This is a genomic window from Methylacidimicrobium sp. B4 (assembly GCF_017310545.1).
Classification (GTDB): Bacteria; Verrucomicrobiota; Verrucomicrobiia; order Methylacidiphilales; family Methylacidiphilaceae; genus Methylacidimicrobium.
Window position 1 is genome coordinate 1,858,022 of the sequence record NZ_CP066203.1, and the last position, 55,419, is coordinate 1,913,440.

Annotated in this window: 52 protein-coding genes and 1 tRNA gene (2 of these 53 only partly in view); 22 read left to right on the plus strand and 31 right to left on the minus strand. The window is 65.1% G+C overall.

Annotated features, from left to right (window positions below):
- Together infB and nusA are read right to left on the minus strand one after the other, a co-directional pair.
- A protein-coding gene (gene infB, locus MacB4_RS08790; RefSeq protein ID WP_206863478.1) for a translation initiation factor IF-2 crosses the window boundary here: on the minus strand, positions 1–862 show its beginning. It extends 1,058 nt beyond the left edge of the window; only the first 862 of its 1,920 coding nucleotides appear in the window; its start codon is at positions 860–862; its stop codon lies beyond the left edge, outside the window.
- 21 nt (positions 863–883) lie between these two features.
- The gene (nusA, locus tag MacB4_RS08795) at positions 884–2,137 is read right to left on the minus strand and encodes a transcription termination factor NusA (RefSeq protein WP_206863479.1); all 1,254 of its coding nucleotides are present in this window, start codon (positions 2,135–2,137) and stop codon (positions 884–886) included.
- 180 nt (positions 2,138–2,317) lie between these two features.
- On the opposite strand from nusA, the gene MacB4_RS08800 reads away from it, so the two are divergent.
- Genes MacB4_RS08800 through lpxB form a run of 3 tightly spaced genes read left to right on the plus strand, consistent with a single transcriptional unit; the run spans position 2,318 to position 5,357 of the window.
- Complete coding sequence (locus MacB4_RS08800) at positions 2,318–3,163, plus strand: LpxI family protein (protein WP_206863480.1); 846 nt, start codon at positions 2,318–2,320, stop codon at positions 3,161–3,163.
- On the plus strand, positions 3,160–4,092 hold the full coding sequence (locus MacB4_RS08805; RefSeq protein WP_370569352.1) for a Gfo/Idh/MocA family oxidoreductase: 933 nt from the start codon (positions 3,160–3,162) through the stop codon (positions 4,090–4,092). Before MacB4_RS08800 ends, MacB4_RS08805 begins: the two co-directional genes overlap by 4 nt.
- On the plus strand, positions 4,089–5,357 hold the full coding sequence (gene lpxB / locus MacB4_RS08810) for a lipid-A-disaccharide synthase (protein ID WP_206863481.1): 1,269 nt from the start codon (positions 4,089–4,091) through the stop codon (positions 5,355–5,357). The genes MacB4_RS08805 and lpxB overlap by 4 nt, the downstream gene beginning before the upstream one ends.
- Before the next feature lie 57 nt (positions 5,358–5,414).
- On the opposite strand, the gene MacB4_RS08815 is transcribed toward lpxB, so the two are convergent.
- Positions 5,415–6,410 carry a hypothetical protein gene (locus tag MacB4_RS08815; protein WP_206863482.1) on the minus strand — a complete coding sequence of 332 codons (996 nt, stop codon included), beginning with the start codon at positions 6,408–6,410 and terminating at the stop codon, positions 5,415–5,417.
- A 406-nt stretch (positions 6,411–6,816) separates the two neighbouring features.
- On the opposite strand from MacB4_RS08815, the gene MacB4_RS08820 reads away from it, so the two are divergent.
- Genes MacB4_RS08820 through MacB4_RS08835 form a run of 4 tightly spaced genes read left to right on the plus strand, consistent with a single transcriptional unit; the run spans position 6,817 to position 10,032 of the window.
- Positions 6,817–7,422 (plus strand): RNA polymerase sigma factor, encoded by a 606-nt coding sequence (locus MacB4_RS08820; RefSeq protein WP_206863483.1) that lies wholly within the window; start codon positions 6,817–6,819, stop codon positions 7,420–7,422.
- 38 nt (positions 7,423–7,460) lie between these two features.
- Entirely contained in the window at positions 7,461–7,982 is a 522-nt protein-coding gene (locus tag MacB4_RS08825) for a hypothetical protein (RefSeq protein WP_206863484.1), read from the plus strand.
- Positions 7,960–9,033 carry a S1C family serine protease gene (locus MacB4_RS08830; RefSeq protein WP_206863485.1) on the plus strand — a complete coding sequence of 358 codons (1,074 nt, stop codon included), beginning with the start codon at positions 7,960–7,962 and terminating at the stop codon, positions 9,031–9,033. Before MacB4_RS08825 ends, MacB4_RS08830 begins: the two co-directional genes overlap by 23 nt.
- Positions 9,034–9,090: 57 nt before the next feature.
- Positions 9,091–10,032, plus strand: a complete 942-nt coding sequence (locus MacB4_RS08835; RefSeq protein ID WP_206863486.1) for a hypothetical protein — start codon at positions 9,091–9,093, stop codon at positions 10,030–10,032.
- On the opposite strand, the gene rpsU is transcribed toward MacB4_RS08835, so the two are convergent.
- The 3 genes from rpsU to MacB4_RS08850 form a co-directional block, all read right to left on the minus strand.
- The gene (rpsU, locus tag MacB4_RS08840) at positions 10,007–10,201 is read right to left on the minus strand and encodes a 30S ribosomal protein S21 (RefSeq protein ID WP_026195642.1); all 195 of its coding nucleotides are present in this window, start codon (positions 10,199–10,201) and stop codon (positions 10,007–10,009) included. The two genes, MacB4_RS08835 and rpsU, sit on opposite strands and share 26 nt — an antisense overlap.
- Before the next feature lie 70 nt (positions 10,202–10,271).
- The gene (locus MacB4_RS08845) at positions 10,272–11,261 is read right to left on the minus strand and encodes a zinc-dependent alcohol dehydrogenase family protein (protein WP_206863487.1); all 990 of its coding nucleotides are present in this window, start codon (positions 11,259–11,261) and stop codon (positions 10,272–10,274) included.
- Positions 11,258–11,476 carry a hypothetical protein gene (locus tag MacB4_RS08850; protein WP_206863488.1) on the minus strand — a complete coding sequence of 73 codons (219 nt, stop codon included), beginning with the start codon at positions 11,474–11,476 and terminating at the stop codon, positions 11,258–11,260. Before MacB4_RS08850 ends, MacB4_RS08845 begins: the two co-directional genes overlap by 4 nt.
- Between MacB4_RS08850 and MacB4_RS08855 the strand changes: the two genes are divergently transcribed.
- Positions 11,475–11,930 (plus strand): host attachment protein, encoded by a 456-nt coding sequence (locus MacB4_RS08855; protein ID WP_206863489.1) that lies wholly within the window; start codon positions 11,475–11,477, stop codon positions 11,928–11,930. The two genes, MacB4_RS08850 and MacB4_RS08855, sit on opposite strands and share 2 nt — an antisense overlap.
- On the opposite strand, the gene MacB4_RS08860 is transcribed toward MacB4_RS08855, so the two are convergent.
- The 4 genes from MacB4_RS08860 to MacB4_RS08875 all read right to left on the minus strand — a co-directional run bounded on the left by MacB4_RS08860 (position 11,863) and on the right by MacB4_RS08875 (position 16,636).
- Positions 11,863–13,818: a pyruvate kinase gene (locus tag MacB4_RS08860; RefSeq protein WP_206863490.1), complete on the minus strand. Its 1,956-nt coding sequence runs from the start codon at positions 13,816–13,818 to the stop codon at positions 11,863–11,865. The two genes, MacB4_RS08855 and MacB4_RS08860, sit on opposite strands and share 68 nt — an antisense overlap.
- Positions 13,815–14,501 (minus strand): deoxyribose-phosphate aldolase, encoded by a 687-nt coding sequence (gene deoC / locus MacB4_RS08865; RefSeq protein ID WP_206863491.1) that lies wholly within the window; start codon positions 14,499–14,501, stop codon positions 13,815–13,817. Before deoC ends, MacB4_RS08860 begins: the two co-directional genes overlap by 4 nt.
- 73 nt (positions 14,502–14,574) lie before the next feature.
- Positions 14,575–15,657: a hypothetical protein gene (locus MacB4_RS08870; RefSeq protein WP_206863492.1), complete on the minus strand. Its 1,083-nt coding sequence runs from the start codon at positions 15,655–15,657 to the stop codon at positions 14,575–14,577.
- Positions 15,658–15,679: 22 nt separating this feature from the next.
- On the minus strand, positions 15,680–16,636 hold the full coding sequence (locus MacB4_RS08875; protein WP_206863493.1) for a YpsA SLOG family protein: 957 nt from the start codon (positions 16,634–16,636) through the stop codon (positions 15,680–15,682).
- Here MacB4_RS08875 and MacB4_RS08880 point away from each other — a divergent pair.
- The gene (locus MacB4_RS08880; protein WP_242529209.1) at positions 16,635–17,207 is read left to right on the plus strand and encodes a thioesterase family protein; all 573 of its coding nucleotides are present in this window, start codon (positions 16,635–16,637) and stop codon (positions 17,205–17,207) included. The genes MacB4_RS08875 and MacB4_RS08880 overlap by 2 nt on opposite strands.
- A 125-nt stretch (positions 17,208–17,332) precedes the next feature.
- On the opposite strand, the gene MacB4_RS08885 is transcribed toward MacB4_RS08880, so the two are convergent.
- Positions 17,333–17,404: transfer RNA gene (locus tag MacB4_RS08885), tRNA-His, on the minus strand.
- Between the two features lie 129 nt (positions 17,405–17,533).
- Here MacB4_RS08885 and MacB4_RS08890 point away from each other — a divergent pair.
- Entirely contained in the window at positions 17,534–19,072 is a 1,539-nt protein-coding gene (locus MacB4_RS08890; protein ID WP_206863494.1) for an NAD(P)H-hydrate dehydratase, read from the plus strand.
- A 21-nt stretch (positions 19,073–19,093) separates the two neighbouring features.
- On the opposite strand, the gene MacB4_RS08895 is transcribed toward MacB4_RS08890, so the two are convergent.
- Positions 19,094–19,681: a Slp family lipoprotein gene (locus MacB4_RS08895; RefSeq protein ID WP_255551656.1), complete on the minus strand. Its 588-nt coding sequence runs from the start codon at positions 19,679–19,681 to the stop codon at positions 19,094–19,096.
- A gap of 161 nt (positions 19,682–19,842) precedes the next feature.
- On the opposite strand from MacB4_RS08895, the gene MacB4_RS08900 reads away from it, so the two are divergent.
- The 7 genes from MacB4_RS08900 (at position 19,843) to MacB4_RS08930 (ending at position 26,274) form a co-directional block, all read left to right on the plus strand.
- Positions 19,843–20,742, plus strand: coding sequence for a carbon-nitrogen hydrolase (locus MacB4_RS08900; protein WP_370569353.1), 900 nt, complete (start codon positions 19,843–19,845; stop codon positions 20,740–20,742).
- Positions 20,739–21,830, plus strand: coding sequence for an agmatine/peptidylarginine deiminase (locus MacB4_RS08905; RefSeq protein ID WP_242529210.1), 1,092 nt, complete (start codon positions 20,739–20,741; stop codon positions 21,828–21,830). Before MacB4_RS08900 ends, MacB4_RS08905 begins: the two co-directional genes overlap by 4 nt.
- A 7-nt stretch (positions 21,831–21,837) precedes the next feature.
- Positions 21,838–22,389 carry a hypothetical protein gene (locus MacB4_RS08910; RefSeq protein WP_206863496.1) on the plus strand — a complete coding sequence of 184 codons (552 nt, stop codon included), beginning with the start codon at positions 21,838–21,840 and terminating at the stop codon, positions 22,387–22,389.
- Positions 22,390–22,525: 136 nt separating this feature from the next.
- Complete coding sequence (locus tag MacB4_RS08915; RefSeq protein WP_206863497.1) at positions 22,526–23,692, plus strand: cysteine desulfurase family protein; 1,167 nt, start codon at positions 22,526–22,528, stop codon at positions 23,690–23,692.
- A complete protein-coding gene (locus tag MacB4_RS08920; RefSeq protein WP_206863498.1) occupies positions 23,689–24,870 on the plus strand; it encodes an aminotransferase class V-fold PLP-dependent enzyme in 1,182 nt (393 codons plus the stop codon). Before MacB4_RS08915 ends, MacB4_RS08920 begins: the two co-directional genes overlap by 4 nt.
- A gap of 5 nt (positions 24,871–24,875) precedes the next feature.
- Positions 24,876–25,670 (plus strand): histidinol-phosphatase HisJ family protein, encoded by a 795-nt coding sequence (locus MacB4_RS08925; RefSeq protein ID WP_206863499.1) that lies wholly within the window; start codon positions 24,876–24,878, stop codon positions 25,668–25,670.
- Positions 25,671–25,683: 13 nt separating this feature from the next.
- The gene (locus MacB4_RS08930) at positions 25,684–26,274 is read left to right on the plus strand and encodes a DNA-3-methyladenine glycosylase (RefSeq protein ID WP_206863500.1); all 591 of its coding nucleotides are present in this window, start codon (positions 25,684–25,686) and stop codon (positions 26,272–26,274) included.
- Positions 26,275–26,294: 20 nt separating this feature from the next.
- Here the strand turns inward: MacB4_RS08930 and MacB4_RS08935 are convergent, their stop codons facing one another.
- A complete protein-coding gene (locus MacB4_RS08935) occupies positions 26,295–29,168 on the minus strand; it encodes an MMPL family transporter (RefSeq protein WP_206863501.1) in 2,874 nt (957 codons plus the stop codon).
- 424 nt (positions 29,169–29,592) lie between these two features.
- On the opposite strand from MacB4_RS08935, the gene MacB4_RS08940 reads away from it, so the two are divergent.
- A complete protein-coding gene (locus MacB4_RS08940; RefSeq protein ID WP_206863502.1) occupies positions 29,593–30,192 on the plus strand; it encodes an HNH endonuclease in 600 nt (199 codons plus the stop codon).
- A 24-nt stretch (positions 30,193–30,216) separates the two neighbouring features.
- Here the strand turns inward: MacB4_RS08940 and purH are convergent, their stop codons facing one another.
- A complete protein-coding gene (gene purH / locus MacB4_RS08945) occupies positions 30,217–31,749 on the minus strand; it encodes a bifunctional phosphoribosylaminoimidazolecarboxamide formyltransferase/IMP cyclohydrolase (RefSeq protein ID WP_206863503.1) in 1,533 nt (510 codons plus the stop codon).
- A complete protein-coding gene (locus MacB4_RS08950; RefSeq protein WP_206863504.1) occupies positions 31,746–32,459 on the minus strand; it encodes a PHP domain-containing protein in 714 nt (237 codons plus the stop codon). Before MacB4_RS08950 ends, purH begins: the two co-directional genes overlap by 4 nt.
- Before the next feature lie 136 nt (positions 32,460–32,595).
- On the opposite strand from MacB4_RS08950, the gene MacB4_RS08955 reads away from it, so the two are divergent.
- Complete coding sequence (locus MacB4_RS08955; protein ID WP_370569354.1) at positions 32,596–33,333, plus strand: class I SAM-dependent methyltransferase; 738 nt, start codon at positions 32,596–32,598, stop codon at positions 33,331–33,333.
- Positions 33,334–33,348: 15 nt separating this feature from the next.
- Here the strand turns inward: MacB4_RS08955 and MacB4_RS08960 are convergent, their stop codons facing one another.
- The 12 genes from MacB4_RS08960 to MacB4_RS09015 form a co-directional block, all read right to left on the minus strand.
- Entirely contained in the window at positions 33,349–34,755 is a 1,407-nt protein-coding gene (locus MacB4_RS08960; protein ID WP_206863505.1) for an MFS transporter, read from the minus strand.
- A gap of 19 nt (positions 34,756–34,774) precedes the next feature.
- A complete protein-coding gene (locus MacB4_RS08965) occupies positions 34,775–35,068 on the minus strand; it encodes a hypothetical protein (protein ID WP_206863506.1) in 294 nt (97 codons plus the stop codon).
- 30 nt (positions 35,069–35,098) lie between these two features.
- Positions 35,099–35,773 carry a MotA/TolQ/ExbB proton channel family protein gene (locus MacB4_RS08970; protein ID WP_242529211.1) on the minus strand — a complete coding sequence of 225 codons (675 nt, stop codon included), beginning with the start codon at positions 35,771–35,773 and terminating at the stop codon, positions 35,099–35,101.
- A 46-nt stretch (positions 35,774–35,819) separates the two neighbouring features.
- Positions 35,820–36,545: an energy transducer TonB gene (locus MacB4_RS08975; protein ID WP_206863507.1), complete on the minus strand. Its 726-nt coding sequence runs from the start codon at positions 36,543–36,545 to the stop codon at positions 35,820–35,822.
- A gap of 42 nt (positions 36,546–36,587) precedes the next feature.
- Positions 36,588–37,058 (minus strand): biopolymer transporter ExbD, encoded by a 471-nt coding sequence (locus MacB4_RS08980; protein WP_206863508.1) that lies wholly within the window; start codon positions 37,056–37,058, stop codon positions 36,588–36,590.
- Between the two features lie 93 nt (positions 37,059–37,151).
- On the minus strand, positions 37,152–38,522 hold the full coding sequence (allB, locus tag MacB4_RS08985; RefSeq protein WP_206863509.1) for an allantoinase AllB: 1,371 nt from the start codon (positions 38,520–38,522) through the stop codon (positions 37,152–37,154).
- Positions 38,523–38,540: 18 nt separating this feature from the next.
- Positions 38,541–39,779 (minus strand): M20 family metallo-hydrolase, encoded by a 1,239-nt coding sequence (locus tag MacB4_RS08990; protein WP_206863510.1) that lies wholly within the window; start codon positions 39,777–39,779, stop codon positions 38,541–38,543.
- Positions 39,776–41,116 (minus strand): urate hydroxylase PuuD, encoded by a 1,341-nt coding sequence (locus tag MacB4_RS08995; RefSeq protein WP_206863511.1) that lies wholly within the window; start codon positions 41,114–41,116, stop codon positions 39,776–39,778. Before MacB4_RS08995 ends, MacB4_RS08990 begins: the two co-directional genes overlap by 4 nt.
- A gap of 9 nt (positions 41,117–41,125) precedes the next feature.
- Positions 41,126–41,647, minus strand: coding sequence for a nucleoside deaminase (locus MacB4_RS09000; protein ID WP_206863512.1), 522 nt, complete (start codon positions 41,645–41,647; stop codon positions 41,126–41,128).
- Entirely contained in the window at positions 41,644–42,483 is an 840-nt protein-coding gene (gene xdhC, locus MacB4_RS09005) for a xanthine dehydrogenase accessory protein XdhC (RefSeq protein WP_206863513.1), read from the minus strand. The genes MacB4_RS09000 and xdhC overlap by 4 nt, the downstream gene beginning before the upstream one ends.
- Positions 42,480–44,843 (minus strand): xanthine dehydrogenase molybdopterin binding subunit, encoded by a 2,364-nt coding sequence (locus MacB4_RS09010; RefSeq protein WP_206863514.1) that lies wholly within the window; start codon positions 44,841–44,843, stop codon positions 42,480–42,482. The genes xdhC and MacB4_RS09010 overlap by 4 nt, the downstream gene beginning before the upstream one ends.
- Complete coding sequence (locus MacB4_RS09015) at positions 44,840–46,240, minus strand: xanthine dehydrogenase small subunit (protein WP_206863515.1); 1,401 nt, start codon at positions 46,238–46,240, stop codon at positions 44,840–44,842. Before MacB4_RS09015 ends, MacB4_RS09010 begins: the two co-directional genes overlap by 4 nt.
- Before the next feature lie 171 nt (positions 46,241–46,411).
- Here MacB4_RS09015 and allE point away from each other — a divergent pair, with 171 nt between their 5' ends.
- Entirely contained in the window at positions 46,412–47,206 is a 795-nt protein-coding gene (gene allE / locus MacB4_RS09020; RefSeq protein WP_206863516.1) for a (S)-ureidoglycine aminohydrolase, read from the plus strand.
- A 12-nt stretch (positions 47,207–47,218) separates the two neighbouring features.
- Positions 47,219–48,475, plus strand: a complete 1,257-nt coding sequence (locus MacB4_RS09025; RefSeq protein ID WP_206863517.1) for a M20 family metallo-hydrolase — start codon at positions 47,219–47,221, stop codon at positions 48,473–48,475.
- Between the two features lie 53 nt (positions 48,476–48,528).
- Here the strand turns inward: MacB4_RS09025 and MacB4_RS09030 are convergent, their stop codons facing one another.
- From MacB4_RS09030 to MacB4_RS09045, 4 genes are all read right to left on the minus strand, one after another.
- Entirely contained in the window at positions 48,529–49,713 is a 1,185-nt protein-coding gene (locus MacB4_RS09030; RefSeq protein WP_206863518.1) for an ATP-binding protein, read from the minus strand.
- Positions 49,714–50,022: 309 nt separating this feature from the next.
- The gene (locus tag MacB4_RS09035; RefSeq protein ID WP_242529212.1) at positions 50,023–51,378 is read right to left on the minus strand and encodes a cytosine permease; all 1,356 of its coding nucleotides are present in this window, start codon (positions 51,376–51,378) and stop codon (positions 50,023–50,025) included.
- An 8-nt stretch (positions 51,379–51,386) separates the two neighbouring features.
- Entirely contained in the window at positions 51,387–51,734 is a 348-nt protein-coding gene (uraH, locus tag MacB4_RS09040; RefSeq protein WP_206863520.1) for a hydroxyisourate hydrolase, read from the minus strand.
- 5 nt (positions 51,735–51,739) lie between these two features.
- Positions 51,740–54,289, minus strand: coding sequence for a TonB-dependent receptor (locus MacB4_RS09045; RefSeq protein WP_242529213.1), 2,550 nt, complete (start codon positions 54,287–54,289; stop codon positions 51,740–51,742).
- Between the two features lie 136 nt (positions 54,290–54,425).
- On the opposite strand from MacB4_RS09045, the gene MacB4_RS09050 reads away from it, so the two are divergent.
- Positions 54,426–55,419, plus strand: partial view of an adenine deaminase C-terminal domain-containing protein gene (locus MacB4_RS09050; RefSeq protein WP_206863521.1) — the 5' portion only. 890 nt of this gene lie beyond the right edge of the window; only the first 994 of its 1,884 coding nucleotides appear in the window; its start codon is at positions 54,426–54,428; the stop codon falls past the right edge of the window.

Here is a 55,419-nt window from a genome sequence, read left to right on the forward strand (position 1 = left end):
TCAGCGCGGAGACTTCGCAGAAGATGGTCTCTCCGCCAAACTCTTCCGGGACCAATCCGCGTTCCTGGAGCTGAGTCTTCACTCGGAGCGGGTTCGCTCCCGGAGCATCGATCTTGTTGATGGCGACCAGGATCGGAACTCCCGCCGCCCGGGCATGATCGATGGCCTCCATCGTCTGCGGCATGGCACCGTCGTCGGCCGCAACGACGAGCACGACCAGGTCGGTGATCGAAGCTCCCCGAGCCCTCATTGCGGTAAACGCTTCGTGGCCGGGGGTGTCGATGAAGGTGATCGATTTGCCGCCGCGGCTGATCGTATAGGCTCCAATGTGCTGGGTGATCCCTCCGGCCTCCCCCGCGGCAACCCGGGTGTGCCGGATCGCATCCAGCAAGGTGGTTTTTCCGTGATCGACATGACCGAGAAAGGCTACGACGGGACAGCGAGCCTGCAACTCGGGCTTTACCTCCCGGGCGGGCGGCGGTTCTTCGATCACCTTGGGGGGCGGCGGCGGGGGTCCGTGACGCTCCTTGCGCTCCGTCTGCACCTCGAAGCCCATGCGGTTCGAAACCTTTCGGGCGACATCCTCGTCCAACAGCTGGGTCAGGGTAGGGAAGATGTTCATCTCCATGAGATGATGAATCAATTGGAAGGGCTTGATTTCCAGAAGGCCCGCCAGCTCCTTGACCGCAATCGGCCCCCGAAGGGAAATCGTTTTCTGGGCAGGGGGTGCGGAGCCCTCTTCGGGCTCCGGTGGCGGGGCAACTGGCTTGGGAGGTGCTTCCGTCAGAGCAGCGTGCCCTGCGGAGATGGTGCGATCGTCCCTCTGCTCCGGAGGCGACAGGGTCTGCTTGGTCTTGGGCATGAAAAACTCGGGTGGCTGAACTTAAGAAGCTTTCGCGCAATGCCGTGCGTTTTCGCGCAATTGCTTAACGGCGATCAGGTCTAATTCGGGAAGCACCGAGGCGAGATCGGTCTCCTCGCTTTCGGCTACGGCAGACGGGCTCAAGAAGCCCGCTCGTACGATCTGCTCGGCCGTGGACGGATCGACCGAGAGGGCGCTCGCCATCTCCTCGGTCGCTCGCGCCAGCTTTTGCGCAAAGTTTTCCTCCGCTGACTGTTCTCGGACAACGTCGATTTCCCATCCAGTGATCTTGCTCGCCAGCCAGGCGTTCTTCCCTTTTCGACCCAGGGCGATGGAATAGTTCTCCTCATCGACCACGACCTTCACGCGCTTGCCCGCCTCATTGAGCTCGACGCTCTTGATGCGAGCGGGCTTGAGGGCTTCAACGGCCAACTCGGCCACGTCGGAGGACCAGCGAAAGAGGTCGATCTTTTCGATGTGGAGCTCGCGCACGATGTTCTTGACCCGGGCCCCTCGCACCCCCACGCAGGCTCCGACGGGATCGATCTTGGGATTGGCGCTCCAGACGGCGATCTTCGTTCGAAAGCCGGGCTCCCTGGCCATGGCCTTGATCTCCACCGTGTGGTCGGCCACCTCGCTCACTTCCAGCTCGAGGAGCTTCCGGACAAAATTGGGATGGCTGCGGGAGAGGAGGATTTGCGGGCCATGGGAGGTATTATCCACGGCGAGCACGTAGGCGCGGATCCGGTCCCCGACAACATACTCCTCGCCGGGCACCCGCTCGCGAGCCTGCATCACGCCTTCGTAGCGGCCGAGGTCGAGAATCACGTCCGATCGATCGAAACGCCGGACGGTTCCCATGACGATGTGATCGACGCGGTCCTTGAACTCGGCGAGCACCATCTCGCGCTCGATCGAGCGGAGGGCCTGATTGATCGTCTGCTTGAAGACCTGTGCGGCGATGCGACCGAAGTCCTTGGGGGTTACCTCGACATCGATCAGCTGCCCGAGCTGCGCGGTCGGGTCGATCTCCTTGGCCCGCTTCAAGGAAACTTGGCCCCGCGGATCCTCCACTTTGTCCACCACCTCGAGATTCGCTCGTGCCGTGATCTTGCCAGTCTTCGGGTGGATTTCTACCCGCAAGTCGCGTGCGGGCCCGATGCTCTTTCGGGCCGCGGCAAGCAGGGCCGATTGCATGGCTTCCAGAAAGGCTTCGCGATGAATGCCCTTCTCCCTTGCCATGTATTCGATGATGGCCAAGACTTCTTGATTCATGACGGTCTCCGGCGATACTTCCAAAGAAAAAAAGTGGAAACTCTGCAAGTTTCCACCTTTTCTTTGCAGCAGAATCGCCTTGCCAAAAAAGTTACGAACGGTTCTTCCAACGGTCAAGGTTTGAATTGCTCCGGGTTGCTCCGGAGCGGCGCGGGACGAGAAAAGCGGAGGCAAAGTCTCATGCACGGCCACGAGGGCGACCAAACGGATGGCTTGGGGTTGATCGCCGGTCGCGGAGTCTATCCGGTTTTAGTGGCTCGGGCCGCGCGCCGTGCCGGAGTCGATGGGCTCAGCACGGTCGCCTTCGTCGGGGAGACCGATCCGGAGATCGAGAAGCTCAGCCGTCGGGTCGAGTGGCTCCGCGTCGGGCAGCTGGGGAGCCTGCTCCGCTTCTTTCGTCGTAGCGGCGTCTCCCGGGCCGTCATGGCGGGGGCGGTCGCCCCCTCCCATCTTTTCGACTTGCGGCCCGATCTGAAAGCTCTTTTGCTCCTGGCCCGCCTCAAGGTCAGAAACGCCGCCACCATCTTCGGGGCGATTGCAGAGGAGCTGCGGGGGGTCGGGGTCCTGCTTCTGCCGGCGACGACCTATCTGGAGGAGGAGCTGGCTCCCGCCGGCCATTTCGGTGGGCCGCCTCTTCGTCCGCGACAAAAGGAAGATGCCGAGTTCGGGTTTCGGATGGCGAAGGAGATTGCTCGGCTCGATATCGGACAATCCCTGGTGGTCAAGCAGGGCACGGTGCTGGCCGTGGAGGCGTTCGAGGGCACCGACAAGACCCTGGAGCGCGGGGGCGGCCTCGGGCGCGGCAAGGCCGTTTTAATCAAGGTGAGCAAGCCGGACCAGGACTTTCGATTCGACGTGCCGGTGATCGGACGACAGACGATCGAGATGGCCAGCAAGTCGGGGGTGGCGCTCATCGTCTGCGAGGCGGGAAAGACGCTGATCCTGGAGAAGGAGACGGTCGTCCAGCTCGCCCAGGAGCTGGGAATTTCTCTTTACGGAATGCAGGAGGATGGAGAAAACGCATGATGCAGCCTATTGAGATTGGGGTGATCGGGGTCGGCCATATCGGTCGGCACCACGCCCGTATCTGTTCGGAGCTTCCTCAAACCAAGCTGGTCGGCGTCTTCGATGTCGATGCCCAGCGCTGCCGAGAAGTAGCAGAGCTCTATCGAACGGAGCGGTTTCGTTCTGTAGAGGAGCTTGCCGCGAGCTCTCAGGCGGTGACGATCGCAACCCCCACCGGAACGCACTTCCCGGTTGCCGCGGTGTGCCTGGAGATGGGCTGCCATGTGCTCGTCGAGAAGCCGATCGCGGATCAAGTGGAGCATGCGCGGAGGTTGGTCCTTCTGGCACGCGAGAAGGGCCTGCTGCTGCAGGTAGGCCACGTGGAACGGTTCAACCCCGCCTTCCAGGCCATGGAGCCGCTTCTTCGCGCTCCCCGGTTCATCGAGGCGCACCGCCTCTGTCCCTATCCTGGGAGGAATACCGAGATCGGCGTCGTCTTCGACCTGATGATTCACGACCTGGAGATCGTCCTCCATCTGGTTCGGGCGCCGGTGGCCTCGATCGACGCGGTTGGGGTGGCCGTCCTGAGCCCGACCGAGGATATCGCCAACGCGCGCCTCCGATTCGCCGGGGGAGCGGTTGCGAATTTGACCTGCAGTCGGATCAGCCCGGAAAAGATGCGGAAGATCCGCATCTTTCAGGATGACGCCTACCTCTCCCTCAACTACGGGGAGCAGTGTGGGGAGATCTATCGCAAGAAGGACGGGAGGATCGAACGGGAGCCGATCCCGATCGAAAGGGATGAGCCTCTTCGGCTCCAGATCGCCTCGTTCATCGACTGTGTCCGTTCCCAGATGACACCCCTCGTGGATGGAGGAAAGGGGGTTGCGGCCCTGGACCTGGCGATGCAGATTTCGGATCGGATCGGTGAGGGAATGACGTCTCCATGACGAGGTCGTACCGCAGGAGAAAGTTCTATCTGGTTGCCGGCGAGCCGAGCGGCGATACCCTGGGAGCGCTTTTGATCGAAGCGCTCCGGCGGCAAGAGCCGGGAGTGATTTGCCGCGGCGCCGGAGGGCCCAAGATGGCGGCTGCGGGTCAACGGCAGAGTGTTGACCTCACGAAGCATGCGGTCGTCGGCCTCGTGGAGGTGTTGCGCCACTACCCGGACCTGCGGAAGATCTTCCGTCGCCTGATCCGGGAAATCGAGGCCGCTCGGCCTGACGCGGTGGTGCTGATCGACTACCCCGGTTTCAACCTGCGGCTGGCTGGGGCGCTGCGCCGCCGTTTTCCCTCGGTGAAGCTGATCTATTACGTGAGCCCCCAGGTATGGGCCTGGAAGTCCGGGCGCGCCGAGCTTTTGTCGGAATCCGTCGATGAGCTCCTCGTCCTCTTCCCGTTCGAAAAGGAGTGGTATGTCCATCGGGGGAGCCCGCTCGCTGTATCCTGGGTGGGGCATCCGCTCTGGGACCGCCTCCTGGACAACGAGACGGAGGAGCGGAACTCGGGCCGGATGACGGTCGCGCTCCTGCCCGGGAGCCGGGAAAGCGAAATTGCGCGTCATCTGCCGCTGCTTCTGGAAGCGGCTGCGGAGATGGAACGGCAACGGGATGACTTGGATTTTCTCTGGATTACCCCCGATGCGCGCCGAGAGGCTTGCGTCCGCGAGGCCTTGGGTCTCTACAGGCCGAGCGGCACGGTCCGCCTTCGCGTCGGTTACGCTCTTTCCCATCTGGCCCGATGCGATCTGGCGCTCCTCTGCTCCGGGTCGGCTTCGCTCGAATGCGCGGCAGTAGGCACCCCGCAGCTCCTCGTCTACAAGGCCAACCCCATTACCTACAGCGTAGCCAAGCGGGTGGTCCAGGTCCGCTTCTTGAGCATGGTCAACCTGTTGGCCGACCGGCAGATCGTCCCGGAGCTCGTCCACGAAAGAGTGACGCCGGGTGCCATCGCCGAAGCGGCGCTGCAGCTGTTGGCCAAGCCCGACGAGCGCGATCGCATGATTCGGGCGATGCAAGAGACCCTGCGGCCGATCGCCGCCCCGGGGGCGAGCGCCCGGGCCGCGGCCCGCGTTTTGGCGATAGCCGCCCGCCCGAGCAAGATGCGGAAGGCGGAGCTGCCGGGAATCGGCAGGCGCACGCTGGCGAAAAACGCTCCTGCGGTGCCCGAAGCATCCCCAGCGGGCACCTGCGCTTCGGAAGGTCGGCCGAACTAGGCGGGACGTCTTCTCCGCTGCCCGAAGCCTGGTCTTGGGCCTTCCCCCGGGGAAGGCTCACTTCCCTTTCGCGGTGGGCAAGCGCAAGAGCAGCTCGGGCGGGTCGGCTCGCTGAGCCTGCAGGATCCCGCTGTAAAAGAGGCGAAAGACATAGCCATAGAAGCGCTGGTGCGGGACGGGATGATCGAGGCGATAGGTCACCCGGAGAACCTCGGCGCGATTGCCTCCCCAGCGCGGAAAGGCATTCTCGAATCCGGCGGTCACCTCGGCATTGGTCGGCACGATGATGCCCGCGTCGATCTGATCATAAGCGTAAAACTGATAGCTGATTTGACCGAGCGCGATCTTCGTCCGGGAGTCGGCTCCGATGCGGAAGCGGAAGACCAGTTGCTGACCGAACGGGCTGCCGTTACCGCTGCTCCGTTCGACTCCGAGGAGCTGGAGGGGCGTTTTGGCCCGATGAAGAAAGGCCGTTTCGCTCGAGTCCATCCCTTCCGCTTGCGCCGCTTCCTCGAGGTGGCTGCGGGCTCTTTCGTAGGATGCCCCCGCGGCGGGTCCCATCGAAACGAGCCGACTCCAGTACTCCGTCGCCCGGGAAAGATTCTTCTCTTCCTCGGCTAGTTCGCCCTGCCATTCCAGGATGGCCGGATTTTGCGGATCGAGATCCTCCGCCCGGGAGAGGGCGGCACGCGTGAGCTCCCGGTCGCCCTCGTTCTTGAACCGCTTCGCTTCCTGAAGCAAAGCGGTGACCCGCTCTCGGTTGGTCAGCGCGGGAGGGGCCAGACGTCCTCCGGTCGGGCGTGGATCGAGCACGAGGGAGAGGGAATGCCCGTCGTAATGGGTCGATGGAACGGGAGGGCGGGGAGCGAGGAGCGATGGAATCGGCGGACCCTGTGCCGCATTCGCGGCGACCGCGGGGAACAGGAGAGCGGGCGCGTGCGTGTCACCCTTGATCCGGTGGCGGAGCCAGAATACCGAAAGGAGTGCCAGTCCTTGGACCGCCACGACGAGGGCGGCGAACCAGAGGGACCAAGCGTAGATCTTCGAGGCCACTCGCCCCGGCGGCATCGGCGCGCGTGGCGGAGGAGCAGAGGCTTGGGGCAGGGAAGGAGGTGGCGGAGGCGGAGGAATCGGAGGTGGCGTCTTCACGGGCCCCACGGCGGTCGTAAGAGCGGGAGCCTCCGGAGGGGCTGTTGGGCCTCGCGTGATCGGAGAGCTCGAAAAAGGAGAGCTCCCCGTTGGAGCCGGAAGGGGGGTGGCATCCCGGTTGCCGGCGAGAAGGAGGGGCAAACGCTTGGCCGCGGCCCGGAGCGCGGCGGCGTCGATCCTCTTGACCGCAGCAGGGGATGCCAAGCCGGGAGCCAACGAATCGATCGGGGCGGGCGCCGAGGCGAAGGAAGACGTTGATTCTCGATTCGGTGAGACTAAGCTATCTGCGTCAGCTCTTTTCTGATCTTGCATGGAAAAACCCACGCCGGATACTCCGATACGAGAGCCTACGGATCGCGAGCTCGTCCTCTCCTTGCAGAACGGGGATCTTGGCGCGTTCGACCAGCTTGTCAAGCGGTATCAAGCGCGCCTTTATCGCGTGATCTATGGCGTCCTGCTCCATCACGACGACACCAATGACGTTCTCATGGAAACGTTTGTGAAGGCGTACCGCAATATGGGCCGCTTTCGGATCGGAGCCTCCTTTTACACCTGGATTTACCGGATCGCAATCAATACAGCGATCAGCCACCGGCGAAAGTTCGCCCGCTTGCGGCTGGCCGGCGGCTCCTCCGGCGGTGGAGAAGACGAGGAAAGGACGCCCGAGGCGTTCGTGGACGAGTCGGCGGGAAAGGAAGCTCTGCGGAAGATCGAGCTTCAAGAGCTGCATCAGGAGCTCGAGCAAGCGCTCCAACAGTTGAGCGAGGCCCACCGGGCCGTCGTTACCCTCTTCGACATCGAAGGGTTGAGCCATGCCGAAATCGGCAAAATCGTGGGCTGCTCCGAAGGGACGGTTCGTTCCCGGCTCTTTTACGCCCATAAACGTTTGCGGGAGTTGCTGCGTAATTATGTTTGACGCCGTCGTCGCCGACGGAGCAAAGTTTGGAGTCAACGATGAAGGGACGGCAAGAGAGCGAGACGAAATTGAACGAGCAGTTGCGAATCTTTTTTGGTCATCGTCTGGCGGAGAAGGCGACCCCCGAATATTTCGAAGGAATGCTCGGGCAGGTGCATCGCCGGTTGCGTCAGGAGCTCGTTGGTCGGCCTCGCTGGTGGGATCGGCTTGCGGAACTGATCGCTCCCTCGCTCCCGGAGGTGCGCCCGCTGCTCGTTCGGTTGGCCCTCCCGGCAGTCCTTTTCGCCGCGGTTGTGGGCTTCGCTCTGCAGCACGAGCGCCTGACTCCAGCTGCACGGCAGGTGGCGCTTGCGACCTCGCCTTCGCCGGCTCATCTCGTCAGCACAGGTCCGGATCTGCTCTGGAACTTGAGAGGGGACGGGGAGCCGTCCATCGTCGCGCCGAGAGCGGCGTCGGGAGTCGGGGAGGAGAGGACAACCAAGGCAAAAGACCGGGAGAATGGAGGACGATCGTTCGTGAGTGTGCTTCCCGTCCGGTATGAAGCCAGCGTTGACTTTTAAGCTTTCCCTTAGCGCCGTTCTTCTCTTCTGGTCGAGCGCGATTTCCTGCTTGGCATGGCAGGAATCGGTCGCCACTCTCGGCTCGGAGGTGAGCCGGGTGTTCGGCAGCGCACGGAATGGCGCTGTCCGCGTCCGGGTACGGCACGACTCGACGGAGACGGTCGGTAGTGGCTTCTTCATCGATGCCACTGGCACGGTCGTCACCCTTTCGGATCTGGTCTCTCAAGGACAAGAAATTCGGGTGGAGTCGGAGAGCGGCGTGCTGCCCGCCGTTCTGGTCGGGCAGGATAGCCGCAGCGGGTTGGCCCTTCTGCGGACTCAATCGAGCCGCGCCACGCCCTTTCTCCGGTTTGCCTCGGGAACCGAGATGGCGCCGGGATCGTTTGTCGTGGGAGTGGGATACCCCTTCAATCTCTCGGCCTCCCCGATCGTGGGTGTCGTGCTGGGGGCGGACCGGCAGTTTCAGGACCGTCTCTTTTGCGTCTCCCACTTGCGCGTCGACATCACTGTCAGCCCGGGAGAGCTCGGAGCACCGCTCCTCAACCTGCAGGGCTTGGTTGTCGGGGTTGTTAGCATGGTTGTGAACGAGGGAAGATGGGCCTACGCGTTGCCCGGAAAGGCTGCGACGCGCGTGATCGGCGACATGCGGCAGTATGGGCGGGTCCGCTACGCATGGGCGGGGGTCGGCGTGGCTCGGGTCGGAGACGACCGGACGCAGAGCACGGTCATCGTTACCCGACTCTTTCCGAACTCGGCGGGGAAGGCGAGCGGACTGCAGGAAGGAGATCGCCTGGAGCGGATCAACGGGAAACCGGTCCACCGTCTGTCGGACGTGGTGGATGCCTCCTTTTATGCTCCGGTCGGCCAGCCGATCACCGTTGCCGTCTCCCGAAACGGGAAAATCAAGCGCTTCTCGCTGCTCGCCGACGAGCGGCCTCCAGACAATCCGGGAGGAGCCCCCGGCTCCCCCTCGGTCACGCTCGAAACGTCGTCGACGGAGCGCGCTCCCGGAGGACCCGTTGAGAAAACGATCGGAGCCGGTCCAAATTAGAGGCTGCGATCGGACGTTGCTTCTCCTTCGGATGCGCCCGATCGGAGGAACCTCGCGATGACGGACATGGAGAGCCAGAAGCCGGTCGTGATCCCGGTCGACGTTCCTAAGGCACGTCCGAGTGTGGTGCCCTACGGGGGGATCGGCGGCCTCCTTTTCTGGATCAGCGTCTCCGTCTTCCTCGGCATCAGCACCTTCCACTTCTACGACCATTTTACGGCTCGAGACCGCGAGGCACGCGCCCTGCAAGGGGACTCGGAGCTTCTGCGGAGCGAGAACCAGAAGCTGCGCTCGGTCGTCGACCAGCTACAAACCGAGCTCAGTCAAACGGGCAGCCTTCTGCGGCTCCAACAGGATCTCCTGGGACAGACCGCTGCGGTGAACGGAGCCGGGGAAGCGATCCAGGAGAAACCGCGCACGCGAACGCCCTCGGGGACCCTGGAACTTCGGACCCTGGAGGAGAGGCTGGACAAGGCGTTCGCCGCTCGAGTCCTCGCCAAGGAAGCCGCCATCCTCCCGCAGGAGAGCGGGGTCGTCATCGCCCTCGACTATCGCGTTCTCTTTCCTGGCCCAGGCCTCAAGATCGGAGCTCCCGGACAAGCGCTTCTTCACGAGGTGGCGGCCGGCTTGCAGCCGCTCTCGGGAGCCGTAGAAGTGCGGATCGTGGGCTTTGTCGACCCTACGCCAGCAGCCCCCCTGGCCCAGGCAGCCCCGGGCGCTCGCAAGAATCCCATGTCCAACTGGGGACTCTCCTCGTTGCGCTCGGCGGCCGTGGCCCGGGTCCTGGTGGACGGAGAGCATCTTGCCGCCGGTCGGGTCACAGCCTCCTGCCGTGGAGCCGAGAATCGCGCGGCGGCCGGAGTCGGGTCCAACCCCAACCCAGGGCTTTCCGCCCATCGATTGGAAATCGGGCTCTTCTTGACGGAGCACCCCCCGGGAGAGGGAGCAGGGGATGCGGGAGGATCGGCCGGCTCTAGCGAGCGCCAAGATGGAAGGTGAACACTTTCAGTCGAGCTTCCTTCGCCTTGCGCCGACGGCGGTCGGAAGGCTTCTCGAAGGAGCGTCGCGCTCGTACTTCGCGTAGAGTGCCTTCGCGGTCCAGCTTGCGCTTGAGCCGCCGCAGGGCCTTATCGATCGATTCACCTTTTTTTACTCGGACTTCGGTCATTTGCCTCCAGGGTCTGTTTACTCGTTGACGGGAAAGGGGCTCCCCTTTCCGGAAATTCGATCCGTCTGGTTCATCTGTCCGGGAATAGAACGGCCGCACCGGCAATTTGGCCCTCCCGGAGGGCATCGAGTGCCTCGTTCGCCCGCGAGAGCGGGTACGAGTGGATATGAGTACGAAAATGGACGCGGCGTGCCAAGGAAAAGAATTCTTCGCCGTCCTCCCGCGTCAGATTGGCTACGGAGCCGATCTCCCTCTCTTCCCAGAGCAGGCGGTAGGGGAAGGAGGGGATGTGGCTCATGTGGATTCCTGCGCAGACGACCTTCCCACCTCGATCGACGGCCCGCAGGGCGGCCGGGATGAGATCACCCACCGGGGCGAAGAGAATGGCCGCATCGAGGGGATCGGGGGGTGGCATCGTGGAGGCGCCCGTCCAGACCGCTCCCAGCTCCCGGGCCAGGGCTTGTGCTGCGGCATCGCCTGCGCGGGTGAAGGCATAGACCTCCTTGCCTTGGGCCACGGCGAGTTGGACGAGCAGATGCGCCGCCGCGCCGAATCCATAGAACCCGAGCCGGTGTGCCCCCTCCGCCTTCCGGTAGGATCGGTAGCCGATGAGCCCGGCGCATAGAAGGGGGGCGGCTTCCCCGTCCGCGTATCCCTCCGGCAGAGCAAAGACGAATCGCTCATCGGCCAGCAGATACTCCGCATAGCCGCCGTCGCGGGTGTAACCCGTAAATTCCGGATGTTCGCAGAGATTTTCCCGGCCAGTGCGGCAGAAACGGCACTCCCCACAGGTCTTGCCCAGCCAAGGGACTCCTACCCGCTCTCCTACGGAGAATCGCCGGGCCCCCGGACCCGACCGGACGACTGTCCCGACGACCTCATGACCGGGAATGAGCGGCCGCTTCGGCTGGGGCAGCTCTCCGTCGATGACGTGGAGGTCGGTCCGGCAGACGCCACAGGCCCGGACCCGGAGGAGCAGCTCTCCCTCCCCCGGTTCCGGCGTCGGCAGATCGCGCTCGACAAGACGGCTTCCCGGCCCGTCCCAAACCATGGCTTTCATCGATCGAAGAGATTCCGCTCCGCCAGGGAGCGGAGGGGAGAATCCAGGCTATCCCCTCGGGCACTCCCCGTCAATGGGATCTCCACTTCTGGTGTCTTGACGAGCGGAGCCAAAAGCCCATAGCCTAGGCGGAATTGGCTCGAAATCCGGTCCGGAAGAATCGGTCGGGAGCAGGAGGAACGAAACCAACGATTGGACCAGGCGGAAGATCTCATGCGGATAGACACGTTAATCACTGCGGACTTGGGGCGCCTGAAGGCATATCGGGTGTCGGTCGACGAGCTTTCCGGGAAGACCCATATTCAGATCCTCGCAGATCAACTCCTTCCGGAAGCGCACAAGAAGCTCGGCGATCTCGAGACCGACGAGCCGGGCCGTTATTCGGTTCGGACGGGAAAGGTTGCGCTCGGCCGTCCGGCTGGAGAGGAGCACAACCTTGCGCTGGAAATCCGCAAGCGGTTGCTCTGCCAGCTCGCCCGGGAGATCGAGTCGGTTCTTCATCGAGAGAGCGGTGAGGGCAAGCGCTGGGGCTTGGCCGCTGGCGCCGAAGTGCTCCCCCGGTTGCTCGAGAAGCTCTCCGCCTCAACCCGGGAAAGGCTCGTCAAGACGATTCCCGCCGACTTGACGAAGCTCGACAAGGACGAGGTTCTTGCCCGGTTTGCCGCGTAGCTCGGCGGGATCGCGCTTTCTGCGAATGAGCATGCTTGGCGGTTGGGCCGCTGCCTTCCTCGAAGAGATCGGCTAGATGCAGGTGGCGGAGCATCGAACGCTTCTTTGTCTGGTGCGCTGCCATCCGCTGCAAGACATCGTGCAGGAAGTACAGAGCCTCTTCGATGTGGGGCCCTTTGTTGAGCATCACGCACTCCGAGCGTTCGGCCATGGCCGCATCGGTGACTTCCGCCCGGGAGGGGAGCCCGGTTGTCGCGAGAGTTTCCAAGACTTGCGTCGCCCAGATCACGGGTAGATGGGCGGCTTCCGCCACCCAGAGGATCTCCTCCTGGACCTCCGCGAGTCGTTCGTAGCCGCATTCGACCGCCAGGTCGCCCCGGGCGATCATGACCCCGACCGAAGGGCTTTGCATCGCGGTAAGCAGAATTGCCGGGAGGGATTCGAACGCCTTCCGGGTTTCGATCTTGACCACGATCGGGAGCTCTTCTCCGCCAACTTGGCGGAGCGCTTCCTGCAGCGTCGCAACGTCGGCGGGACTGCGCACGAAGGAGAGCCCGATCCCATCGGCGTGCTCGAGGATCCAAGGAAGGAGAGAGCGATCCTTTGCGGAAAGGGGAGGGAGGGCGAGGTCGGTCTCGGGGAGATTGATTCCGCGGTTGGGTCCGAGCTTTTCCCCCTGCAGGCGCGCGCGGGTCGTTTCGACCACCACTCCCGTCGTCGTGGCGGAGCGGATGACCCCCCCGATACGCCCGTCGTCAAACCAGATGGTCTGGCCCTTGCGGAGGGAGCGCAAGGCCTCGGCCGGCTCCATTTCGATGGCCGGAAGCGGCCTCCTCCCCCTGGCGGCAGAGCCCTTGGAACCCGCAGGAATCAAGCGGATGCGGCTTCCCCGCCGAAGCAGCAGGAACGAGCTGGCGTCGCCGAGCGCGCGGGCAAAGGCGGCCCGCTGGTCCAGATGCTCAAGGCTGGGAGTCGGATCGAAAGGAACGAAGGCCGTCTCCTCCGACACCGTAGCGCCCTGGCGAGATTCCGCGAGCAACCCGTCTTGGACCCGCTCTACGATCCGGAGCGAACGGGGTCTGCCCAGGATGTCGAAAAAGAGAACTTCCTTTCCGGGAGCCAGCCGCTGCAGCCATTCCTCGGGGAAAAGCAGCGCCGCCGAGACTCCTTCGGGCGCGCGGCGGCCACTCCCCTCCGTCGCGAGCCAGATCCGAGCGGGCTCGATCAACCGTCCGAACCGATCGCTTGCGGGCTTCCAATGGCAGAAGCGCGGTCCATGGCGGATGCCTCCAGTCCTCAATTTCGGTCCCGCGAGGTCCATGATGATGCGGATCGTCCGACTCGCCTCCTGGGCCCCCCGCCGAAGGTTCTCCACCATCCGCAGCCAGACGGCCTCGCTATCGTGCGTGCAATTGATTCGCGCGATGTCCATCCCCGCCCCCAGAATCCGCCGGGTGAGCTCGGGATCGTGGGCCGTTTCGGTCGGCATCGTTACCATGATGGCCGAGCTTCGACCCGAGGGCTTGGGGCCCAGCAGAGCGACCGTGTGCGCCTGCAGGAGCTGGGCGCTCTCGAGTCGGGAGAGCGGAGCGGGATCGGCACGGATCAGGCGTGCGGGAAGCTCCTCCCCCAGGGCCCGCAAGACCGCCTGCAAGCTGAAGAGCACGCAAGCCTCCGCTCGGCCGAGCGAAGAGAGGCCCCGGTCGGCCAGCTCTTCTTGGAGCGGGCGCAAGTCGAAACGGCGAAGGGCCAGGTAGTGCACCAGGTTGCGTGCGCTCGCCCGGTGGTGGGGGTGGACCTTTTCGATCGAGCTCCGGAACCTTTCCTCCAGCGCCAGCGCGGCGTCTCCGATCTCGACAAGCTTCTGGACGACATTGGGTGCGTTCATCCCCGGTCCGGGTGCACGATCGCCACGCTCGAGGAGGTGCCCAGCCGTGTCGCTCCGGCGGCCAAGAGGGCGAGCGCCGTGGTCCGATCGCGAATCCCCCCCGAAGCCTTGATCTGTACCTCCGGGCCGACCAGCGAGCGCATCCGCGCGACCACTTCGGGGGTGGCGCCCCCAAAGCCGAAGCCGGTGGAGGTCTTGAGGAAGGCCGCCCCCCCTTGGGCGGCGCAGAGGCAGGCCGAGCGAATTTCCGTTTCCGAGAGCGCCCCGACTTCGAGGATGGCCTTGACCGGGCGAGCAGCCGCCGCCTCCACTACGGCGGCGACATGGGCTTCGACGCAGTCCCAGTCGCCGCTCTTGGCGGCGCCCAAGGGAATCACCATGTCGAGCTCGTCTGCCCCCTCCTGGACGGCGATCTCGGCGGCGGACGCCTTCATCCGGAGGCTTGACGCACCGTGCGGGAAGTCGATCACCGTGCAGAGGCGGGCCCCGCTTCCGCAGAGCAGGCGTCGTGCTTCCCCGAGCCAGAGAGGGTGGAGGCAGACCGCATAGAATCCATAGGTGGCGGCTTCCCGACAGAGCTGAGCGATCATGGCCGAGGTGGCATCGGGTCGCAGGAGAGTGTGGTCGATCCGGGAGGCGAGCTTCCGGCCCGTTTCGTCGAGGGGGGGAGCCACGGTGGTCATCGTCCCTCTCCTTGGGATGAGCGGGAGACCCACTTCCCGTGCTCGCCACAGACCGAGCCTTTCCCGGCCAGCCTCATCTTGCGGACTCCTTGCTGGCCGCGAAGCCAATCTCGCCCTGCACCTCGAGCCGTTCGGTGAATCTCGGGCGCTTTTCGACCTCCTCCAAATAGCGGAAGAACTCGTCGGCGGATTCGAAGAGGTGCCCCTTTTCCACGTAGGAGTCGGTGGTGAAGGGAGAGAACCCTCCCGGGAAGATCATGTAGCGGGCCTTCATGTAGTCCCGGGCATGACCGAGCTCATCCATCATGCCTGCGGAAAGGGGCGGGCGCTCCGGATAGGGGTGGATCGCAACGACAGCATGGACCTTGCCCACATACCAGTGCAGGTCGCGGTGGACGGTATAGGCGTAGATGACCTCGCGATCGATGGGAGAGTCGAACTCGCGGGCGATCTCGACCGTTTGCGGATCGATGACGACCGCGTACTCCCGCAGACGGTGGATCACGTCGTCGACTGTGCGCCGCATCGCCGACTCGGCATGCGTCATCGAGTAACTGACGTAGACCACCCACGGCTTGGGATAGCGGACCAGCTTGTAGAGGGCATCCGCCGGTTCGTTGACGGCGAGGACGTAATGGGGGATCCCCATATACCGTGCCCAATCCTCGGAGAGCGAAACCTCCTCGTTCATCCAGGAAAGAATCTCGTAGATCGTGTGGTGGCGTTCCTTGAGGGTCCGGAGGAAGCGATCGGGTGGATCGCAAGACTCCAGCTCCTTCTTGATGACCCACTCTGCTTCGATCAAGGTCACGACCGCATCCGGGGCGATGAAATCCCGGAGGATCCGCTGGTCCTTGAACTTCCGGTTGATCCGGTTCCATTCGATGGTCGCGGGCAGGCGCACGATCACATCGGGGTATCCATGCTTGGCGATCTCGTAGCCGATCTTCTCATACTCCCGCTCGCGAGTGAGCTCGAAGACGTAGTCGGTCGTCCCCAAGAGACGTTCCAGCGGCTTTTTCCCATGCTTGGTGAACTCGCCCACCGCATCGAAGAGCCGGATCTCCTTACCATTCTCCTTCCCGAGGGCGACGACCTTTTGCAAATAGGCGGCGTCGCTCATCCCGGCCACCATGCCTGTCACCAAGACCTTCATGATCCAATTCTCTCAAAAGAGCTTAGCGGAGCGGGAGCGGCTGCGACAGCGAATCCGTAGCTCGGGTGGCTTTCCGCCCGGGCTCGCTTGGGGCTTCGCCGCGAAAGCGCCTCAGCGATATGGCAACCCCTTCCGCATGGGGGAGCGGGAACTTTTCGAGCATCAGCGAGACGCTCCCCACCTTCGGGTGGCGAAGGACGACTTCCGCAATCTCCTCGGCCAACCTTTCCAGGAGATTCCGGGGAGGGGAGGCGGCGACGCGCCGGACCTCGCGGGCGAGCTCGTCGTAGTCGAGAGTCTCCTCGAGGCGATCGGAACGGGCGGCCCGGGAAAGGTCGTCGATTTCCAGGCGGAGGGAGACCCGGAGAGGCTGTGGCCGGCTCCGTTCCGCCTCCGTAATCCCGATCCGGCTTTCGAGCCAAAGCCCATGGATCTCGATCGCGTCCCCCTTCGTGCCCCAACCCTCCGTCCGTCCCGCCGCCCGGAAATCTGGCGCGGGAAACGAGGGAACGAGGGCTTCCTCCAAGGTGAGCCAGACGAGTCGGCCTACGCCCGGCTCGCGGCTGCCGCGGGAGCCAGCGACATTGAGCACGCGGATCTGGTGCTCTTCCAGGAAAGCCTGCAATCTCTCTGCCGGGCACGCACTACTCCCGTGCAGGTGGAGCCAGGGCTTGCGGAGACGCTCGGCTTCTTCCGCGGTGAGGCGGGAGCCGCTACTCAACCCCGCAGCAACGGTGAAGATGACCGTTCCCTCGCTGTCCCGCACATTCCAGCAGGTGCGCTCCGCATAATCGTCTCTGGGGGTCTCTTCGAGCGGGTAGTGCTCGGGGATCATGCCATCCTCGGCGCGCCGGCCGAGCGGACACCATCCTCCCACGGAAAGGCCGTGCGCAATCGCCCAATCGAGAGCCGCTCGATCGGCCCCGGTCTGCCCGCCCGAAACGATCTTCTGGAGCGGAGGTCGAATCTGCCAGGACATGGACGACTTTCTATCCCGATTCTTCCCTTCTGGCGAGACTCCTTGGTACCGAAGAGAGCTTCTCGGCCCTTTTTCCCCTTTTGGCGCTTCCGCGATCGTGGCAGAAAAAGCCATGACCGGCCTGCCGCCCGAGCCCCGGATCCAGACGCGCCTCAAAGTCTACTACTTCGATACGGATGCGGCCGGAGTCGTCCATAACGTGGCCTACTTGCGCCTGGTCGAGGTGGCCCGTTCGGAGCTGGCCGAGAAGCTCGGCTGGAGCCTCGGGGAAATGGGAAGGTCGGGCATCGTGCCCGTCCTGGTGCGGACCGAGATCGACTACTTGCGGCCGGCCCGGCTCGGCGAGGGCCTGCTGATCGAATCGCAGCTGGCCCGGCTGGAACGGTTGCGTTTCGTCATCGAGAGCTCGGTGCAGAAGGAGGGAGAGCCGGCACTCCTCGTGCGCTGCCGTCAGACCCTTGTCACGGTGCGCCTTGCCGACGGACGCCCCCAGGCGGTCCCGCAGTCCTGGGTGCAAGCCTATCCGCATCTGGTGGCTTCTCGGAGCGGGTCGAATCCTGAGCAAGCGTAGGCGCACGCCCCGCCACTCAGAGTGGCTCGCCAAGCAGGCGAATCGCCGATGCTGGATCGATCTGCTGGCCTCCGTTCTGGCATTGGGAATGGGCCCGACGGGGACTCCCGCGAAATGGAGCCCGGGGCGGCCGACGGGACTCGAACCCGCAACAGCCAGAACCACAATCTGGAGCTCTACCATTGAGCTACGGCCGCCGTCTGCTCTCGAGCCACCATAGGGCAGGGCGGGGAGCGGCGCAAGCCCGGCCCCACCGCTTTGCCTTCGTAGGCGCAGCCACTTCTCGCTTGTTCTCGACCAGCGTCAGGCGCTAGTCAACGAAAACGATGATCATCCTTTCCACCGCAGCCATCCGCAGGATCGAGCAACGGGAGATGTCGGACGGAGTTTCGCAGGAAGAGTTGATGGAAAGGGCGGGGAAGGGGTGCGCTGAGCGGATTCTCGAGGCATTCCCGGGGAAGAGGCGGGTTCTTGCCCTGATCGGGCGGGGCAACAACGGGGGCGATGGGCTCGTCATTGCCCGGAGGCTGGCCCGAGCGGGTTGGGAGGCGACGGTATTCCTCTCCTCGGAGAAGGCGGAGCTAGGCGCACTCTGCGCCCGCCAGCTGGCGGAGTGGGAGCGCCAGGGCGGACGAACGGCCCCCTCCGGCTCTCCCCCGCCGTGGGGGGCGGCCGATCTGGTCCTCGACGCCCTTCTGGGCATCGGGATGAGCGGAGAGCTTCGGGGAGCGCTGGCCGACCTCGTGGCCACCCTCAATTCCGAGCGGGCCAGGCGGTTTTTGCGGACGATCGCGATCGACACGCCTTCCGGGCTCTGGGAAGGAGCGAGTCCGGCTTCTCCGGCCGTGGTAGCCGATCTCACCCTGACGATCGGCTACGGTAAGGAGTTTCTCTTCCGGGAAGCCCTCTCCCGCTTCGTCGGCCGGATCGAGGTGGTTCCGATCTTCTCGACGGGGGAGGAGAGCGCCGCGAGCGAGGCGATCGTTCCCGAGGAGCTCGCCCGGTGGCTTCCGAGGCGAAGTGCCCACTCCCATAAGGGTCAGTTCGGCCGAGTTCTCCTCTTGGGAGGCTCCCGAGGGTTCACCGGGGCTCCTGCCATGGCGGCGCATGCGGCCCACCGGGTCGGCGCCGGGCTCGTGACCCTGGGAGTCCGGGAGGAGATCTATCCGATCGTCGCCTCCCGGTGCCTGCCGGAGACGATGGTCTTTCCGATCTCGGACCTCTCGCTCCTCTCTGCGAACCGCGCCCGGGCGACCGCCGTAGCGATCGGACCGGGCCTGGGCCTGGACCGGACGGCCGAGGAGCTCCTCGCCGATCTGGTGGAAGCGAACGAATCCCCCATGGTCCTCGATGCCGATGCTCTCACCCTTCTGGCGAGGAATCCTGCGCTCTTCGACCGATTCCGCTTTCCGGCGATCCTTACCCCTCACCCGGGAGAGATGGGGCGGCTCCTCGGGCGCGAGATCAAGGACGAGGAGAGGGAAGAGGCCGCCCGCGAGCTCGTCGAGAGGCTGCCGGTGACCCTCGTCCTCAAAGGCACGCGGACGCTCGTCGTCCGGAAGGGAGAACCGTTCTGGTACAACACCACCGGAAATCCTGGCTTGGCCGCCGGAGGCTCGGGGGATACGCTCCTGGGAGTGGTGGCCGGGCTGATTGCCCAGGGAATACCCTCCTGGGAGGCGGCAAAGCTGGGGGTCTGGCTCCATGGACAGGCCGCCGATCGGCTGCTCCAAGCAAGGGGAGTCGAAGAAGGTGTTCTGGCTACCGAGGTTGCCGAGAGCCTGGGCGGGGCCATCGCCACCATTCGTGCCGCCGCCGCCCGCGTCCTGCGCGAGAGAGAGGAGCCGCTTTGGGAAGGCTCCTAAGAGCCCGCCCTGGAGGAAACCCTACCACCAGCCGCTGCCCCACCCCGTGACGGTCGGCTCCCAGCCGACGGGATTCCAGTACTGCTCGATGGCTCCGTATTCGTCGATCGAGCCGTAGGCGGCGAGCTCCTTCTTCTGCACGTCTTCGATCACCTTGGGCTCATGCGGCCAGAGGCAGAAGCGAATGCCTTCTATCCGAATGGTCGGGCCGTGGGAGAGAGGCGGAGTGGGGAGGACCCGCCCGGCCACGGTGATCCTCTTGCCCGGGCTGTAGACGGCCGGGTCGAGACGCCCCGGATATTCGGCGAGGATCCGACCGCCGGATTCTGCGGTTCGGACCGGCTCGTCGTGCTGGGTCAGCGACCGCTGCGAGATGAGCACCAGGCTCTCCTTCTCATAAAGGCGGGTCTCGATGATCCGGCCACCAAAGACGACGATTCGGCCCTGGTAGGCGGCCGGATCGGCTGCGATCTGTGAAAGAAGCGGCTGACCTTTGGCTCGTTTGCGCAGGGAGTCCGGAATGGGGCTCATGCTGGCGCATCCCGCGAGCGGAAGGAGCAGAAGAATCCAGAGGGAGGATACTGCCAGCCTTGTCTTCCCGTCTCTCATTCTCGCATAGGAGTGAAGCAGCGTTGACGTTCGTGGCCAAGCCTGGAATGCGCATCCGGTGGATTCGCGAGGTAGCCAGAACAGAAAAAAGGCTTGGCGGGCCGCCCGAAAATCAGCATGAGAAGGCAATCCGCTCCCACGTAAAGAGGCTCCCTGTCAACATGCTGCGAGAACCGATGCCATCCCCGAATCGAGTGCGCGTGGCGCTTCTCCAGGCAAGAGCGGGCACCGACCGTGAGGGCAACCTTCGTCGGCAGGAAAGGCTGTTTGGGGAGGCGGCCGAGCACGGGGCGGGAATCATCTGCACCCAGGAGCTCTTTGCCACCCCCTACTTCTGTCAGGAGGAGCGTCTCGAGGCCTTCGCATGGGCCGAAGCGATCGACGGTCCAACCGTCCGCTTTCTGCAGGGCCAGGCGCAAAAGGCCAAGGCCGTGGTGATCGGTTCCCTCTTCGAGCGGCGCGCTCCTGGCCTCTTCCACAACACGGCGGTCGTGATCGACGCGGAGGGGAGGCTGCTCGGCTGCTACCGGAAGATGCACATCCCGGACGATCCCGGGTATTACGAGAAATACTACTTTACCCCCGGAGATCTCGGGTTTCGCGCCTGGCCGACGTCCGTGGGACGCCTGGGTGTGCTCGTCTGCTGGGATCAGTGGTATCCCGAGGCGGCCCGGCTGACCGCATTGCAGGGGGCGGAGGTGCTCTTCTACCCGACCGCGATCGGCTGGCATCCGCACGAGAAGGAGAGCGAAGGGGCGGCACAGGTCGACGCCTGGCGGACCATCCAGCGAAGCCATGCCATCGCCAACGGCTGCTTCGTCGCTGCGGTGAATCGCGTCGGGCGGGAGGAAGGCCCGGATGGACGCGCGATCGAGTTTTGGGGACGGAGCTTCGTGGCCGATCCGATGGGCCGGATCGTCGCGGAAGCCTCGGGGGAGGAGCAGCTGCTCCTGGCCGATCTCGACCTTGGCCTGATCGAATCCGTTCGGGTTCACTGGCCCTTCCTCCGTGATCGCCGCATCGATGCGTACGGAGGAATTGCCGCGCGCTTCCTGGAGTGAGCACGAAATACGTAGTGGAGGAGAGTGGTCGCGAGCGGCAGGGGAGGAGCCGGGAGCCGATCCCTCGGAGATTCGGTTTCCGCATGCCGGCCGAGTGGGCGCGGCACCGTGCGACCTGGCTGACTTGGCCGCGCGAGGAGGGGATCAGCTTCCCCGGGAAGGAGAAGGCCATGGCCTCCTTCTGGGCCGATCTGGTCCGGCTCCTTTCTTCTGGGGAGCTTGTCCGGATCAACTGTTTTTCCCGCCAGCAGCGACGATCGATCCAGGAGCTCCTCGAATCAAGAGGCCTTGCGATCGGACGGAGGGTCCTCCTCTACGAGAGTCCCGCCTACGAGCCCTGGTGTCGCGATCACGGACCGATCTTCGTGCAAAACGGATGGGAGACCGCCATCGTCGACTGGGGTTACGATGCCTGGGGGAAGAAGTATCCGCCCTATTCTCTGGACGACCTGGTGCCACAGCGGGCCGCCTCCTTCCTGGGGATGCGCTGCTTCGAGCCCGGGATCGTCCTGGAAGGAGGGGCGATCGACACCAACGGAGAGGGGCTTTTCCTCGTGGGCACCCGCTGCCTCCTCGATCCGGTCCGCAATCCGGGAATGACGCGGGAGCGGATGGAAGCGGCGCTGCGCGACTATCTCGGTGCGGATCGGGTCATCTGGCTCGAGGGGGAAATCGTGGGCGATGACACCGATGGCCATGTCGACGAGATCGCCCGTTTTGTCGATCGATCCACCATCGTGGCGGTGCGCGCCCAGGACCCCCAGGATCCGAACCATGGCCCGCTCGAAGAGAACTTCGCCCGGCTGCTGGCGGAGGCGGAAAGGGGCCCCGCACGCCTGCGCGTGGTCGCGCTTCCGATGCCGTCGGCGATCTACGAAGGGGAGACGAGGCTTCCCGCGTCCTACGCAAACTTCTACTTTGCCAACGACGCCCTGCTCTACCCGGCCTTCGGTGATCCCATGGACGCCGTAGCGGGGGAGATCTTGGGTGCGCTCGTGCGCGACCGTCCGGCGGTCCCCGTGGCCGCTCGCGACCTCGTGTGGGGATTTGGCGGCCTCCACTGCATTACGCAGCAGGAGCCGACATGAGGCAGAGATGATCTACCACGTTCCCTTGAGCCCGGTGGCTCTGCTCGTCGGCCTGCTCCACGTCCTGGGCGGAGGGCTGGCGCTCTTTTTCCCTGTGGGAACCCAGGGGTTCCTGCAGCGCTTCCCAAGGAACCGCACCCTCGGACGGATCCTGCTGGGGGCCGGTACCGCCTGGGCGGCGACGCTCTGCGCCACGATCGACCTCGGGGAGTATGCATGGATCCGTTCGGGTCTCTTCTTCGCATCCTTGACGCTCGGGGCGCTTGCAATCTGGCTCCTCGACGATTTTCCCTCGGTCCGTGGGTTTTCGATCCTCCTGCTGCTGGGGGCGAACGTCCTGCTCGATGCCGCCTTCCTGAGCGATCGTCCCGGGAAGATCGCCGTGGTGCTCCTCGCCTATCTTTGGGTAATCGCCGGGATCCTCTTCGTCTGCCTCCCCCATCTCTTCCGAGATCGGGTCTGCGAGCCCTTGCTCCATTCGACCCTCCTGCGGATCGCCGCCTGGGGCGCGCTCGCGATCGGCGCGGGACTGGTCGCCTTCGGCCTGGGACTCGGCTGAGGGCCTGCCGGGCTCCCGATGGGAGGAGGATTGACAAGCGGCGCCTCCGCTCCGAAAGTGTTTCCTCTGGTGCAGGAGTGCGGGCTCCCCGCATCCCGCCAGGGGAATGGACGGGCGGAGTATCTAGGAGCAGGGCGTGAGCAGGCGAGCGATCTACTTGGATCACAATGCGACGACGGCGGTACTGCCCGAGGTGGCTCGGGAGATGGTCCCCTTCCTTTCCGTCTATTACGGCAACCCTTCGAGCGCCTACTCCCTGGGGCAGGAGTCCAAGCAAGCCCTCCGGTCGGCCCGGCGGCGTGTCGCGCGGCTTCTGGGCGGCCGCGAGGAGGAGATCCTCTTCACAGGTGGGGGCACCGAGTCTGACAATACCGCTCTCTGGTCAGCCCTCCGCACCTCGGGAAAGCGGGAGCTGGTGACCACCCTGGTGGAGCATCCGGCCATCTATCGTCTCTGCCAGGAGCTGGAGAAGGACGGGTACCGCGTCCGATGGATCCCGGTCGGAGCCGACGGGCGGCTCGACCCCGCAGAGGTGGCTCGAGCGATCGGCTCGGAGACGGCGGTCGTCTCCGTCATGACGGCGAACAACGAGACCGGGGTGCTCTTTCCCATTCGGGAGGTGAGCGAGATCTGCCGAGCCCACGGGGTGCTCTTTCACACCGATGCCGTCCAGGCGACCGCCAAGGTGCCCGTCGACGTATCCGAGATTCCCGTCGACTTCCTTTCGGTCTCCGCCCACAAGTTCGGGGGCCCCAAGGGCGTGGGTGCCCTCTACGTTCGGGACGGCGTCCCCTTTCGCCCCTTTTTGTGGGGAGGGAGCCAGGAGCGCGGTCGGCGCGCGGGCACCGAGAACGTCGCAGCGATCGTCGGCATGGGTCGAGCTGCCGAGCTTGCGGCGGAGCGGGTCGAACAGTATGGGGCCCGAGTCGGGAAGCTGCGCGACCGGTTCGAGCAGGCGATCCTGTCGGGACTGGTCGACGTCCGGATCAACGGGCATCCGACCGAGCGGGTCCCGAACACCTCCAATCTCTGTTTTGCGAACATCGAATCGGAAGCCCTGCTTCTCGAGCTCGATCGTCAAGGCATCCAGGCTTCGGGCGGATCCGCCTGCAGCACCGGGAGCGCTAAGCCCTCGCGCGTCCTCGTTGCCATGGGGCTCAGCCCACGTGAGGCCTTTGCCAGCGTCCGCTTCTCCCTCGGATGGAATCAGACCGAGGAGGAGATCGATCTTGCAGCCGCTGCGGTGATCGAAGCGGTGTGCCGGATTCGGGAAAAGCTTCCCGCGAGCGTACTGACGCGATGACCATCGAGCAGATTGTCAATGACGCCGATTTGCGGTCCCGGCTCTTTCCGGTGACCCGGCGGAAGACCTTTCTTGCCCATGCGGGCGTCGCCCCGATCACGCAGCGGGCCGTCGAGCGGATCCGGATGGCGGCCGAGGAGGGGGCAAGCCAGGAGCAGGAGACCGAAGCGCTGCTTCGGGAGATCGAAGAGAGCCGCCAGGTCGCGGCTCGGCTCTTGCAGGCCGATCCGACGGAGATCGCGCTGGTCGGTCCGACCGCCTTCGGCCTGAACCTGGTGGCGCAGGGGATCGACTTTCGGCCGGGCGACGAGGTGGTGTTCTACCCGGACGACTATCCGGCCAACGTCTATCCCTGGATGCGACTGGCCGAACGCGGGGTCAAGCTGGTTCGGCTCGAGCCCGACACCTTGGGCCAGCTCACCCCGGAGCTGGTGCTCGAGGCGGTCGGCCCAAGAACCCGCCTGGTAGCGCTCGCCTCCTGCCACTTTCTCTCGGGCTACCTCCTCGATTACCGGACGATCGGGGCAGAGCTCCGCAGGCGCGGCGTGCTCTTCTGCCTCGACGGGATCCAGTCGCTCGGTGCCGCCCCCATGGACGCGGCCTACTGCGACTTCCTGAGCGCCGACTCCCACAAGTGGCTCCTGGGCCCGCTCGGAGCGGGCATCTTCTACGTCCGCAAGGAGCGGCAGGACCTCCTCCGGCCGGCGCTCGTGGGCGCCTGGAACATCCGGTCGCCGGGCTTCATTGCGCAGCCCCAGATCGAGTGCGAGGCGGGCGCGCGGCGCTACGAATGCGGGGCGCTCTATGCGTTGGGCATCCTGGGCATGCGGGCTTCGATCGAGCTCCTCCTGGAGCTAGGGATCGAGGCGATTCGGGAGCGGCTCCTCTCCCTCCATGCCTTCCTGGCCGAAGGGCTTCGCAAGCGCGGATGGCGGCTCCTCGCGGAGGAGTTTCCCGAGGAGGCCCGATCCGGGATCGTGACGGCGACCCATGACCGGATCGACCTTGCCGCGGGCGTCCGGCTTCTCAAGGAGCAAGAGATCGTCGTCTCGCTCCGGTGGGATCGGCAAGGGAAGCCGTATCTCCGCTTTTCTCCCCATTTCTACAACACGCACGCGGAGCTCGCCAAGGCGGTCGGCGTCCTCGACCGGGGCGCTTTCCCCGGTGTCTCTCGCTAAGGCCCATGCTTTTCGACTACCACACCCATACTCCCCTCTGCCGGCATGCCGTGGGGAGCCCCGCGGAGTATGTCCGGCGGGCCCGGGAAGTCGGCCTGGGCGAGCTGGGATTCAGCGACCACAACCCGATGCCAACCGCATTCGATGATTGGCGGATGGGGCCCGAGGAGCTGCCGGGCTATCTCGCCCTCGTCGAGGAGGCGAGGTCCGAGGCGGGAGAGTTTCCCATCCGCCTCGGGCTCGAGTGCGACTTCCTTCCCGGCTATGAGGATCATCTGCGGCATCTGGCCCAGCAGGCGGATTGGGACTACCTGATCGGTTCGGTCCACTACGTGGATCCCCATTGGGACATCGACAACCCGGCCAAGTTGGCCAAGTGGGAAGAAAAGCCCGTCGAGGAGGTCTGGCGGCTCTACTTCGCCGCCTACGCCCGCATGGCCGGCTCGGGGCTCTTCGATTTTCTCGCCCATCCCGATCTGGTGAAGAAGTTCGGGCGGAAGCCTCCCGGAGATCTGACCAGCTACTATCGCGATGCGGTCGATGCCATCGCCGACGCGGGTCTGGCCATCGAGGTGAGCACGGCGGGGCTTCGCAAGGAAGCCCGGGAGATCTATCCGGCAAAGCGCTTCCTGGAAATGGCCTTCCGTCGCCATATCCCCGTGCTCCTGAGCTCCGACGCCCACCGTCCGGACGAAGTCGGGTACCGCTTTGACCTGGCGCTCGGCCTGGTCCGGGAAGTGGGTTACCGAGAGCTCGTCCGCTTCGAGCGGAGGAGGCCGATTCCCGTGCCGATCGGCTGATCGGTCGACGTCCATGATTCGGGGGCGGAAGCTCACCCAGGAGGAGTTCCTCCCGGCCGATCCGGCCGACCGGGCGCGCTTCTTCCTCGGCAAACGGCTGGTCTCCTCCTCGCCGGAAGGACGGGTCAGCGGGCTCATCTGCGAGACCGAAGCCTATGGGGGTGTGGAAGATAAAGCCTGCCACGCGTATGGGAACCGCAAGACGAGGCGTACCCGGATGCTCTTCCGCGCCGGAGGAGTAGCCTACGTCTACTTTTGCTACGGCCTACACCATCTGCTCAACTTCGTGACCGGTCCGGAAGGAATCCCCCAGGCCGTGCTGATCCGTGGCATCCGGATCGAGGAAGGCCGCTCCCTGGTTCGAAAGAGAAGGGGGGCGGTGCCGGAGCGCGAATGGACCAACGGTCCAGCCAAGGTTTGCGAGGCCCTCGGAGTCAATTTGGCCCATAACGGTCTCTCCCTGCTGGGGGAAACCCTTTGGGTCGAGGACCTCGGGCTCACGATCCCGGAGAAGGAGATTCTCTGTACCCCCCGGATCGGGGTTGCTTATGCGCAGGAGTGGGCCGAACGGCCCTTGCGCTTCGTCTGGCGGCGCGCGCGGTAACCGGTGCTCTCGCCCGCCTCTTAGATGCGCCCGTTGCGCGCCCGCGCTTCCTCGGGCAGCACTTGGAGATCGCCGCCGGGGGCGCGTGAAATCTCCGGGGGAGCGGCCGCGGGCGTCTGCCCCTTCGCCTCGCGACGCCGGCAGACGAGCCAGAAGAGCTGCGGAAGGACGATCAGGCTGGCGATCAGGCAGAAGCCGATCGAGAGCGTCATGAGAAGCCCCAGGCCGAAGAGTCCTCGATAGGAGCTGATCATGAGCGATCCGAAGCCGATTACCGCGGTCAATCCCGAAAGCAGGATCGCCTTTCCGGTGCTGCTGGAAAAGAGTGCGGCGTTTCCGCTCTCGCAGAACCGGTCGACCGTGTAGATGCCGTAGGCGACCCCCGCTCCGATCGCGAGCGGGAGGGTGATGATGTTCGCCGGGTTGAACGGAACGTGGAAGAGGACCATGGTGCCGAGGGTCCAAAGCACGGCCATGCCGAGCGGGAGGATGGCCAGGACGCTGTAGCCCAGGTGCTGGAATCGGATGGCGATCAGGATCACGATCGCGGCGAAGGCCCACTCGGCGGCCTGCACATAGCTCGATCGCAAGAGCTCGATGTACTCATAGTTCTGGACGGGCGTTCCGGTCACGTTGGGATCGACGGTTCGCAGATCGCGGACGAAGCGGACGTCGGCGTCGCGGTTCCAGACATTTTCCTTGGGGAGCACTTCGATCAGGATCTTTCCGTGAGGCGAAAGAAAGCGATGGGCGATCTCGGATGGGAGATCCGACACGCTCACCCCGCGGCTGGTGTCCTGGGCGCGGAGCCACGAGAGCCCGCTCTGCATCGATCCAAACACCCGCTGATTGGCCATGCGCAGCCGGGAGTCGAGCTCCTCCGGCGGGAGGTTCGCGATCGCTCCCTCGAGCCGCTCGAGAGCGGGAATCAGCATGCCGAAGACTTCGACCGCGTCGCGAGCCTGCTGGGCCAGAGCCACATACCGCTTGGCCGCCGTGAGCCCTTCCCTCGACTTGGCAAGCAGCTCTCCCACGGCCATTCGCACCTGCTGCCCATCGAAGGGGGGCGGCTCCCGATCGAGCGGAATCGACTGGACCCGCCGGACGATGCGGCGGACGACCGCCTGCTTCTCCTCCTGCCTTTCCGGGAGGACCGAGGAGAGAGAGTGGACCTCGCTCACGGTCGGAAGCGCTCCGAAGGCGCGGATCCTCTTGGCGGCCTGCTCCTCGTTGTCCGCAATCGAAAGGCCGAAGAGAAAGGCGCGGGCGGGAGAGTTGACCAGCGCCTCTTCCTCCCGGACCGATTCGAGCGTCGGGTCCTGGAGGTCCAGGAGGTTGTAGTCGAATCCGACGCGAGGGGCGAGCCAGGCAGCTCCGGCGGATGCCAGCAGAGCGGCGGCGAGGATCGTTCGCGGCGCGCAGAAGAGAGTCCGATGGAGCCACGACGGCGAGGACCAGTGCGACCGCAGGGCGGCTTCCCGGAGATGTCCGACCGCCTTCTTCCGGTCGATCCAGGCGTAGGCGGCCGGAAGGACCAAGAGGCTTCCGGCCAGGCAAAAGAGAATGCCGGAGCCCGCGATGATCCCGAACTCCCGCAGGCCGACGAAGTCGTTGAAGCACATCGTGAAGAAGGCGACGGCCGTCGTGCTCCCCCCCGTGACCACGGCGACCCCGGTGTGCGCCGCGGTGATCTCGAGTGCTTCGGCGACCGAGCGGCCGTGTGCCAGCTCCTCCTCATATCGGCCCATGACTTGAATGCTGAAGTCGATCCCCATGCCGAGCACCATCGCCACGAATGCTTGGGAGATGATGTTCAGATGGCCGATGACGAGGATGCCGAAGGCCAGCGACCAGAAAAGCGCCATGACCAGGACGAGCAGCCCCAGCCCCGGCCGTCGCAGCTCGCGGTAGCTGAGAAGGAAGAGGAGTGCCACCAGCCCAAAGGCGAGCTCCGCCGCGTGGAGGCTGTCGGTGGAGCTCTGCTCGAGCTGATCCTCATCGAGGACCGGCTCTCCCGTCAGCGCGAAGGAGACTTCGGGGTAGTCGGCACCCAGATACTTGAGGATCTCGCGGATCTTGTGAACGGCCTCCGTCCGTCCGGCACCATCGAGCGCGTCGGGTCCCGGAGCGGCGGTCACCAGGAAGAGATGGCCGTCTTCATAGGAGATATACTCGTGATCGGCGATCAGCTTCTGGATGTCTCCGGCTTGCAGGCGGGCGAGGTCGTCCTCGGGAGGATGGCCGGGCTGCTTTCCCCCGTTGCTCGTGGCCGGGGCGGCTGCTGCCGGAGCCGGGCTTTGCGCGACCGCATCCGCCATCGCGTTGAGCATGCTGACGAACCGTCCAATGAACGGCTTGAACTCGGTCCAGTTCTCCCTCTTCCGCAGGTAGGAGGCCTCGAACTTCTGATTCGCTTGCGAGAGCACCGAGGCGATGTTGAGCTTCATCTTGGGCTGAGCCGCCAGTGCCTTGACGTAGCCGTCGACTTCCGTCTCGATCTTGGCAAGCTCGTCGAGCTCCAGGAAGAGGAGGGCTCTCTTTTCCAAGCTGGAGAAATCGAATCGGTAGGTCACGTCTCGGACGAGCGGCGCGAGCTCCTTCAGCTGCTCCCCGAGCGCCTGCGCCGCACGCTTGTTGGTCTCCGGGTCGGGAGAGCGGATCGTGACGAGGTACTCCTCGGCGACGCGAAACTCCTGTCGGTAGGCGAGGTAGTTGCGGTGAATCGGAGAATCGGCGCGGATCAGGGCATTGGTGTCGTTGATGACCCGGAGGCGGGTCACGACCACCCAGGCCGAAAATCCGGTGGCGACGATAGCGACCGAAAGCACCAGGCCCGGCCAGGCGACGGCAAGCCGCACGAGCCGGACCAGGAGCCATTGCAAGAATCTCTTCATCTCTACCGAACGACACCTCCTCCGAGAAAGTGGTGTCCTAGGGAATAAAATTCCACGATCGATCGCCTCCTCAAGCGATGGGCCGCAACCGGCCCGTTTCCCAGATGTAGCCGTCTATGCCTGAATCAATATGCCTGAATCAATCCAGAAGAAGAACGACTCGATCCGGAGCGTCGAATCCCAAAAAAGGCAGAAGGGGAAGGAGCGACCCGTTCGCCCGAGCCGAGACCGAATGCCAAGCTTTTTTCGGCTCGGGCAGAAGACCCGAATCCGGCGGGGTCGGCGCTTCCCGCCGTCGCATCGGCAACGACATGATCCTCTTACTCTTTCAGACGCCCACCATCCAAGCAAGAGCGAAACGCACCGGCGACTGGCGACTTGACACAGGGTCCCCGAGTCGCTACCTAAAAGGAGCGGAAGGTCGATGTCGGCGCTAGAAAGTTCCGTCCTCGTTCTCAACCGCCTCTGGCAGGCGGTGAATCTCTGCTCTGCTCGGCGCGCTTTCGGGCTCCTCTATCAGGGACAGGCCCACGTGGTGCATGCCGAGGAGAGCGACTTCTATTCTCTCGATTTCGCCCGGTGGGCGGAGCACTCCCGCCACTACGAGGGGGCCGACATCGTGCATACGGTCTCCGCTCGGATCCGGATTCCCCGCGTCATCCTGCTGATTCTCTTCGAGCGGCTTCCCAGCAAGGAGGTCAAATTTACCCGTCACAACGTCTTCGAGCGGGACAACCACACCTGCCAGTATTGTGGCCATCGCTTCGATAACCGTTCCCTCAACCTCGATCATGTGATTCCGCGGGAGCGGGGAGGGAAGACGGTCTGGGAAAACATCGTCTGTTCCTGCATCGGGTGCAATAGCCGCAAAGGGAATCGGACGCCGCAGGAGGCGGGGATGAAGCTCCTGCGCAAGCCGCGCCGGCCGCGATGGCGGCCCCTCGTCGCCGCAGAATCCTCGGGCGTTCCCGAAGCTTGGCGGCGGTTCGTCGACGTCGATTCCTGGAAGGTCGAGCTGAGCTAGCCGCCTGCGGCGATCCATGGCGGCTCAATGGCGGAAGTGGCGCCGCCCGGTGAAGACGAGGGCGAGCCCGCGCTCATCGGCCGCGGCAATCACCTCCGGATCGCGAATGCTCCCTCCCGGCTGGATCACCGCGGTCGCTCCCGCCTCGGCCGCGTGGACGACCGAATCGGGGAAAGGAAAATAGGCATCCGAGGCGAGGGCGCTTCCCGCGAGCGAGAGCCCCGCGTTCTTGGCCTTGGCGATCGCCACGCGCACCGCATCGACTCGGGACATCTGCCCCGCACCAATCCCGAGGGTGCGATCCGCCGCACCAAAGACGATCGCGTTGGAGCGCACATGCTTGCAGACCCTCCAGGAGAACTCCATCGCTTCCCGTTCTTCCGGGGTCGGGGAGCGGCGGCTGACGACCTGACGGGCTTCGGAGGAGAGAGGAGCGGTGTCGCGTTCCTGGGCGAGGATCGAATCGGCCACGATCGACCGGAAGGAAAAGCGGCCGCTCGGAACCTGGGCAAAGTCGGCGCAGAGGAGCCGCAGGTTCTTCTTTTTCTGCAAGAGGACCAGCGCCTGGGGGTCGAATCCCGGTGCGATGACGACTTCCGTAAAGATCCCCGAGAGGGTTTCGGCGAAGGGGAGGTCGACGGGTCGATTCGCTGCGACCACTCCGCCGAAGGGAGCCTCGCGGTCGGTGGCCAGCGCCTTCTCCCAGGCTTCGTGCAGGGTTTCGGCCGAGCCGATCCCGCAGGGGGTGTTGTGCTTGAGGATGGCCACCGTGGGTCGCACGGGAAAATCCGCGAGCAGGCCGACCCCACTGTCGATGTCAAGCAGGTTGTTGTAGGAGAGCTCCTTCCCATGAAGCTGCTGGAAATGGCGCCAGAACTCCCCGTAGAGCGTTCCCCGCTGGTGGGGGTTTTCCCCATAGCGGAGCGCCTGGCCGTTGACCAGCGGCAGGCTCCAAGCGGCGGGAAGCTCGCCAAGGCCAAAGCCCTCCTGGAGGTAACCGGCGATCGCCGCGTCGTAGGCGGAGACCTGGGCAAAGGCTTTGACCGCCAACCGTTGCCGTAGGCCGAGGCTCGTCTCTCCCGACCGGGCGAGCTCCCGGATGACCTCCGGGTAATCGCGAGGATCGACCACTACCGTCACATCCCGGCAATTCTTGGCGGCACTCCGGGCGAGGGCGCAGCCCCCGATGTCGATCTGCTCGATCGCCTCCTCGATCGCCACCCCCGGTTTCCGGATGGTTTCGCCGAAGGGATAGAGGTTGACCGCGACGAAGCGGATCTCGGGGAGGCCGAAGGCCTGCCTCTGGCGCTCATGCTCTTCGTTTCCGCGGAGCCAGAGGATGCCTCCGTGAATCTTGGGATGGAGCGTCTTCACCCTGCCTCCCAGGAGCTCGGGGAAGCCCGTGACCCCCTCGAGATCCTCGACAGGGATGTGGGCATTGCGGAGGGCGACCGCCGTCCCCCCGGTCGAAAGGATGGTCATGCCGGCCTGGGTGAGCGCATGTGCCAGCGGGAGGATCCCGGTCTTGTCCGATACGGAGATTAACGCAGCACTCATTCGCCTCTGCCCGAGGTTGCAGAAACGCGATGATGGTGAAAGCGAAAGACATTGTGCCAGGTCTTTCGCAAGGCCTCTTGCGCCTTGATGTAGTGCTCTTCGAGCCTGGATGACTTTTGGCGAAGCGCGGCGAAGACCCCCGCCACCGAAAACTCCTCCGCCTCCAAGATCACGTAGGCGGTTCCGACCGCCTCGGCTTCATGGGCATCGCTGGCCGCGACCATCGGGAGCCCCCGCTCCTTGGCGTAGCGAAAGGCCTGGCGGTTGCTCCGGCGCAGTGTCGCTGCCGCATTGAAGACCTCGATCGCATCGAGGGAAAGGGTGTCGAGCGTCCGGCTCCGGATGCCGGCGCGAAAATAATCGAAGGGATGCGGGGCGATCGAAAATCCACCCTGGTTCCGGATCAGGGACGCGGCGTCCGAGGCGGCAATGCCGTGGAGGTCGGGCAGCCGGACGCCCAGAGCCAGGAGATGGCCTTCGCGAGTACTGATCTCCTGCCCCGGGATGACGAGGAAGCCGTCGACGGGCCGTCCGTCGGCGCGGAGCAGGCCCTGCGATTCGAGGTAGTCGATGCCCGCACAGCTGTTGTGGTCGGTCAACGCAATGGCGTTCAATCCCTTCTGGCGAGCCACGCGGATCAGCTCCTCCGGCGGGGAGACCCCGTCGGAAGAAAAATGGGAATGACAATGGAGATCCGCTCGAATCTGCATAGACGCCTCCACCATACCACACGGCCGAAAGGGAACTCCAATGTCTTTCGCGACGCGCCGCCCGCCCGCCCGTCTCTTCGCTTGCGCTCGGCGGGCCGGTGCGCGAGCATTCCCCTGCTGCGCGGAAACTTCGTCCATGGCCTCCTCCTTCTCCTCTCCTCGGCCGGACCCGCTTCCCGAAGAGGGCTGCACCCGGTTGGCGGGCTCCATGGGCGAGCTCTTCGATTCGGTGGCGCAGCGCTACGACTTTCTCAACCACCTGCTGAGCGGCGGGAGCGACTGGCGGTGGAGGGAGACGGTGGCTTCGGCAGTCGGTCGATGTGGGCCCAGGCGGCTTCTCGATCTGGCCACAGGCAGCGGAGACCTGCTGTGGCTCCTCGAGCGCCGCATCACGACCCTCGAGGAGGCCTGGGGCATCGACGTCTCCCCTTCGATGCTCGCCGTGGCTCGATCCAAGGGTCTCCACCGTCTGCTCCAGGCTGATGCCCTGGCCCTCCCCTTTCCTGACGGGAGCTTTGACGTCGTCACCGTCGCCTTCGGGCTGCGCAACTTTGCCGATCGCACCCGAGGCTTCGCCGAGATGCGGCGCGTCCTCCGCTCGGGAGGAAGCGCGTTCATTCTCGAGTTTTCCCAACCCTGGGCCTGGCTGGCCCCCGCCTACTTCTTCTATCTGAGGAAGGTCCTCCCGGAAATTGCCCGTCTCTTGGGCGCTCCCCGCGAAGCCTACCAGTATCTCGCCGCTTCGATCCTCGCCTTTCCTCGCCCGGAGGCGCTCGCCGGGGAGATGGAAAGGGCCGGATTCGCCCAGGTTCGCTTCCGGCGGCTTACCGGCGGCATCGTCGCCCTGCACGAGGGGGAGAAGCCGACCGCCTGATCCCAAGCCACTTCCTTATCGGGAAATCCTCTCCAGCTCCATGCCGGGGCGCACGCGGCGACAGCCGAGGAGGAGAAGTCCGGACAACAGGGCGGGGAGAGCTCCGCTCCAGAAGCCTGCCCAGATTCCGCTCATCCCGTGGCGGAGGGCGAGGCCGAAGAGAGAGGAGCTCACGATTGCACCCAGCGGGCCGATCGCGTTGATGAGCGCCGTGGCGCTCCCCCGGACCCGCGTCGGGAACGATTCGGCGATATAGGGGAAGGGCGCGGCGTAGGCGCCCGCTCGCCAGAATTCGGCGATCGCATAGAGCAGCGCGACGGCCCAAAACCGTCGAGCGAGGAAGAGGAGCGCCGCGTAGGCGAGCGCCGAGGCCGCCCAAGCCATTGCCACGGTCTCCCGGCGTCCCACGGCATGGCCCAAGAGGCCGTGAAAGAGGTAGCCAGCATAGGAAACGGCGCTGCCCAGGCCAAAGGCGTAGAGCGCCTCCTCGTAGGTCAATCCCTTGAATTGCGTGAGCAGGGTAGTCGCCAAAACCGTGAAGATCTGTCCGGCAAACCAGTTGAGGAAGAAGGCGGCCAGCAAAAAGAGAAAGTGGCCTTTCAGGTCGGGGCCCAGGAGCTGGGTAAGAAAGAGCTGCCGGGACTTTTCCGCATCGATGCCATTCTTTTGGGCATAGCGGGCGGCCGTTTCCGGGTTGCGCCGCCGATAGAGCTTGCGGAATCGCTGCAGCCTGCGGAAGTGGGGGCTCTCCGGCAGCCAGAGGCGAGCGAGCACGATGGCCAGAGCGGGAAAGCTGGCGATCAGGAAGACTCCGCGCCAGCCGACGAAGGGAAGGAGCAGTCCCGCCGCAGTCGTAGCCAGGAGCTGTCCCATCGGCCACCCTCCTTGCACCAGGCCGTAGAGGCGTCCGCGCCCTCCCGCAGGTTCAAGCTCGGCAAGATAGGCCGTCTGGATCGCCTGCTCCGCGTACCCGAGACCCGACAGGGACCGGGCGAAGATCAGCGAGAGGGGGCCGACTGCGAAGGCGGTCAATCCCGAGCTCAAGGCCGCTCCGCCGACCGTGAGGACGAGCGCATTGCGTCGGCCCAAGCCGTCTGCGACCGGGCCGACGAGAAGCGAGGAGAGGAAGCTTGCGACGGCGACCCAGAACGCAATGGAGACGCTCTGGGCGGGAGTCCAGCCGAGCTCCTTCGCGAGCACCGGAAGGAGAAGCCCGAAGAGCAGGAAGTCATAGACCGCGAATGTCCAGGCAAGGAAGGCGACGAGAGAGGGATAGAGAACCCGGAAGGGCTTGGAAACGGAAGAACCGGGCAGCGGTCGCTCTTCGCCTCTTCTCGACTTCTGGCTTTCGCCCCGGTTCACGGTTTCAGGAGGCGGGCAAGGCCGGACACCAAAATCGACGGCCCGGCGATCCTCTTCCATGGTGGCATCGCGCTCCCGGTCAAGAACCAAATGCCCTTTGAGCGCGCCCCGTGTCCTCTTCGACCGGCACGGGCTTTGGATCATCGGGTCGGGGTAGGGCGTCATCGGGGAACGTCTCCTCCGGAGCGGGAGGGCTTTCGCCCTTGGGCGACTCGGCATCCGGGTGCGCCTGGGGCTCTTCCTCGGCTCCATTGATCGCGCTCGCTCCCGGCAGGCGGAGAAGGAAAAGGGCCAAGCTCATGGCCCGTGCGGAAGCGGAGAGCCGTCGCTCCCGCAGGAGCCACCGGTTCGTTGGCCTTCCTCGTGCGTGCATGGGCCTCTACCCGAGCTCCCTCTCGGCTCCTCAGCCTGCCCCGGGAGTGGCTTCCGCATAGTGGGCGGTAGGCGGCGCAAAGCGGATCTCCCGGCTGCGGCTTTGGAGGAGGAGCTCCACGTTGGTCGCGGCGGTCTCGAGATCGAACTGGAGGTTTACCACCTTGCGGCCGAAATAGTTGAAGGGGATGAGCGCGAAGATGGCGAGCGCCAGGCCTGTCGCCGTGGCGATGAGAGCTTCGGCAATCCCGCCGCTGACCTTGACCGCTGCGAGCTCCTCGTTTCCGACGAAGTGGAAGGCATTCATGATCCCCGTTACGGTTCCCAAGAGCCCGAGAAGGGGGCCGAGCGTCACGATCGTATCGAGGATCGTGAGCCCGCGTCCGGCCTGCTTGAGCTCGAAGCCCGCAGCGACCTGGAGGGCGTTCTGCAGCGAGGTGTCATGATGGCTCAGCCCCCACCAGATCATCTTCATGACGGGATCCTTGGTGCCTCGCGCCAATCTGACCGCCTCCTCGATCTGGTCGTGCTTGAGCAGGCTATAGACTTCGGAGAGCCTGCTCCCCTGCCGGCGGAGCCGGACCATCGACCACCACAGGATCCGCTCGACGACCGTGACGATCGCGACGACTGCGGTGAGCAGCAAGGGCCACATGATCGGGCCCCCGCGGGAGAAGGTGTTGAGGACGAGGTTGGCAAGGATCATTTTCTCTCCTGGGTTGGGGTGGGCATCGGCTGGATGAGCGGGGCGGCTACTCGAGTCGGTAGACGATCGGGATCGTGTAGGTGCCGGAAAGATTGCCCGGCAAGCGCCAGCGCTGTCGGATCCACTGGCGGGCGTTGGAATCGAGGAGTCCAAAGCCCGAGGATTGGACGACCTCGACGCTCAGGAGCTTCCCTCGGGCGACGGTGAGCGAGAGCTGGACCGTCCCCTGGTAGCGACGCAGGGCGGCCTCGTAAGGATAGGGGGGCTTGGGCGTGTTCGCGTCGCCGACCCGAGGCGCCGCCGCGGCATAGCGCATGGCTGGATGCGGCGGAGCGGTCAGCGCCGTCTTCTTGACCGCATGGGCCGGCATGGGCGTGCGAGCTTCCAGTTGGGGCGCTGGCTTCTTCTCGGGAGGAGGAATGGGCTGAGGCGCAGGCTGCAGCTTGGGCTGCGGGAACTCCGGCTTCGGCTCCGGGGGCGGAGGAGGGGTAAACTCGACTTCGATCGGAGGGGAAGCCGCTTCCTCCTGCGGAGGGGGAGCGACCGGGGTCACCGCCCCACGGAGAAGCAGGTCTACGATCGACTGCTCCTTATTGGTGGCTCCCATCGCGAGCAGCAAGCCAGAGAGCAGGACGACGCAGAGAAGAGCCCAGCGCCCGTGGCGGAGTCCCTCGTCGAGCGGATAGGGGGCATGGCCGAGCGGGACGACTTCCGGGCGGCCGCCGTTCCGTGGAACGGCTTGCGGATGGTTTGGATCGGTTCGGGAAGTCATCGGGCCATGCTCGTTACCTGTTTTGCGGTATCTTCTCTCCCCTCATGGATGGAGCCCCGGCGTTGGCGCAGGAGAAGCGGAAAGCCCGGAAGCCCCCGAGGCGGGAGCTTCCTCCTTCACCTGGAAGCCGATCTTCTGAATCCCGGCCGCTCGCACCTTGTCGAGGACCTTCACCACGTCCCCGTGCAGCGTATTCATCTCGGCCTGGACGTAGATGCGGAGGTTGGGCTCCTTCTCCTTGCGGCGCTTGAGCTCATCGACGAGCGCAGCTCGATCGATCTCCTCCTTCTCGAGAAAGACCTGCCCGGTCTCCTTGATCGACAGGGTGAGGAAGTCGGACCTGTTTTCGGGGGTGGCGGTCTGCGCCGTCGGCAAGTTGAGCTTGAGGCCGCGCATCCGGATCATCTCGAGGTTGACCATCATCATGCAGGCCATGAGAAAGACCATGATGTCGATGAGCGGGATGATCTCGATCCGACCCTTCTTCTCCGGTACCGGGCTCAGAATTTTCATGGGACCCATGACGGAAAGCAGCTGGCATGCCAGCCGGGCTGGCTTCTCCCCTTCGCAGCCATTGCCGATCGGCTTCCCGGCGGAAAGGAAGAGTCACTTGCCGCGTGTGCAGGGGCCCGGGAGAAAGCGGCCGCGAGCGCGGAGCGGATGGCCGAAGCGCGAGAAGGCGACCTCTCCGCGCACGAGCGTAAGCAGGATCGACGTCCGACTGGGAAGCCCCACATAGGGGCTCAGCGGATGGCGATAGAGAAGATCCTTGGTGGCAATGGGCTTGGGCTCTCCGACCTCGACCAGCGCGAGATCCGCATCGTTGCCGACCGCAATTGCGCCTTTGCTCGCTATGCCAAAGCGCCGGGCGCTGCCCAGGGCGCAAAGCCGGGCGGCAAGCGGAAAGGCCTGGCTGCCGCTTTCGGCGGCAAGCCGATCGAGGAGGAGGGGAAGGAGATGCTGGCAACCGGAGATGCCTCCCCAGGCGGCAAAGAAGTCGCTCGTCGCTTTGGCGGCGGGCGGACAGGGAGAGTGATCCGAGGCGAGCAGATCGATCTGTTCCTGGAGGAGCGCCCGCCAGAGACCTTCGGACTGCCGCCGGCTGCGGAGTGGCGGCGCGCACTTGGCGAGGGCCCCAAGCCGCTCCAGCTCCTCCTCGCAGAGGACGAGGTAGTGGGGGCAGGTTTCCACGGTGACGTCGACCCCCTTGGCGCGCTCGGCTTGCGCAATCTCGACGACCTCCGGAGCGCTCACGTGAACCAGGTGGAGCCGGCAGCCGGTTTCGCCCGCGCAGTCGAGGGCTTGCCGGACCGCCTCGATCTCCGCGGCCAGCGGCCGGGAGGTCAGATAGTCCCGCCAGCTGCCGCGCCCGTGGGCCCGCAGGCGTTGGGTCAGCTCCGTCACGATCCGTTCCGACTCTGCGTGGACCGCGACCGGGAGGCCGAAATCCGCCGCTTGGCGCATCCCTTCGCGCAGGGCAGCGCGATCGACCCACCCAAACTCGGGGGTTCCGGTCGGAGCGAGAAAGGCCTTGAAGCCGATCGCACCCGCCCGAGCCAATCCTTCCCGCTCCTTTGGATTCCCGGGGACGATGCCTCCCCACAGGGCGAAGTCGGTGACGGCCGTTGCTTCGGCCGCCCGCTTCTTTTCCAGGAAGCTCTCCACATCGACTGTGGGCGGCAAGGAGTTGAGAGGCATGTCGAAAAAGAGGCTTCCTCCGCCGGCGGCGAGCGCGCGGGAGCCCGTGGCGATTCCCTCCCACTCCTCCCGGCCCGGCTCATCGAAATGGACATGCGGGTCAATCGTCCCGGGAAAGAGGTATCGTCCTTCTCCATTGACCTCCTCCCGGGTCCTTCCCTCCAATGCTCCCTCGATCGCCGCGATCCGCCCCTCCCGCACGGCGACATCCCGCAGGGAGAGGCTCTCGGAGCTCACCACGGCTGCCTGTCGAACGATCCAATCGAACTCTTCCGCCATGACTCGATCCGAAGATGCCTAGCGCAGGAAGCCCTCCACGAAGCCGACCAGCGCTTCGAGCGCGCGCGCGATGTCGGGTGGGGAGACCAGCTCCGCGGGATCATGACTGATTCCACCACGGCAGCGGACAAAGAGCATCACCATGGGGACGAGGCGACCGAAGACGCCCGCGTCGTGGCCGGCCCCGCTCCAGAGCCGAGGGGCTTCCCCTTGGATCGCGGTGATCACCGAGGAGAGCCGATCCTGCCAATCCGGGTCCGATCGGACCGGGGGCAGTCGCTGCGTCCTCCGCCACCCGACCTCGATCCCCCGGTCTCTGCCGATCTCCTCCGCCCTCTCCAGGAGCGCCTGGGAGAGCCGATCCAAGGCGGCCTCCTCGGGATGGCGCAGATCGACCGAGAGGTCGACGCGCTTCGGGATGACGTTGAGGGCCCCGGGGAGACAGCGGAGCTCGCCCACGGTGGCGACCGCCTCGGGCTCCCGCCGGGAGGCCTCTTCGACAAAGCCCACGAAAGACGCGGCGGCGCAGAGCGCATCGCGGCGCGCGCTCATCGGCACGCAGCCGGCGTGGCCACCCTCCCCCAGGAAGGAGAGGAGCAGCCGTTCCTGCGCGACGATGCCTAGGGCGACCCCGAGCGGCACTCCCAGGGCCTCCAGCCGCGGACCCTGCTCGATGTGGGCTTCGCAGTAGCCGAAGAGCTTCTCCCGGGGATCGGGTTCCATCCGAGGCCATCCCTGGATTGAAAAGGCGTCGCGGGCTTCGCGAAGGGAGATTCCGGAGGAGTCCTCGAGATTCCAATCCTTCTCTTCGAGAAGGCCCAGGAAGGCCCGGCTGCCGAGGCAGCCAGAGCGGAAGCGCGCTCCTTCCTCTTCCTGGAAGGCGAGGATGTCGAGAGCAAAGGGGAGGGAGCCTGCCCGGTCCTGGAGGATCTCCGCGGCGGAGATCCCCAAGAGAATCCCGAGCGCTCCGTCGAACCGTCCGCCGCCAGGAACCGTGTCGAGGTGGGAACCAATCAAGAGGACGGGCATTTGGGTTTTCCGCACGCCCCATCCACGCAGGTTGCCGAAGGCATCGATGGCGGGCCTGAGTCCCGCCTCCTCCATCCAGCGGGCGGTCTCTTCCATCGCCCGGCCAAGGGAGCGGGTGAAGGGAGGGCGATTCACGGTGCCCTCGCCCTCCGAGATTGCGCCGAGAAGATCGAGCCGCCGCCCGATCCTCTCCGCCTCCCGCAGCCAATCGACCCGCGTTGCGTTCAAGGATCTCTCTCCCTCCTCGCCTGGGCTCCCCTTTCCCGTCCCCGGATCCACTGGCTCAGGAGCAGGCGCTCCTCCTCGGTCATCCCGGTGAGATTGCCCGGAGGCATCGCTCGCAGCTCGACGGCTTGGGACCAGACGAGCGGGAGAGCTTCGCGCAGCCCCTCCAAGGTGTCGAGGACGACCCCGGAGGGAGGGCTCGCCAGGTGGGCGAGCGTCGGTTTCGCGGCGTGGCAGCCGGAGCAGCGCCGGAGGAGGATCGCCTCCACTTCCGCATCGGTCGCTTCGCGGGTGGGCGCTCGGGGAGGCGAGACGACTGGAGTGGGCCGGGCAAAGGTGATGGCGCCGCAAACGAGCGCGGCTCCCCCGAGAAGCCAGGGGACCCAGGGCTGCCGCCGCTGGCGGAGGTTGACCGCGTGGCGCACCGTCCCTCCCGCGAGGAGCAGGCAGAAGAGAACCAACCAGTTGTCCCTGCCCAGGAAGGCGAATGGGAAGTGGTTGCTGATCATCGTAAAGAGCACGGGGAAGGCGAGGTAGTTGTTGTGGAGTGAGCGGAGATGCGTGCGCTCGACCTGCGCGGGATCGAGGCGCTCTCCCCGCTGAGCGGCGTCGAGAAAGCGCCGCTGGGCGGGGATGATCACGAAGAGCACATTCCCCGCCATGATGGTTCCGAGCACCGCCCCGGTCTGCACAAAGGCACCCCGTCCGCTGTAGAGGTGCGTGAGCGTGAAGGCGAGAGCCGCGAGGAGCAGGCAGGAGAAGAGGGCGAAGAGCCGCGGGCGCTGGAGGAGGGGAGTGGCGGCGAGCCCGGCATAGGCGAGCCAGCCCGCCGCCAGGATCGCCAGGCTGCAGAGGACGGCCATTCCGGGAGAGAGGGGGGCGATCTGCGGATCGATCAAGGTCGCTTCCGGATGGGCGTAGAAGAGGAGGATGAGGAGCGCGAATCCGGTCATCCAGGTGAGGTAGGCATCCCAGCGGAACCAGTGGAGAAGGGCCGGGAGGGGAAGGGGTGCGGTGCGGTATTTCTCGAGCCGGTAGACGCCTCCCCCATGCACGGTCCAGAGACGGCCGGCGAGGGCGCTCTCCCCAGGAAAGCGTTCCAGGCTGTTCTCGACGAAGATGAAGTAGAAGGAAGCCCCGATCCAGGCGATTCCGTAGATCAGGTGGGCCCAGCGGAGCAGCAGGGGAAGCCAAAGGGAAAGCAGCGAGGTGCCGAAGCCCGGCAGGGAGCTGAGAGCGAAGAGGGCGGGCAGGAGGGCTCCGGCGATCCCGATCCCGAGGAGGAGAGAAGTCCCGAGGGAGGATCTCCTTCCGGATCGTAAAGGGGAGTGCGGTTCCATCCTCTGGGCTTAGTAGTGGATCTTATTCTTCGATTGATTCCAGAGAGCAAAGGCCTGCCGGCAGGCGGGCAGGTCGATCCGCTCGACCAGAAGGCGCCGCTCTTCCGGAGGAAGCTGCACCTCCTTCCAAAGGGCAACGTCGAGGAAGCCGGCTTCCGCGGCCAGGGAGGAGGGGGCGCCGCAAACGATCCTCTCGATCCGGGCCCAGTAGGCGGCTGCCAGGCACATGGGGCAGGGATCGCAGTTGACGTAGAGAACGCATCCTCCGAGATCAAACCGGCCGATCGTCTGGGCGGCCTCCCGAATCGCTTCGATCTCGGCGTGGGCCGTTGGATCGGGACGGGCGGTTACCCGGTTGACTCCCCGTCCGACGATGGCGCTCTCACGCACGACGACCGCCCCAAAGGGCCCCCCCTCGTTCCGGAGCACGTTTTCGGTGGCCAGCCTGGCCGCCTCTTCGAGAAATCGGATCTCCGAAGCGCTCCCCCGGGCTCGGCCTCCCCCCGAAGGATCGGACGGTGAAGGGTTCATGGATCGGGAAGCCCTTCACTTCCCGCTACGTCCGAGGTGGGGGAGGAGAGGAGGGAGAGGAGCTGTGCTGCGGTTGCAATCGCAATCGCGGCCGGGCTCTTGTCCCCGATCCCCGGGAGGCCGATCGGCGTGGTGATGCGGCTCCAGGCATCCTCCCCGAAGCCCGCCTCTCGAATCCGCTTCCGGAAATGGGCACGCTTGGCCTCGCTGCCGATCAGACCAATGTAGCGGAGATCGGTACGGGCCAGGGCCGCTTCGAGGATCGCGAGATCTTCGGCATGGTCGTGGGTGAGGATCACGACGCAGGCTCCCGGAGAGAGGGAAGAGATCCATTTTTCCGGAATCAACCCGGGACAGCAGTGGACGTGCGCAGCACTGTCCAGAGCGGGGAGACGGCTCGGGTGAAGCATCTCCGGTCGGGAATCGACGAGGAAGAGGTCGAGCGGCAGGAGCGAGAGCACCTGCGCGAGCGCCCGCCCCACATGCCCCATCCCGAAGATCGCAACCTGGGGCGCTTCCCGGGTCACCGGCTCGAGGAAGAGGGAGACTTCGCCGCCGCAGCACTGGGCGCCCCACTCTCCCTTCTCGCCGGCCAGCCGCACCGTGATCGAGCGCGGGCTCCTCTCTCGGCGCTCCAGCATCTGCCGCGCCTCGGTAATGGCGCTCTGCTCGAGATTCCCTCCGCCGACGGTTCCGAAGCTCCCTTCGTCCGTCACGAGCATTTTGGCCCCGATGGCTTGCGGCGCATGGCCGCGCACCCCGGTGATCGTGACGATCGCGACCCGGGCATGCGTGCGCAGCAGCTCGCGGAGCTTGTCGATCCAGGGTGTGGTCATGACTGGGACGCTGCTCCCAAGCAGAGCTGCGGGGTCCGTGGATCCGCCCCTCCCGCTTTCTTGCCGGCCTGGCTCCCTCGGCGTGCCGCCTCGATCGCCCAATAGACGCGCTCGGGCGTGGCGGGAAGTCCGAGATCGACCGGGCCGGGACCGAAGGCGGCGATTCCCGCCTTGAGGGCTTCCCGCACCGAGAGAGCGAGAAGGAGCGGGGGTTCGCCAACCGCCTTGGATCCGCCGATGGCGGGGCTTTCGGCACCGCGCGAAAAAAAACGGACCGCGAAGCGGGGAGGGAGCTCGCTCCACGAGGGCAGCTTGTAGGTCGAGGCCCCCGCCGTTCGGAGCCTTCCTTCGCGATCCCAGAGGAGCTCTTCGCAGGCCACCCAGCCGAGACCCTGGAAGAAGGCTCCTTCCACCTGTCCCCGATCGATCAAGGGGTTGATCGAGCGCCCCACGTCGTGGAGGATCTCCACCGAAAGAATCCGATACTCCCCGGTGAAGCCGTCGATCTCGACCTCCGAGACGGCGGCTCCAATCGCAAAATAGGCAAAAGGAGTCCCTTGTCCGGTTTCCGGATCGAAGGAGAGCCCCGGGGTCCGGTAGAACCCTTGGGCAAAGAGGGGGATCGACTGGAGGTAGGCCTCTTCGACGAGCTGGGTAAAGGGAAGAGAACGGGTGGGCTCATGTTCGCAAAAGACCCGCCCATCCTGGAAGCAGACGAGGCGGGCCGGGCAACCGAGCCGCTTTCCCGCCAGCGGGCGGAGGCGATCGAGAAGCTGGCGGCAGGCTTCGGCGACGGCCGGGCCGCTCAGGTCGCAGCCGCTCGATGCCGCCGTCGGGGAGCTATTGGGGATCGCGTCGGTCCGAGTCGTCATGACCCGGATCGATTCGAGCGGCAGGCCGAGCGAGGAGGCCGCGATCTGGCGGATCTTGGTCTGGAGCCCTTGGCCCATCTCGGTGCCCCCGTGGTGGAGCTGCACGCTGCCGTCCCGATAGAGGAGCACGCTGGCTCCCGCCTGGTTGAGGCAGCCGCGGGTGAAGGAGATCCCGAACTTCACCGGGGTGATCGCGATTCCCCGTTTCCCATGAGGATTGAGCCGATTGGCCTCCGCGATCTCTTCCGCCCGCTCCGCGTACCGGGTCTGCTTCCAGAGCGAGTCCCAGAGCGCCCGTAGCGATTCGGCTTCGCGAACCTCCTGGCCATAGGGAGTCGTCTGCCCGGCCCGATAGAGATTGCGTTCCCGAACCAGGGAAGGAGAAAGATCGAGATGATGGGCGATGCGGGTGAGGACCTCCTCGATCAGCGCCGCCCCCTGCGGACCGCCAAAGCCGCGGAAGGCCGTCTGAGAGGTCTTGTGGGTTCGGCAGACGAAGCCGACCGCCTCGATTGCGGGAATCCAGTAGGCATTATCGAGGTGGAGCAGAGCCCGCCAGAGGACGCCGGCCGAAAGGTCCTGGCTCCAGCCGCCATCCGCATAGAGCTCGACCTGGAGTGCGAGCAGGTTCCCGTCCCGAGTGAAGCCCGCTCGGAATCGCCCGAGAAAGGGATGACGCTTTCCGGTCAGGATCATGTCCAGGGAGCGGGGGAGGCGGACGAGGACCGGCCTGCCGGCCTTGAGGCAGCCCAGCGCCGCGATGGCCGCGTAGGGAGCCGCCTGGACCTCCTTCCCGCCAAAGGCTCCGCCCATGCGCGGGCACTCGACGGTGATCCGATGCCGGGGAAGGCCCAGCACGCGGGCGACGACCTCCTGCGTCTGGCTCGGATGCTGGGTGGAGCTCCGGACGAACACTCCTCCGTTCGCATCCATCCAGGCCAAGGCCGCCTGCGTCTCCAGGGAGAAGTGCTCCTGCCCCCCCATCCAGAGGGACCCCCGAACCTGAAAAGGACTCCGCTCCCATGCGGTGGGAAACTCCCCCCGATTCAGCCGGAACGGTCCGGCGAGCCAGCACTGCGCTTCGATCGCCTCCTCGAGCCCAATCACGCTCGGCAGCGGCTCATAGTCCACCGGAATGGCCGCCGCTCCCAGGCGGGCCGCCTCCCGGCTCTCCCCGAGGACCCAGGCGACCGGCTGACCGTGGTAGAAGACCTCCTCGATGGGCAGGAGCGGCTCATCGAAAACGCCCGAGCTCGTATCGTTCACTCCCGGGACGTCGGTCGCGGTAAGCACGGACGCGACGCCGGGCTGTGCAAAAGCCTCCTCGCGTCCGATCTGGCGAATGCGGGCGTGCGCATGAGGGCTGAGGACCGGCCAGGCGTGGAGCAGATCGCGGAAGCGCCCGGCAGCGTCGTCGGCATAGCAGGCCCGTCCGCGGACATGGTCGAAAGCGCTCTCGTGTGGCAGCGGTTGACCGATCGGGCTCAATGGGGAAGGCGACGGGTTTGCCAATGGAACTTCTCCAGGAGGTTTTTTGCTACGGCGAGCCGATAGGCCCTGCTCCCCCGGTGATCGTCGATCGGCGCAAGGGATGCTGCGAGGGCTCGCCGGGCTCGCTCGATCGCCGGGAGCTCCCAGGGCTTGCCCTCAAGCTCTTCCTCCGCCGCCGCGGCACGGAGGGGCCGGTCGGCGACGCCCCCGAGCGCCAAGCCGATCCGCCGCACGCGCCGCACGGCATCGAGATCGAGCGCAGCGGCCAGGGAGACGGTGGCGATGTCATCGCTCTGCCGCTTCGCGACCTTGTAGAAGCGGACGATCGAGGGATAGGGCTTCGGGATCCGAATGGCGCAGATGACCTCCCCGGGCCGAAGCGCCGTTTTCCGGTAGCCCAGGAAAAATGTGCCCAGCGAGATCTCCCGGCTTCCTTCGGAGGAGAGAAGCACGATCCGCGCATCGAGGGCGAGGAGCAGCGGGGCCGAGTCTCCCACCGGGGAAGCCGTCGCCAGGTTCCCCCCCAGCGTCGCGCGGTTCCGGATCAGCGGTGAGGCGAAAAGCGGGAGCCACTCCCGTAGTCCGGGCGGAGGCTCAGGGATCTCCCCGAGACGCTCCTCGATTTCGCGCAGCGAAAGCCCGGCTCCGATCTCGATTCCTTGGGCGTCCTCGCGGAAGCCGCGCAGCTCGGGGATCCCCTCGAGGCTGACCAGGCAGGGAAAGCGCCGAAAGCGGAGGTTGCGTTCCACCGAAAGATCGGTCATCCCGGCCGCCCACCGTGCCTCCGGATAGCGGGAGGAGAGCTTCCAGAGCGCATCGAGGCTGGTTGGCCGCAGGAAGCGTTCGGGACCCGATTCCCAGGAGAGAGGACCGAGCCGGGGCGGAGGAGAGGAAAGGCGTCGGAAGAGCGGATGATCGGCTTCGAGGGGGGGGAGTCGGAGCGCGGCATCCCGAATCGGCCGATAGCCGGTGCAGCGGCAGAGGTTGCCCGAGAGGGCGCTAAGATCGACTCCTCTCTTCAGACGATCGCTCTGCTCCGCAAAGAGCGAGACCACGAACCCCGGGGTGCAATAGCCGCATTGCGAGCCCCCTTCCTCCACCATCCCCCGCTGGGCCTGGCACATCCGGTCTCCCTCGGCCAGCGCTTCGACCGTGTAGATCTCCCGGTGGGCCGCGGCGGCGAGGGGAACCAGGCAGCTATTGATGGCGCGCAGGCACGATCTCCCTTCCCGCTCCTCGACCCAGAGGAGGGCGCAGGCTCCGCACTCCCCTTCGGCGCACCCCTCCTTCGCTCCCGTGAGGCCGAGCGACCGGACGTAGTCGAGCAGGGTCTCCCCCGCCTCGCTCGATCCGACGATGCGCACTCGGCCATTGATCGTGAGAGGAAAGCTCATTGCGTCCAATCACCCGCTTCCCTTCCCGGAAAACCGCAACCCCTCTTTCCTTGCGCTGCCTCAGGCAAGCAGAAGGCGTGCCACCGTCTAATCTAGCCGAGATCTTCAGAAACCGGAAGGGGCAGCCGGACGCCGTCGCGGCACAAAAGTTGCTTATCGTCAGCCGATGGCATGACGGCGACTAGCGGTGGGAAGGAATCCTTCGCGGAGAGGTCGTCGCTCCTCGGCAGCACGCGGACGGTGGTCGCAAGAAGGCATGCGCTGCTGGAGCCGGCAAGCCATGTCCGCGGCGGGCTGCCGGGATTCCCTGCCCATGCTGCGGTGATCTTGATCTCCCCTCAAATCGGTGCCGGCTTCGTCCAGTTCCTCATCCATTTGAAAGGAGAGGAGGGGGGCGGCTCAAGCCTGCCGGGAGTCGAGAGCTTCCTCTACCTCCTTGCCGGAGAGGCCTCCGCCGATCTCGGCGGGCGAGCAGCTTCGCTCGCCGCAGGCGATTTCTTCTTCTCCCCACCGGGCATCGAATGGAGCCTCCGTGCGGGCGGCTCCGGTGCTCATGCCGTCGTCTTTCAGAAGACCTATGCCCGCCTGCCGGGAGTGGAGCCTCCTTCGCCGGTCCTCGGACGAACCGAGGAGGGAGGGGGTCTCCCCTTTTTGGGCGATCCCGATGCCCTTCTCCAGACCTTCCTCCCCGAGGAACCCTCCTTCGACATGGCGGTGAACCTTTTTCACTTCCGTCCAGGCGCCTCCCTCCCCTTCGTGGAGGCGCACGTGATGGAACATGGGCTGTTGATGCTCCAAGGGAGAGGGATCTACCGGCTCGACGACGCCTGGTATCCGGTGGTGGCGGGGGATGCGATCTGGATGGCCCCCTATTGCCCGCAGTGGTTTGCGGCCCTCGGTCCCACGCCGGCCCGCTATCTTTATTACAAGGACGTGGGCCGCCATCCCCTGCGTGGCTCGCCTTGAGAGTGGGCGGAGATGGAGGATCGCTTCGGCTGCGCACCGCTTCCGATTCGCCGAGAGCGGATCGTCTCCCTTCTGGAAGAGCTGGCGGCCTTTTCCGACCCACCTTCCCCGGGCGTCACCCGGATCCTCTTCTCGCCGCCCGATCTGGCAGCGCGAACGTGGCTCAAGGCCCGCTGCCGGGAGCAGGGACTCGCCATCCGGGAAGATGCCGCCGGTAACCTCTTTGCTCGATGGGTGGGCCGGGAGCCCGATCTCCCAGCGATTGCCACGGGCTCCCATATCGACGCTGTCCCGCATTCGGGTCGCTTCGATGGGACCGTCGGGGTCGTGGGAGCGCTCGAGGCCTTCCGGGCCCTCCGCCAATCGGGATTTCGCCCAAAACGGTCCCTGGAGCTCGTGGTCTTCACCGCCGAGGAACCGACCCGTTTTGGCATCAGCTGCTTGGGCAGCCGGCTCCTCTCCGGAAGAATGCGGCCGGAGGATCTGGAAAGGTTGCAGGACGAAGCGGGCGAGAGCTTCCCTCGGCTCCGCGAGCGCGCGGGCTTGGCGCAACTCCCACTCTCCGCCCTTGCGCCGCCCCGTTATGCGGCATTTCTCGAGCTCCACATCGAGCAGGGCCCGGTTCTCGCAGGGACGGGCGAGGCGATTGGAGCCGTCGAGGCGATCGCGGCCCCGGCCGCCTATCGAGTCCGTTGGGAAGGGGTGAGCGGACATGCGGGCACGCTGCTCATGCCCGATCGGCGAGATGCCCTGGCGGGTGCTGCGGAAGCAATCCTTGCCGTCGAGCGCGCAGCCAAGGAATCGGGGTCTCTCGACACGGTCGCCACGGTGGGAGAGATTGCCGTGAGCCCCGGGGCTCTCAACTCGGTTGCGGGCAGCGCCTCCTTCGGGATCGACCTGCGCGACAGCGATCCGCGGCGACGCGAGCGCGTGGCGCGCGCCATGCGCCAATCCCTTGGGGAGATCGCAAAGCGACGAGGATTGAAGCTCAGTTGGCAAATCCTCTACGAAGATCCCCCCGCCGCTTGCGATCCCGCGCTCGTCGCACAGATCCTCGAAAGCGCCGATCGGCTCGGGCTCCGGGCACGGAGGATGATCAGCCGGGCCTATCATGACTCCCTCTTCCTGGCTCTCCTCTGCCCGGTTGCGATGATCTTCATCCCATGTCGAGGAGGCAAGAGCCACTGTCCGGAAGAGTACTCCTCGCCCGAGCAGATCGAGGCCGGAGTGCATGTCCTGGCCGATTGCTTGCGGGCCTTGGCGGGCTAGCCGGCTCGCAACCGCCATCGACATGGGCAGATCCCTGCGCGAGGCATTGCCCCTCACGCATCCATCTTCGGCAGGATCCTCTTCATGAATCCGTCGAACAAGGGAACGGTGAATGCCGTATCGCCGTGAGCGGGGCTGTAGATCATCCCTTTGGCAATCAGGCGATTTCGCAGCGGCGCTGCCGAGGTAACCGTCATTCTCAGTCGTTCCGCGATGTCGCCGGAGCGATGAGGCCCCGCACCGAGCTCCGCCATGGCACGCAGATAACGCTTCTCGGCACGAGTCAGCCTGTCGAAGCGTACACGGAAAAAGCCGTCGTCCAACTCCGCCAACGCCAAGGTTGTCGCACGCTCCGCGTCGCTGCGGGAAATTGGCGAAGCATCGGCCAGATTCCAGGCATGCCTTCCCCATTCCTGGAGAAAGTAGGGATATCCCTGAGTTTGGTCGAGAATCTCCTTGATTGCCAGCGGCTCGAAATCGACGTGCTCCTTTTTGGCTGGTATGCAGAGCGCGGCGCGAGCGGCGTGATCATCCAGGCGATCAATCTGCACGAACTCGAAGAGCCTTTCTGCGTATGATTTGGCACGTCCCATCTGCCCGATCAGTTGTGGCAAGCCTGCGGCAAGCATCGTGATCGGCAACTGGCGTTGGCTCGCTTCGTGCAACGCCCGGATCAAGGAAGCGAGCTCATCATCCCGCACATATTGGAGCTCGTCGATGAAGAGCGCGACGGCTGTATCGTACTCGCGCGCTGCATGCCCGATGGATGTCAGCAGCTCGGTCAGGTCGATATCCAGATGGCCGCTATCGGCAAGACCGCGTTCCGGCTCGAACTCCGTGCTGATTTCGATATCCTTGTATTTGATTTTCCAAGCATTCACGAAGCCTGCGAAAGCCTTTCGAGCTATTCCGAGAGCGGCGCGCACGCGCTGGCCTCTGTCGAGCCGTAGAAGAATGACCCGCAGAATTGGGATCAAGAGTGCGGGCAAGGACCTGCCTTCCGGCGCTTCGATCTTCACGCTGGCAAAGCCCCGGGCCTCGGCATCGACCTCGATTCGGTTCAGCAGCACCGTCTTGCCGACTCCGCGTAGCCCGTGAAGGATCAAGCTTCGGGCGGAACGGCCAGACCGTATCCGGTCGAGCGCGATCGCGGCTCGTTCGATCCACGCATCCCGTCCAGCTAGTTCCGGAGGTGGCGTTCCGGCACCAGGAGCATAAGGATTCTTTCGTGGATCCATTTATACAAAAGTTAGCAGTATTATCATAATGTGATAAGATTAGATAAGAACCGTATAAGGCAACCGAGCGCCCTGGTCAAGATCCCTTGTCCCGGGAGGGGAATCTACGGAAGAGGCGCCTCCCGGGATCGCCAGGAGGAACCGCTACGGTCCGATCGAACGGGCTTCCCCTCTCTTCCTTGCCGTTGCCGCAGACAGGGAGGCACCCTGGCCGCGGCTGCCCGTGAACGGGGGAACTTCGCTCCAGCCCGAACGGAGCCAGCGCCCGCCGTAATGCGAGCCAGGAAGCCTTTCCAGAGGCTGCCTCGATCACCCGAGAGCTGCCGCCTGCTTCTCACGCTGGGTCAGGCTGAGGTAGAGCAGAGCCGAGACGACGGCGCCAACGATGACCGCACCATCGCCCCATTCGGGATGCGCGGCGGCGATGGGTCCGAGGAACCAAGGCTCTTGCCGGATGAAGGGGAGGGAAGAGAGAACTCCGCCCAGCCAGCAGAAAAAGCCGATCGACCCCGTGTCGAGGGAAGGGATCCGCGAGAGGCGTGGCCGGAGGTGGGCGATCGCCAGGATCGGAAGGCGCGGGAAGATCAGGTAGGCGAGCAGGAAGAGGAGCCCCTCGTACCGCTGGTAGAATTCCTGCTGGCCGAAAAGCGCGACGGCAAGGCCCGTTGCACCAACAAGGAGAGAGGCTTGGTATTGGGGGAGGCGGAGCCCGGCACCCAGGAGGGAGAGGCCAGCCGAGTAGAGATTGATCATGTTGGCGCTGATCGTTCCCATCACGATCGCTGCCGCGAGGAGCAGGTGGAGGGAGCCCGGCAGCAAGGAGAAGAGCAGATCTGTCGGGTCTTCGGAGCGGATCGCTCCCCCCAGGAAGGCGCCGAGGATCTCGATCCAGGTAGTCGAGAGAAAGGCTCCCCAGAAGGTGTGCCAGAAGACCTGCCGCTCGATCGACCGGGGCTCGTTCTCGTAGCGGAGGTAGCGGGAGTAGTCGGCAGCGAAGAGCATCCAGCCGCCGAGGTAGGAGAGGGAGATGGTTGCCCCGAGGATCCATGCCCCGGGGACCGCTGCTCCACTCCCAATTTTCGGTGCTGGGCAGGAGCCGACCGGGAGGGGGAGCAGGGCGAGCGCAGAGACGACGGAGAAGAGGAGTACGAGGACCAGGAAGCAGGCATCTCCCGCCCGAAGGATGAGCTTGTGGCCGATGCTGGCAACCAGGATTTGGACCGCGGCGAGCAGGAGGATCGCCGGGGCGGGAGGGATCGAGAGGATATGCTCGAGGGCATAGGCGCAGACCACCGTGTTGACGGCAAACCAGGAGGCGCCGTTCAAGAAGTTGATCCAAGAGAGCACGCGGTTGCCCGGGCGGCCGAACCACCGTTCGCAGAGAGCCATCATCGGGACGCCGTAGCGGACGCCGTAGGTGGAGAAGAGGCCGAGCGCGAGGGAGCCCAGGAAGTTGGCGACGGCGATCGCCAGCGCGGCCTGCCAGAGCGGGAGGCCGAGGAGGGTGGTCGCGATGGCTCCCGTGCCCAAGGTCGCGATGTTGACGTTGGCGGCCATCCAGAGTCGGAAGAGGCTTTCCGGCTGGCCGTGGGCTTCTTGCGCCGTGACCCGCTCGATTCCCTTCACCTCGAAGGGAGAGCTCTTCCTCGTGGCTCGCAGGGGCATTCCCTTCCTCATTGCCCGCGGTAGACCGTGTAGCTCCATGGGGTGATGAGAAGTGGGATGTGGACGGGATCGGTCGTTCCGCTCATGCCGAAGCGGATCACGATCTCGTCGAGGAAGGGCGGCTCGGGAAGCGAGATCCCCGCTTGGGTAAAATAGCCCGCAATCGCAAAGACGATCTCGTACCGCCCGGCTTCGAGAAGTGCCTTCCCCGGGGGCGTGCAGGCCGCCCTTCCTGTTCGATCGGTCCGGCACTCGGCCAAGAGCTCCTGTGACTCGGCGCGGTAGAGGCGGAGCGGCACCCCCTCTGCGGGTCTTCCGTGGAACAGATCGAGCACGTGGGTCGTGAGGTCGGTCATCCTGGCTAGAACTTGTAGGCGACATTGCCCTGGACCCAGAAAGGGAGGCCCGCCACGATCTGCTCGGTGTCCATCTCTCTCCCGAAGGTCACCCCCGGGCCATAGGGAAACCAGAGATGCCGGTTGTCGGTCAGGTTATAGATATTGACTGCGAAATCCCACCGGGGTGTGGCGTAGTAGAGGCGCGCGTTGATGACATATTCGGTGGGGATCTCGAGGTTGTAGGCATAGTCGAGATACTGGTTGCTCAGGACGAGCGCCGAAAGGGTGACACCCAGTCCTCCGTCGGTCTGGTAGGTGACCATGGCGCTCAAGGTCTGATCGGGCCACCCGACAAAGGCATACTTTCCGGGGGGATAGTTGGCCGCGTTGTTGAGCGGAAGCCCCTGGGCGAGTGCAGTCGAGGTCGAATAGGTCTGAAACTGAAAGGGGCCGACGGGCATCCCCGACCAGTTCTCGGTGCCGTTGGCGAGCATATATTGGACGCGCGCCCAGAAGTTCCTGCTCGGCTGGTAGGTGAGCGCGAGCTCGAATCCCTTGATGTAGGCTGGCGTCGGAGGCATGCCCATGTTGGCGATGTAGAAATCCTGGCTGAAGCCCGCGGTGGTGATGTAGAGCTTGTCCTGGAGCAGGCTGAACTTGAAGCCTCCTTCAATGAGCTGATTGACCAGCCGGAACTCCGCCCCATCGTAAAAGGGCGTATAGCCTCCCATGACCCCCACCGCACTCGTATAGCCCCAGTTGTAGTCGAAGTAGGCGGTCATCCAGGGGAAGGGCTTGTAGACCGGGCTCACGTTGACCATCGGCATGAGCACCGCCGCATCGTATCCGGTCGAGAGGAAGGCCGGGGTGCCTGGAGGCGTTTGGGCGGTGATGAAGAGGCCGGTTGCCCGGGCGCCGACCAGCAGGGTGAGCTGATCGGTAAAGTGGATGTTGTGCTGGTAGAAGGGGGCGACCTGCCAGAACTGCGAATCTTCGGTGAGCGAGTAGCCGTTCAAGGGCTCGAAATACCATCCGGCGGGAGCCGATGGGATGGGCCAATCTCCTCCGCCGTAGGCGAGGGGATTTCCCACTCCCGCTGCGAAGGAGCTCGAAAGGGAGGAGTTCCATAGGTTGGGATTGGCGAGCGCGGGATTGGCCGGGTTGCTAATGCTCCAGGAGTTCTGCGTGCCAAAGAAAGAGACGGCCTCGTAGTCGACGTTGCGTTGGAAGCCGAGCTCGACTCCCGCATCGATGTGCTGCTCGAAGAGGGCCTCTTCCGGATGGAGAGTGGCCAGGACCTCCGTCCGATTGAAGACCTCGTAGTCTCCTGTCACGTCGATGTCCTCCCATTGCGCATAGTCGATGAGCGAGCTGCGGATGTAGAAGGCGAAGGTGTTGTTTCGAATGCGCAGGTCGTCGTCGATGACGACATTTTGCACTAGTTGAAGCATCCCGCTCATGCCTAGGGCGCCGCTGGCCGGATTCATCGCGGTCGAGCGGAGGCTGATCGGAACCAGCGGTCCCGCGTAGGTGTTGAAGTTGGGAAATCCGAAGCCGACCTGCGAAGGGGGAAGGGCGCCGGTCTGGTAGAGGCCGTTGTCGATGAGCTCGTTGGTCGGCCGATTCAGGAAGTCCATCACGTTGAAGTTGTAGGTGCCGAAATCGGAGTAGAAGTCGACCGAGTAGTTGTCGGTGGGGCGAGCGCTCAAGGCCAGGTAGAAGTTCTGCTGGTCGTTGTACTGGTACTGATAGTAGCTCCCATTCTCCATCCCTAGGTAGCTGAAGCGGTAGGCGACCTTCTTCTCCTTGTCGATCGGCCCGCCGATATCCGCACCCCAGAGGTAATTCTGGTACATGCCGGTCGTGTCCCAGACATTGCCGCGGAACCGGTCGAAGTAGGGCTGCTTGGTGATGTAGTTGACGGCACCCCCGTTGGCCTGGAGCTCGCCGAAGACCGCGTTGGGTGGGCCCTCGATCACGTCCATCGACTCGACCATGTTGTAGTTCCAGGGAAGGTTCCACCAGCCCGCGTCCTGCATCGTCATCTGCATCCCGTTGATGAATCCCAAGGGCGGCATGCCGCGGATCATGGGAGCAAAGACGAGGTTGTTCCCCGCGGCGGCCGTCGAGCCCGGCGAGAGGAAGGCGGTGCTCACTGGATCGAAGACTCCTTGGGTGCCCGCTCCCTCGGTCTGCAAGATCTTCTGGTTTACGGGGAAAATCTGGCGAGGGGTGTCGAGAACGCTCATCGGCTCTCCGTAGGCCCCCGACTCCGTCGGTATCGCTGTCGGCAGCATCGACTCGCCGGGGACGGTTGTGGTGACCACCATGCCGGAGAGGCTGCCCTGCTGCTTTGCGGGCGTTGGCGCACCAGTCGTTCCGAGGGCCGGAGCCGATCCCTCCGTTGGGACGGTCGCTGGATCGGGAGAGAGGGCCTCGGGCCCGGGGCTGGCGGAGGGAGCGGCGGGAACGGGAAGGGTCTCCGAGGAGGCGAGGGCTGTGCCCGTCGCAACCACCCAGAGAAGGAGGGAGAGCGGTTGTCCTCCCGCTGGTCGGGGAGTCGTCGAGATCACAACGATTTTCGGAACGCTCGGTGGTCCCATCCTCCGCTTGGCTCCGGAGGGCAGATAAAGCAGCCGCCGTGCCAAGCGGAGAGGACTGCGATCGATCTCTGTGGCATATTTTGTGCTTGATTGCCCAAATACTCCCATGGCCAGCCGAAAGAAGCCCTTTGCCGTTCCGCCGCTTGCGAAGATGACCCGTTGCCTCGCCCTGGTCGCCTCGGGCAGGAGACCTCCCGATCTCATCCTGCGGAGCGCCCGGGTGCTCTGTCCCTATACCGAAGCGATCCTCCCGAATCGGGAGATCTGGATCCTCGGCGGTCGAATCGCGGCGGTCCAGCCCCAGGGAAGCGCTCCTCCCCGTTGGGGGAGGCGGGAGTACGACGTCCGGGGAGGGATCGTCGCCCCGGGGCTGATCGATCCGCATGTCCATATCGAGAGCAGCATGGTCGGGGCCTGCGCCTATGCCGAGGCGGCCCTGCGCAACGGCACCACCACGATCTTCTGCGACAGCCACGAGATCGCCAACGTCCTGGGCCGAAGAGGGATCGAATGGATGCTCGAGGATGCCCGGAGGTCTCCTCTTTCGATCTTTCTCACGGTCCCGAGCACGGTTCCCGCGACCAACGACCGGATGGAGACCTCGGGCGGCAGCATCGATCGACACGACGTGGCGCGTCTCTTCGACCGCTTTTCCGAGGCGGTGGCCCTCGGGGAAAAGATGGACTTCGTCGCGGTCGCTGCGGGGCACCCTCAAACCCATGCCATTCTCGGAGAGGCTCTTCGCCGGGGGCGGCCCGTCTGCGGCCACATCTATGGAGAGGAGTTCGTGGCGGCCTATGCCGCCAGCGGGATCACCGATACGCACGAGGCGGGAGAGGCGGAGATCGCCTTGCAGATGCTCCAGGCGGGGATGTGGATCTTCTTGCGCGGAGGTCCGCCGCTGACGCCGTGGCACAGCCTTCCCAGGGCGATCGAGGCCGTGAGCCGGCTGGGAGCCTCTCCCAAGCGGCTCTGCGTCTGCACCGACGACCGCGATCCTGATGACCTGCTCCTCTTCGGGCTCGACTGGGTCGTCCGGGAGGCTTGGCGCCATGGCCTCAGCCAGCCCCTCGGCTGGAGCCTGGGCTCTCTCCACCCGG

What these genes read in the sequence shown, in the direction of transcription:
- nusA (WP_206863479.1), bottom strand. Translation starts at nt 2,137, where the DNA reads ATGAATCAAGAAGTCTTGGCCATCATCGAATACATGGCAAGGGAGAAG.
- MacB4_RS08800 (WP_206863480.1), top strand. Translation starts at nt 2,318, where the DNA reads ATGCACGGCCACGAGGGCGACCAAACGGATGGCTTGGGGTTGATCGCC.
- MacB4_RS08805 (WP_370569352.1), top strand. Translation starts at nt 3,160, where the DNA reads ATGATGCAGCCTATTGAGATTGGGGTGATCGGGGTCGGCCATATCGGT.
- lpxB (WP_206863481.1), top strand. Translation starts at nt 4,089, where the DNA reads ATGACGAGGTCGTACCGCAGGAGAAAGTTCTATCTGGTTGCCGGCGAG.
- MacB4_RS08820 (WP_206863483.1), top strand. Translation starts at nt 6,817, where the DNA reads ATGGAAAAACCCACGCCGGATACTCCGATACGAGAGCCTACGGATCGC.
- MacB4_RS08825 (WP_206863484.1), top strand. Translation starts at nt 7,461, where the DNA reads ATGAAGGGACGGCAAGAGAGCGAGACGAAATTGAACGAGCAGTTGCGA.
- MacB4_RS08830 (WP_206863485.1), top strand. Translation starts at nt 7,960, where the DNA reads ATGAAGCCAGCGTTGACTTTTAAGCTTTCCCTTAGCGCCGTTCTTCTC.
- MacB4_RS08835 (WP_206863486.1), top strand. Translation starts at nt 9,091, where the DNA reads ATGACGGACATGGAGAGCCAGAAGCCGGTCGTGATCCCGGTCGACGTT.
- rpsU (WP_026195642.1), bottom strand. Translation starts at nt 10,201, where the DNA reads ATGACCGAAGTCCGAGTAAAAAAAGGTGAATCGATCGATAAGGCCCTG.
- MacB4_RS08845 (WP_206863487.1), bottom strand. Translation starts at nt 11,261, where the DNA reads ATGAAAGCCATGGTTTGGGACGGGCCGGGAAGCCGTCTTGTCGAGCGC.
- MacB4_RS08855 (WP_206863489.1), top strand. Translation starts at nt 11,475, where the DNA reads ATGCGGATAGACACGTTAATCACTGCGGACTTGGGGCGCCTGAAGGCA.
- MacB4_RS08850 (WP_206863488.1), bottom strand. Translation starts at nt 11,476, where the DNA reads ATGAGATCTTCCGCCTGGTCCAATCGTTGGTTTCGTTCCTCCTGCTCC.
- MacB4_RS08860 (WP_206863490.1), bottom strand. Translation starts at nt 13,818, where the DNA reads ATGAACGCACCCAATGTCGTCCAGAAGCTTGTCGAGATCGGAGACGCC.
- deoC (WP_206863491.1), bottom strand. Translation starts at nt 14,501, where the DNA reads ATGACCACCGTGGCTCCCCCCCTCGACGAAACGGGCCGGAAGCTCGCC.
- MacB4_RS08870 (WP_206863492.1), bottom strand. Translation starts at nt 15,657, where the DNA reads ATGAAGGTCTTGGTGACAGGCATGGTGGCCGGGATGAGCGACGCCGCC.
- MacB4_RS08880 (WP_242529209.1), top strand. Translation starts at nt 16,635, where the DNA reads ATGGACGACTTTCTATCCCGATTCTTCCCTTCTGGCGAGACTCCTTGG.
- MacB4_RS08875 (WP_206863493.1), bottom strand. Translation starts at nt 16,636, where the DNA reads ATGTCCTGGCAGATTCGACCTCCGCTCCAGAAGATCGTTTCGGGCGGG.
- MacB4_RS08890 (WP_206863494.1), top strand. Translation starts at nt 17,534, where the DNA reads ATGATCATCCTTTCCACCGCAGCCATCCGCAGGATCGAGCAACGGGAG.
- MacB4_RS08895 (WP_255551656.1), bottom strand. Translation starts at nt 19,681, where the DNA reads ATGAGAGACGGGAAGACAAGGCTGGCAGTATCCTCCCTCTGGATTCTT.
- MacB4_RS08900 (WP_370569353.1), top strand. Translation starts at nt 19,843, where the DNA reads ATGCTGCGAGAACCGATGCCATCCCCGAATCGAGTGCGCGTGGCGCTT.
- MacB4_RS08910 (WP_206863496.1), top strand. Translation starts at nt 21,838, where the DNA reads ATGATCTACCACGTTCCCTTGAGCCCGGTGGCTCTGCTCGTCGGCCTG.
- MacB4_RS08920 (WP_206863498.1), top strand. Translation starts at nt 23,689, where the DNA reads ATGACCATCGAGCAGATTGTCAATGACGCCGATTTGCGGTCCCGGCTC.
- MacB4_RS08925 (WP_206863499.1), top strand. Translation starts at nt 24,876, where the DNA reads ATGCTTTTCGACTACCACACCCATACTCCCCTCTGCCGGCATGCCGTG.
- MacB4_RS08930 (WP_206863500.1), top strand. Translation starts at nt 25,684, where the DNA reads ATGATTCGGGGGCGGAAGCTCACCCAGGAGGAGTTCCTCCCGGCCGAT.
- MacB4_RS08935 (WP_206863501.1), bottom strand. Translation starts at nt 29,168, where the DNA reads ATGAAGAGATTCTTGCAATGGCTCCTGGTCCGGCTCGTGCGGCTTGCC.
- MacB4_RS08940 (WP_206863502.1), top strand. Translation starts at nt 29,593, where the DNA reads ATGTCGGCGCTAGAAAGTTCCGTCCTCGTTCTCAACCGCCTCTGGCAG.
- purH (WP_206863503.1), bottom strand. Translation starts at nt 31,749, where the DNA reads ATGAGTGCTGCGTTAATCTCCGTATCGGACAAGACCGGGATCCTCCCG.
- MacB4_RS08950 (WP_206863504.1), bottom strand. Translation starts at nt 32,459, where the DNA reads ATGCAGATTCGAGCGGATCTCCATTGTCATTCCCATTTTTCTTCCGAC.
- MacB4_RS08955 (WP_370569354.1), top strand. Translation starts at nt 32,596, where the DNA reads ATGGCCTCCTCCTTCTCCTCTCCTCGGCCGGACCCGCTTCCCGAAGAG.
- MacB4_RS08960 (WP_206863505.1), bottom strand. Translation starts at nt 34,755, where the DNA reads ATGGAAGAGGATCGCCGGGCCGTCGATTTTGGTGTCCGGCCTTGCCCG.
- MacB4_RS08965 (WP_206863506.1), bottom strand. Translation starts at nt 35,068, where the DNA reads ATGCACGCACGAGGAAGGCCAACGAACCGGTGGCTCCTGCGGGAGCGA.
- MacB4_RS08970 (WP_242529211.1), bottom strand. Translation starts at nt 35,773, where the DNA reads ATGATCCTTGCCAACCTCGTCCTCAACACCTTCTCCCGCGGGGGCCCG.
- MacB4_RS08975 (WP_206863507.1), bottom strand. Translation starts at nt 36,545, where the DNA reads ATGACTTCCCGAACCGATCCAAACCATCCGCAAGCCGTTCCACGGAAC.
- MacB4_RS08980 (WP_206863508.1), bottom strand. Translation starts at nt 37,058, where the DNA reads ATGAAAATTCTGAGCCCGGTACCGGAGAAGAAGGGTCGGATCGAGATC.
- allB (WP_206863509.1), bottom strand. Translation starts at nt 38,522, where the DNA reads ATGGCGGAAGAGTTCGATTGGATCGTTCGACAGGCAGCCGTGGTGAGC.
- MacB4_RS08995 (WP_206863511.1), bottom strand. Translation starts at nt 41,116, where the DNA reads ATGGAACCGCACTCCCCTTTACGATCCGGAAGGAGATCCTCCCTCGGG.
- MacB4_RS09000 (WP_206863512.1), bottom strand. Translation starts at nt 41,647, where the DNA reads ATGAACCCTTCACCGTCCGATCCTTCGGGGGGAGGCCGAGCCCGGGGG.
- xdhC (WP_206863513.1), bottom strand. Translation starts at nt 42,483, where the DNA reads ATGACCACACCCTGGATCGACAAGCTCCGCGAGCTGCTGCGCACGCAT.
- MacB4_RS09015 (WP_206863515.1), bottom strand. Translation starts at nt 46,240, where the DNA reads ATGAGCTTTCCTCTCACGATCAATGGCCGAGTGCGCATCGTCGGATCG.
- allE (WP_206863516.1), top strand. Translation starts at nt 46,412, where the DNA reads ATGACGGCGACTAGCGGTGGGAAGGAATCCTTCGCGGAGAGGTCGTCG.
- MacB4_RS09025 (WP_206863517.1), top strand. Translation starts at nt 47,219, where the DNA reads ATGGAGGATCGCTTCGGCTGCGCACCGCTTCCGATTCGCCGAGAGCGG.
- MacB4_RS09030 (WP_206863518.1), bottom strand. Translation starts at nt 49,713, where the DNA reads ATGGATCCACGAAAGAATCCTTATGCTCCTGGTGCCGGAACGCCACCT.
- MacB4_RS09035 (WP_242529212.1), bottom strand. Translation starts at nt 51,378, where the DNA reads ATGCCCCTGCGAGCCACGAGGAAGAGCTCTCCCTTCGAGGTGAAGGGA.
- uraH (WP_206863520.1), bottom strand. Translation starts at nt 51,734, where the DNA reads ATGACCGACCTCACGACCCACGTGCTCGATCTGTTCCACGGAAGACCC.